Source organism: Bradyrhizobium sp. SRS-191, from assembly GCF_024586915.1.
GTDB lineage: Bacteria > Pseudomonadota > Alphaproteobacteria > Rhizobiales > Xanthobacteraceae > Bradyrhizobium.
On the sequence record NZ_JANBVS010000030.1, the window covers coordinates 1 to 52,471 of the forward strand.

Sequence of the window (52,471 nt, forward strand, 5' to 3'; positions counted from 1 at the left end):
GTCAAGCAGATTGGAGATGTCGGAAGCGCGGTTGTCGAGACCCTGGGCGGTGAAGAAGTTGGTCGGATTGTCGAGTGCCGAATTGACCTTCTTGCCCGTGGAGAGATTGTTCTGGGTGGTGGCGAGGAGCTGAGCCGTCGACTGGAGCGACAGCAAATTCTGGCGCACCGACGCCGAGAGGACGATACCTGACATTTTCATACCCTTCTGGTGTGAAACAAGAACCCGATCCCTTCGAGATCAGGCTGCTGCCCAGATCGACTTGGCGTCCTGGGCAACGGGCGTCACGGTGAATGGCAGTGGCTAACAAACGTTGAAGCGGTTGTGGCGCCGGCACGGTTCAATCCGTCCAGCGAGCGCGCACGCGGTTGTATCGTCGTTGCATGCGATCAGCGCACGCGTTGAAAACACACGCAGATTCATTCACGCGCGTGCGTCTTCACTCGGCGTCAACCAACTTCGGAAAGGTTGACGCCGTCCTCTCAGATGATCCCACGATGGGACGATCGACCTGAGGTGGTGGGGAGCGTTTACCATCAAGGCGCGAGCGGCGGCGCCTCCAATTCGATCAATGGCGAACCGCCGGCCGCACGCTGGCGGCCGAACATCAGGACTGCTGCAATCATCCGGTCGATGTCGTCCGCCTGCGTCCGATGGTTGACGATCGCGGCGCGGATCGCCACGCGGCCATCCAGCATCGTGGTCGACGGCGCGGCGATGCCGGATTCGTGGATGTCGGCGACCACAGCGCCATTGATCGCATCGGCATCTGCGCAGCGGTAGCGGAAACAGACGATGTTGAGATTGACGGGGGCCAGCAATTCCAGCTCCGGCTCGGCACGCACGCGGGCTTCGAGATGTCGCGCCAGCTCGCAGCTCCGCGCAATCATCCGTCCGAGCTGGTCGGCGCCGTAGGTCCGCAGCGTGAACCAGGTCTTGAGCGCGCGGAAGCCGCGCGACAGATCGGGACCGAGATCGCACGGCCATTCCGCGCCGGCTGCGAGGCCGCGCGTCTCGCGACGCAGATAGGCCGCGGGCGATGCGAAGGCGGCGCGATGCTGTGCGCCGTCGCGCACCAGCAGGAATCCCGCGTCGTAGGGCACCTGCCCCCATTTGTGGAAGTCGAGCGCGATCGAATCCGCCCGCTCGATTCCGGCAAGCTTCGGCGCGAGCTCCGGCGACAGCATCGCCAGCGCACCAAATGCGCCGTCGACATGGAACCACAGCCCCTCGCTGCGGCACAGTTCGGACAACTGCGTGAGATCATCGATCGCGCCGATGTCGACCGTGCCGGCGGAGGCGACGACGAGAAACGGATGCAGGCCCGCAGCGCGGTCCTGCCTGATCGCGGCACGGAGCGCGGAGACATCGATGCGGTGCGACCCATCGACCGCGATGCTGCGCAGCGCATCGCTGCCGAGGCCGCAGATGTCCATTGCCTTGGCGATGCAGCCATGGGCGGCTTTGGATGTGTAGGCGCGCAAGCGCAGGCCGACTTCGCCAAGGCCCTCGCTGCGCATGGAGGCGCCGAGGGCGGCACGGCGCGCCACCAGCACGGCCATGAGATTGGCCATCGAGGTGCCGGTGACGAAGATGCCGCTGGCACTTTCAGGGAAGCCGAACAGCTGCCGCGTCCAGCCGACCACTTCGCGCTCGATCTCGATCGGAGCATGGTCGCGGCCGCCGAGATTGGCATTCAGCCCGGCCGCCAGCATCTCCGCGAGCATGCCGACCACCGTTCCGCCGCCATGCACCCAGCCCATGAAGCCGGGATGCACGTTGCCGGTGGCATGGGGAACGACGAGCTCGCTGAAATCACGATAGACCTCTGCCAGATCGGTCGGCGCCTGCGGCAGGCCGCTACGAAAGCGCTGCCGCGTCGCCTGCGACATCGGCTGCCAGACCGGACGGTCGCGGATGCCGGCGATGTAGTCGATCATGTCATCGAGCATGCGATGACCTTGCGCGCGAACGTCGTTCCAGTCCCGCGGATCGAGTGTCTCCGCGGGCTGCAACGACGCTTCCACGCGCGCCGGCGCGCTCACGCCGCCTGCTCCGCCGCTGACAGCGCGCGCTTTGCGATCATGTCGGCAAAGGCTGCGAAGATCTTTCGCATCTGCGGCGGCTTGTAGGGAAACATGTCCGGCGAGTCCATGTTGTGGACCACGGCCGTATTGTCCGCCTCGAACACCAGGAGCGATCCGTCCTTGGTTTCCGCACAGTCGATGATGAAGTAGTCGAGGCCGATGCGCTCGGCGATCGCTGCGAGCACGCTGCGGTGACGCCGGCCGAAGCCGATGTCGAAGGTCTGCATGAAGGTCGCCTCTTCGAGGCGCTTGCTCTCGCTCGCCGCCATGCCGGCGTTGAGGTACCAGATGTCCCAGCGCTTCGCGATCGCCATGTGGCAGGCATAGGCCGTGCCGTCGACGAACACGACGCGGTACTTGCGGAACTGGCCGTCCTCGCTGGAATAGTCGACGAAGCGCGCTAAGAAGAACTCCTGCTCGTCACGCTCGTCGAGATACAGCGAGAGCTCGATCGGCTCCTCGACCTTCTCGAGACCGACACCGGCATGCGAGCCGCGCGGCCGGATGATGATGGGAAAGCCGAGCGCGCCGTCGACGTCCTCGATCAGCTCGCGCTCGTCCGCGACCTCGACCAGGCGCTCGCGATCGACCGGAACGGTCGCGGGGATCGACAAGCCCTCGATGCCGGCGAGCAGCGCGTGCAGCTTGTCCCGATCGAGATGCCAGATCCGCTCCGGCGGATTGAGCAGCGGACGCGGCCAGCGCGCGGCGACGGCATTGATCTCGTGCAGCGCGTGCTGGCAATCCTCGGAATCCGAGGCAATGACGATGGCGACATCATGCGCCGGCAGCGGCGAGGGAAGCTCCGCGCCGGGGACGACGTAGAGCATCAGCAGCTCGATATCGCCATCCTCGAGCAGGAACTCGATCGGCGTATTGCTGCCCATGTCGGTCGCCGCCGCCAGCGCGAGCACCCGCAGCCGCGGCGCCGGGCTGGTGCAGGTGACGCGATAGAGCTGCTGCGCCTGCAGCACGTCGTGCTGGATCGCCAGCCCCGACGACTTCTCGCCGATCAGTTGCGCGACCAGCGCCAGATCGAGCCCCTCGCCCGGCGTAGCGGAGCCGTCGAGCAGCTTGCCGAGGAGTGCGGCCCACATCGGTTTCAGGTCCTGGCCGTCGAAGGCCGCCTTGGCGATCTTGGCCATGCCGATCCGCTCGGCACAGTCTGCGCCGGCCGCTTCGGCGAGTGCGGGCAAATCAGTTGGCATGACAGATATCCCTGAGATCCTGGCTGCTCAGATCCGTGACGAGCAGCTCTGTTTTGGCGACCACGTCGGCGATGCGGTCGATGTCGGCTTCGAGATTGACGCGCGCGGTGGTGACATCGTCACACCACGCCTCCGTCACCTCGCGCGCGCCGATGCACAGCCGCAGCGCCGCAATCGGCGGCTCGCCGTCGCGATCGATGCGCACGGGCTGGCCGATCAGGCACTGGCGTCCGGCCACGGCGGCGTCACGGCCGCTGAAGCGGTCGCTGAGATCCTGCTGAAGCGCGCGATAGACAGCCTGGGTCTCGCCGAGATCGAGCAGGCGGCCGTCGCGCTGAAGCGCGAACGGAAAGATCGTGGCGAAGCCGAATTCGCTGCTCGCCTCGTCGGCGGCTGCCCCGGTTGCGAGCGGACGCAGCACGGGCGACAGCATCAGCAGGCTTTCGATCGCCTCGCCGAGCTGCCGGATGGCCATGCGGCGGAATACCTCGGGCACGGCTTGATAGGCCGCGATCTCCGCGAGCGCGGCCTCCCAGCGCAGCCATTGTCCGATGTTGGCGCGCGGCGCGGAGCATGCGCGCAGATTAGTCCAGGCCAGCGGCCAGTCGCTGCGATTGATGTAGCCGAACAGGCCGGGCGCGATCGCGGGACCACGGCGCATGGCCGCGGCGACATCGCGCGGCACCAGCAGCGCGCCGCTGAAGGCCGGTCCGCCGAAGAATTTCGAGCCCGAGATCAGAACCAGATGGCCGCGATCGAGATGCTCGCGCAGCCCGGTCGGATCGAGGCGCATCTGGCAGGCGTCGACGACGATCCGGACGCGGCCCGGCCAGCGCCGCGCCACCTCGTCAAGGCACGCCAGTCCCGGCCCGCGCCAGCCGAGCTTGGAGGCATCCATCGCCTGCAGCAGGACGTTGCGCCCACAGCGGATCAGCGCCTCGACGGTCTCGAACACCGCGCCGTCGATGTCGCCGCGCGGCTGCATCGATACAGCGTCGAACAGCGGCAGAAACACCGCATCGCCGGACAGGCCGTCGATCGGCGCGTCCCTGGTCACGGCGAGGCCGCTCGCCGTCCGCGCGTTGAAGTGGCGCCCACGTGCGCTGGCGGCCGTGCCGCTGCCGGTCTGGTCGCTGCCGACGATCACGCTCGTGATGGTCTCGCCGAGCTGCGCACGCACCAGCGCCAGCGCGTGCAGCTGCGCATCGGTGCCCGACGGCGAGAAGATGACGTCGACATCGTCCGCGAGCCGCAGATGACCACGCAACTCGCCGCGCATCTCCTCGGTGCGGCGGTCGAGCGCCTCATCGACGCCGAGCGAGATCGCCGCATGCATCAACTGCTCGCGGGCGAGCTCGACGCGGGCAAAGGCACGCTCGGAAATCGGCGAGGCCGTGCTCGACGAAAAGCACACGAGGTCGGGTGCCGGCGACGGCCCGCACCCATAGGCGTTGCGGCCCCACGGACGATCGAGCGAAAGACGCGTGTCGCCGCCGTCGATCAGGAGATCTCCGAGCAAGGCGAAGAGATCGCGGAGGCCCGTGGTTGCTGTGCCCTGCCCGCGCCGATCGGCGGCGGGCGCTGTCGAAAGCTCGGGCCGGATTGCAGGCGGTGTCATCGGATGATCGTCACGCTGCGTCGGCGGCGGCCGTGGGGACGTTCACGGCCGATGCGAATTGCGAGGCGACGTTGCCGTGGAACACCGAGGGACCGACATGGTCGAGCCGGCTGTCGAGGTCGGCCCAGATCTCGCCGCCCAGATCGGTCCAGCGCTTGCAGAAGGCGAAATCCTCGCTGAGATAGGTGCCGGTCTCCTGATCGATCATGCATTCGAACAGCGCAAAGCGGTTCGGGCTGCCGGCCAGCGCATCGTGCGAATGCTCGCGGAAGAACTGCAGCGGTGCGTAGGCCGGGTGCGCGATCATCGCCTCGATGACGCGGCGGCGGATCATCAGAAAGCCGGTGCCGGCATAGCGCACCCGGGTGAAGCCGTTGACGACGGCGACATGGTCGGGATCCTCGATCTCGAGCACGTAGTCGAGCGACGCTGCCGGCACGTCCATGCGGTTGGAATGGATGGCGCGGCGCGCCTTGCTCCAATTGACCTTCTTGACCGGATAGACGCCGGCGACCATGTCGCCGCCGGACTCGATCAGCCGGAACACCTGCTTCGGCGTGAAGCCGATATCGGCATCGACGAATAGGAGATGAGTGGCAGTGGGATCGTTGAGGAACAGCGTGACGAGATTCGCCCTCGCACGGGTGATCAGCGCGTCGCCGTCGCGCATGTGAACGGTCAGGCCGACATTGGACGTGGTGCGCAGCTCGCGCTGCAAGGCGAAGATCGAGCTCGCATAGATGCTCGACACCTGTCCGCCGAAGCACGGGGTTGCGATCACCAGATGGATCCGCTCGTCGGTCGCGCTACTCACGTCAGCCTCCAGAAAGAGAGGCTCTCGCCCCAGATCTGAACAAAAGCTAAAGAGACGTGGTTAACGAAAGCCTAACCGTCGCCTCCCCCGTTGTTTTACAGGTATTTGACCAGGGACAGCTGGGCGAGCATCGCGGTGGTCTGATAGGACGCCTGCAGATTGGTCTGCAGCTGCAAGAGCTGGCTCGCCACATCCTGCTGCGAAATGCCCTCGGTCTGGTCGACCAGGCTCTGCATCGCGGCCTTTGCCTGGGTCTGCCGGGCCGTCGCGTCCTTCATCGTCGTCTGGGCGTTGGCGAAGTCGGTCTGAATGTCCGAGATCGTCTGCTGACCGAGCTGCGGCGTCAGGTTGGCGGCGATGCGCTGGCTGAGCGCACCGATCTGCTGCCCCGCATTGGCACCCGCCGGCGGCGTGTTGACAGCGGCATAGACCGCGGTCTGCTGCACGAGGTTGCGGATCGCGAACTCGTTGCCCTGGGCGCCGAACTGGATGCTCTGCGCGGTGTCGATGCGGATGGTCGCGCTGGATCGCGCCGAGCCGGGGCCGCTGTTGCCGGTGTACCAGTTGACCGTGTTGGCCGAGCCGTTGACCAGGCTTGTCGCCGACGCCAGCGGCGAGCCGGACACCCGCAATGGCGGCGTCGGAGCCGTCACGGTCCCCGAGAAGCCGAGCGCCGCGAACGCGCCGGCGTTCGAGCTCGACACCGAGAAGCTGGCCGCATTATCCGTCCGCAGGGTGATCACGCCGCCGCTGACCGTGGAGGCCTTCGACGTGCCGCTCAGCGTATCGATCTTGCTGAGCAGCGTCTGCACGCTGTCGCCGACATTGATCTGATTGTTGCCGATGGCGCCGGAAGCGACGAAGGTCAGCGTCTGCCCATTCACCGTCAGGGTGTCGCCGGCGGTGAAGTTGGTCGAGAGCGAGTCGGAGTTGGTCCCGCCCGACAGCAGCGTCGCGCCGGTGATCGGTGCCGGCGTCGCAGCCTTGTTGTTGACGGCGGTGCCCGACACCGCGCTTGCGGTGTTGAAGAAGTTGTCGCCGGCTGTCACGGCGGAGGCTGCGACCAGCGAGGTGTTGGCGAGCGTCGTGAGCGCCGTATTCAGCGCCGCATTGAGATTGGCCGAGGTCGCCGCCGGCGTCGCGCCGATCGCAAACGTGTTGGCGGGCGCCGGCGTCGTGGTCGACGCCGTCAGCTGGATCGCCTCCGAGGTACCGTCGGGCAGCTTGAAGGTGAAGCTGATCTGGTCGCCGGCGTTGGGATTGCCGGCGGTGAGATCGACCGAGATGCCGGCCGGAGAGCCCGAGGGCCCGGTCACGGTGGCGTTGGTCAGCGACGAGTTGACCGTGCTGAGCTTGAACCCGAACGGCGAGCCGGCGACATCCTCCGCAAGCGTAATCGGCATGGTTGCCGACGCCGACAGATTGAGGCGGCCGAGGCCGTTGAGGCCGAGATCGGCCTGCTGCCGCTCGGCGATGACCTGCTTCAGGCCGGCCTGGGTGGCGGTCCCGTTGAGAATGTCGTCGGCCGAGGCGATCGCCGGACGGTCGGTGGCGGTGCCCGAGAAGATGAAGCGGTCGCCGACCTGGGTGTTGAGGATGCCGGTGATCGCCGACAAATTGGACAGCGCCGTGAGCTGCCCGGTGGTCTGGCCGGTGCTGGTCAGGTTCTGCGGCGTCGCCGAGGCGCCGCTCTGGACCTGCCCGTTGATCTTCGACAGCGACTGCAGCGAGGTGTTGACCGCGCCGATCACCGTGTTGACGTGAGTCATCGTCAAGGTGAACGAGGAGATGTTCGCCAGCTGCGCCCGTGCCGCGATCGCAAAGCCTTCATCCGGGCCCATACCGGCATAGTGGTTCGACTTGACGCCGCTCGACAGCTGCGTCGAGAGGTCGGCGAGCTGGTTGGAGATGTTCCGCACGGACAGACCGAGCAGAGACGTTCCGTAGTTGACACTGGTGATCGTCATCTTACACGCGCCTCACTAAAACGCCTGGATCAGGCTCTGCATCATGCTTTGGACGACCGACATGATATGGGCGTTGGCCGCGTAGGTGTTCTGGACCTGGATCAGGTTGGACATCTCGCTGTCCATGTTGACCCCGGCCGTGGCGTTGAACTTTTCCTTCAGCGTGCTGACGACGACGCTCTGGCCCTGGCTGAGCTGTGTCGCGAGATTGGCGGCGCTGCCCTGCTGACTGACGAACTGCTGCAGATAGCCGTTCACCGTGCCCTGGAACGGCTGCGCAGCCGAGCCGAGGCCGGTCGTCGGCGAATAGCTGAAGGTCGCCGAGGTCAACTGCGCGAACATGAAGTCCGATCGCGTCGAGTCGCCGGCCGGCGTCTGCGGCGAGGTCGAATAGGTCGACAGCTTGGTCGCGTCGTTGAGCAGCGCCGGATTGACGTTGAGCCGCCCGGCGAGCCCGGTCATCTGCGAGCCGGTCGAGGTGATCGCGCCGGTGTAGAGCGCGCCGCCGTCGGTGAACACCGGCAGCTGGGCATTGCCGCTCGCCAGCGTCTGCACCGTGACCGTCGACGAGGCCGACTTCACCGTCGCCTGGCTGGTGCCGTCATCGGTGATGCGCAGCGTCGTGCCTGAGGGATTGGCGAACTGCAGATGGGCGGAGCCCAGCGCGGTGTTGAGCTGCGACACCACCGAGGCCATGCCGAGCGAGAAGTCGACGCCGACATAGGACGGGTTCGCGCCGGTCGCGTTCTGCAACGGCAGCGCGGCGGGATCGTTGACGTTGACGATCTTGACCTGACGCTGGACGTTGCTGGAATCCGTATAGGTCAGGTTGATCGTGTTGCCGGCGAGCAGGCCCGTGGTCGATACGTCGAAGCCGGCCGGCGGGCCGGTCACGACCGAGCCGGCCGTCGTCTTGTCCGATAGCGCCGAGGACATCGTCGCGGCGAGCTGGTCGACCTGGGTCTGCGCCTGCACCAGGGTCTGGTCGCGCAGCTTGAGGTCGGCCGCGATCTGGCCGGAGTTGAGCAGATTGTTGGCGACGACGTCGAGCGACACGCCGTTGGACAGCTTGATGTTGAGCTGCCCGACGCCGCTCTTGGTCGGATCGGAGTTGTAGAGCGAGGTGGCGTCGAGCGTGCCGGGCGAGGAGAAGGTGAACTCCGAGGTCAGTCCTGCGCCGACCAGCTGGATGCCCGAATTGGTGAATACGCTGACGCCGTTGGTCGCATCGGAGACGACGCGGATGTCGACATATTTGGACAGCGTGTCGATCGCGTTGTCGCGCTGGTCCTGCAAGGTCGCCGCCAGCGGATCCGACTGGCTGAGGCCCTGCAGCTGCAGGTTCAGTGTGCCGATCTGCTTGATCGCAGCATTCGCCTGCGTCGCCGAATTGCCGATGTCCTGCTCGACATTGGAGCGCAGGGTCTGGATGCCTTTGGTGGTGGCGTTGAGCTGCTGCGCCAGCCCTTGCGCCGCCGACAACGCGACCGATTGCGCGGACTGGTTGCTCGGATTGTTCGACAGCGATTGCAGCGCCGTGGTGAAGTTGTTGAGCGCCGTCTCCATCGTGCCGCTGCCGCCTGGCGTGCCGTAGACGCTCTGCAGCTGGGTCAGGATGTTGGCCATCTGATTGGCATAAGCTCCGCCCGAGGTCTCGGTGCGGAGCTGGTTCTGCACGAACAAGTCGAGCTGGCGGTTGACGCCAGTCGTCATCACCGTCGAGCCGAAGCCGCCAGAGGCGATCTCGATCTGGTTCGGGTTCTGCGCGACGTAGCCGGGCGTGTTGGCGTTGGCGACGTTCGACGAGATGATCGAGAGCGCCGCCTGCGTCGAGCGCAGGCCGGACATCGCGGTGGCGAGGGCTGAACTCAAACCCATGTTCGTTTGCCTTATGTCAATTCAACTGCCACGTGGCCCGCGCGTCAGCGCAGCACGTTCAGAAGATCCTGCACCATCGAATTGGCCGTCGTGATCACCTTGGTGTTGGCCGAATAGGCCTGCTGGGTCACGATCAGCTTGGTGAACTCGTCGGCGATGTCGGTGTTCGAGCCCTCCAGCGAGCCGCCCGAGATCTTGCCGGTCGCGCCGATGATGGCCTGGCCGGACTGGTCGGTCGCCTCGTAGGCGCCGCCGTCGAGCGCCTTCAGGTAGTTGGTGCCGTTGAAGTGCGACAGCGTGACCTGCGCCAGGTTGATGGTCTGGCCATTGGAGAAGGTGCCGGTCACGATGCCGCTGTTGTTGACGGCGACCGACTGCAGCTGACCGGCGGCGAAGCCGTTCTGCGAGATCTGGTTGATCGTCGCCGAGCCGATCGTGCTGGCATATTGCGTCAAGGCGCCCGAGGAGATGTTGAGGCTGACCGTGCCGAGCGTCGTGCCGTCGACCACGACGTTGGGAATGGAGATATTGGAGGTGGTCGGCGAGACCAGCGAGCCGTCGGAAGCGAACTGGAAATTGGTGCCGACGTTCTGCCAGGCCACCGTCGAGCCGGTGGCGCTGGAGTTGGTCTGATAGAACAGGTTCCAGGTATCCTTGTGGCCGGTGCCGAGCGTCGCGCTGTCGGTCTTGCCCCAGCGCAACTGGACGTTCACCGGCGTGCCCGACGAGTTGTAGGTCGTCACGGCGCCGCCCGAGATCGTCTCGTTGTTGAAGTTGGTGAGGTCGTTGCCGATCACGATCCCCGTGCCCGCGGCGGAGTTGCGTGGCAGCGCGACCGGTGTTGTCAAGCCGAGCGCGGTGAATCCCGCGGACGCACTGCTGAGGGTCCAGTCCTCGCCGCTGCCGGAATGCAGTGTGATCTGGCCGGACGTGATGGTCGGCTGCACGCCGGTCACGGCGCCGATTTTGGCGAGCAGCGTGCCGACGGAGTCGCCGACGTTGATCTGGGTGCCCGATGCACCGGAGGCAACGAAGGTGAAGGTGACGACGTCGCCGGCGCTGCCGGTCAGCGTGATGGTGTCGCCGGCGGTGAAATTGCTAGAGATCGAGTCGCCGCTCGCTCCGCTCAACAATGTCGAGGTCGTGATCTGCGCCGGGACCTTGTTCTGAGCCGTGGCGCCGGTCACGGTCTTGTCGGAGTAGAAATTGGTGCCGACCGGCAGCGGCACGTTGGAAAGGTCGGCCGAGTTGAGGCCGCCCGCAGCAACCAGCGTGCCGGTCGCCGCATTGCCGCTCGCGGCTGTCTTCGGCTGCGTCGGCAGGTTGGCGGCGTACTGGATCGCGGTGGTCGCCTGCGCCGGCACGAAGTTGTTGGCGAACTGCAGCACCGTCGGCACGTTGCCGGTGGCGTTGCCGGTCTTGGCATCGACCGCGACGCCCATCAGGTAGTAACCGGCGCCGTTGATCAGGTTGCCGTTGGCGTTGAGCTGGAAGTCGCCGCGACGCGTGTAGTTGGTGACGCCGGTGAAGACCGGCACGTTGTCGACCACCGACGAGGCCTTCTGCACGTTGAAGAAGCCGTCGCCGTTGATCGCCATGTTGGTGGCGACCGAAGAGGTCGAGACCGTGCCCTGGGTGGTGATGGTCGCCTTGGCGAAGGCGGTGACGCCGCCGGCGTTCTGCCGGGTCGGGTTGGTGGCGTTCGGGATCAGGTCTTCGAAGCTGGTGCCGATGCCCTTGTAGCCGGTGGTCGAGGCGTTCGCGATGTTGCCGGAAATGTTCTGCAGCGCGAATGATTGAGCGGACAGGCCGCTCACCGAGGTGTTCATCGCGTCGAAGATACCCATACCATTCTCTCCACATTGACCCGGCGGCCGGTTCGCCCCGGGCCGCGTTTTCGTGGAGAGCTGTCGCAATCACCGTGCCAGATGACATTTCGCTGTGGAATCAGCGACTTGAAAAATAACGACGTCAAAAAAGCGGTAGCAAAACTGGTGAACAATTGCCGAGCCGGCAGTTCTTGCCGGGCCGGAACGCGCCAAATCACGCTCCGGCTCAGCTGCTCGCGACAGGTGCCGGCGCGTCGTGAAGACCCGCTTTTCAAGGTCTTCAACGGACGCGCGCGGCGATCCAGGCGCAGAATTTTCGTCAGGTCGAGGACGGGCTCGCCGGGTGGAACACCAGCGACAGGCCGTCCATGCAGTAGCGCAGGCCGGTCGGCTTCGGGCCGTCGTCGAAGACGTGGCCGAGATGACCGCCGCAGCGGCGGCAGTGCACCTCAGTGCGGACCATGCCGTAGGTCTTGTCCTGGCGGGTGCCGACCGCATTGTCGAGCGGCTTGAAGAAGCTCGGCCAGCCGGTGCCGCTGTCGAACTTGGTGTCCGAGGAGAACAGCGGCAGGTCGCAGCCGGCGCAGGCGAAGGTGCCCTTGCGATGCTCCTTCAGAAGCGGGCTGGTCCAGGGCCGCTCGGTGCCTTCCTTGCGCAGGATGTCGAACTGCTCCGGCGTCAGCTGGGCGCGCCACTCCGCCTCGGTCTTCTCGATCTCGAACTTCTCGGCGGCGCGGGCCGGTGCGGAGCCGCCGAGCCAGCGCAGGGCGGCGAAGCCGAGCAGTCCGGCTGTGGTCGTGAACATCATGCGTCGGTCGATCATGGTTGTCTCCGTACGGCGGTGGGTTACCGGATTTACGGATGAGAGTCCGCGAAGTTACGTCGGCCGCGCGGCCTCCGGCTCACTTTCTTGCGAGCTAGCCGCCCTCCCCGGCATCGGGACGACGGGTGAGATCGGACGGCTGCGGCCGCAGCGGCAGCCGCGAGCCTGGCCGCTGCGCCGCCCTTTGCCGCGCTTCGGCCGCCCTGATCTCGCGGATACGCTCCTGCGCCCTCGCCCGCTCGCGATGCCGCGCCAGGGTACCGGCCGCGGCGGCGCGGCCGCGGACCCAGAGATTGACGACCTGGCCGGCCACCCGGCCGCTGACGCCGCCGGCCCACACCAGCTCGAACGGCGAGAACAGTTTCCAGCGGTCGTCGCCGGCGAACATGCCTTGCGCGATCAGCTGTCCGGCCATCGCCGAGGTGTTCATGCCCTGGCGGCCGAAGCCGCTCGCCACCCACAGGCCTTTGCGGAGCTGGCCGATCTGCGGCATGCCATGCACGGTCTGCCCGGTGACGCCGCCGAAGGTCTCGGTGATCTCGACCCGGCCGAGCTGCGGGAACACGGTGCGGATGCGGCGCTGCAAGGCGGAGGCAAACCCGCTCGGCCGCGCGTCCCAGGTCGTCTCCGGGCTCGCCCACATCAGGCGATCGCCGTCGACGATGCGGAAATGATCGATGCCGTCGGTATCGCTGACCGAGCCCTTGAAGGCGATCGCCTCGGCGAGTTGCTCGCCGAGCGGCGCGGTCACGCCGCCATAGCGCCACACCGGCAGCAGCGTGTCCGACAGCTTCTGCAAGGGCGCGCCGAGATGAATGTTCCCCGCCAGCACGATGTGCGAGGCGCGCATCCGCGCCGACGGCGTCACGATGCGCTTGCGCACCCCCGAGGCGTCGATGCTGACCACCGGCGTGTCCTCGAAGATCCGCGCCCCCGCCTTGTGCGCCAGCCGCGCCAGCGCATGGACATACTTCCGGCCGTCGAGCTGGAACGCCCGCGGATAATACACGCCGTGGAAATAGCGGCTGGTCTTGAGCTCGCTGCGGACGCGCTCGACCTGCCAGCCCTCGACCTCGGTATCGAAATCCTCATGCAGCATCTGAAGCCGGCGGATCAGCGCATCGCCGGCGTCCACATTGGACACCTCGAGCGCGCCCTCGCTCAAGCCGATGCCCGGCATCGACGCGGCCTGGGTGCGGATGAACTCGGCCCCGTCCCACGACAGCGCCCACAGCGCGCGCGCCCGCTCCAGCCCGACGCGTTCGATCAGGTCCGGCAGCGCCAGGTCGAACCCGGGCATGATCGTGCCGACCATGGCGCCGGAGGCGTTCCAGCCGACCTGCCGGCCCTCCAGCACCGCGACGCTGGCGCCCTGACGCGCCGCGCACAGCGCCGTCGTCAGCCCGGCCAGCCCCGCCCCGACCACGCAGACATCGACGTCGAGGTCGAAATTCAGCCTGGTGCGGGCAATCGCACCTGCGGCATCCGCGTCATCGTTCACGCTTGTGAAAGTCTCGCTCATGGCGTTTTCTTAGCGAACCCTGTGCCGGACGTCATGACGCTTTTAATGGCGATAAAGAGACGTGGTACAGCCTGACCCAGCCTGACCGATTCGAGACCGGATTCCATGCGCCGATTGATGCTGCTGCGCCACGCCAAGACCGAGACTGACGCGCCGTCGGGCCGTGACCAGGACCGCCGTCTCGACGAGCGCGGGCACCAGGATGCCGCCATGACCGGCGACTTCCTCGCCAGCCATCCGCCGGTGCCGGACCTCGTGCTGGTCTCGACCGCGGTGCGGGCGCAGCAGACCTGGGAGCTCGCGCTGGCGGCGATGCAGGACCGCGTCGCCGCGCCGCAGGTCGAATCCGTGCCGGAGCTCTATGCCGCCGAGCCGATGCAGATCCTGCATCAGATCCGCCTCGCCGCGGCGTTCGATCCCAAACGGCTGCTGGTCGTCGGCCACAATCCCGGGCTGCACGAGTTGTCGCTGGCGCTGATCGGCCAGGGCGATGCCGAGGCTCGCCAGGAGCTGATGCGCAACATGCCGACATCAGGCCTCGCCATATTCGACTTCGACACTGAGGATTGGGGCGATGTCAGCTTCGCGCGCGGCCACCTGCTGGCCTTCGTCACGCCGAAGCTGCTCAAGCAGGGCTCGGTCGATTGACAGGCTGAGGCCGCCGACGCGTAATGCGGCGGACTGAAGAGGAGGCCTCGCGATGTTCAAATCGATCCTGGTTCCCATCGATCTGGCCGATACCGACCTCGCCAAGCCCGCGATCGCGACCGCCGCCACCCTGGCGGAGACATGGCAGGGCACGGTGCATCTGCTCAACGTCATGCCGATGACCCCGGTGATGCTCGCCGAATACGTCCCCGCCGATTTCGACGCCCAGCAGCGCGAGACTGCCGAGGAGGCCCTGTCGATCGTCGCCCGCGAATCCGGCATCCCCACCGAGCGCATCAGCTACACCGTGCGCCAGGGCGGCATCTACCACGAGATCCTGGAGGAGGCCGCCAAGGTCCAGGCCGACCTGATCGTCATGACCTCGCACCGCCCGGCCATGCGCACCTATTTCCTCGGCAGCAATGCGGGGCACGTCGTGCGCTACGCGAAGTGCTCGGTGCTGGTGGTGAGACCGTAGCAACGATCGCATCGCAGTGCTTCGACGTGGCACAATGAGCCGGTGCCAGTGACTGCGCCCTCTCCCCTTGCGGGAGAGGGCATGTAGGAACGTTCGGCCAGCTCGGTTGGGTGAGGGGTATCTCTCAACGATTGCAACTCGCGGAGACATACCCCTCACCCAACCGCGTGAATGGATAGGCCGTACATGCCCTCTCCCGCAAGGGGAGAGGGCGCTGTATCTGACGGCGGCTCGGACTCTGCTGATTTGTAGGAAGCAAAAGGATTTCTTCGACACCCGATCCGAGCTTGTTAGAATTGATTTCGATCAGCAGTAGCGCGCGTGATAGCTATGTTCAATCTGAATGGGGTCGGTCCGACGTGAAACGAGCTTTTCGCATCTCAGGTTGGGTCTATCTAACTGGCGTTGTCCTCATGGCAGCCGTTCTTCTGGCATTTCGCTACCGGTCCGGGATGCCCAGCTCGCTCCTTGTAGGCATCGCAGCTCACGACCTCATCCTCGCGATCTTCTGGCCCATTCTTGTTATGGCCATCGCATTGGCCATGCTCGGGTACGTCAACATCGAATAGCCTCGTAGGGTGGACAAAGGCGAGCCCGGATAAAATTATTAGTCCCGCCTGCCTGAGCGCGCCGTGCCCACCGTCTTTTTCGGAGAGATTATCGATGGGCACGCCATCGCGCGGCTTGCGCCGCACGATGTCTTTGCCCACCCCACGGATTATCAACTACGCTTCTCACATCACGGCCACTCCGCAATGAACCCCTTCGCTGTGTAGCTCTCGATCTTGTCCCACTCGCTCAGCACGCGACGACGAAACTCCGGATGTGTGTGCCACAAATGCCGCGGGACGCCGAAGCCATCGACGGTCAGCAGCATCTTCTCGACCTCGGGCCAGTGCCGCTGCACGGTCATTGCGTAGCGCCGCGCCGTCCAGCTGTTGCCGAGGCAGATCATGCTACGGACATTGCCGATCCCGAGCGCGCCGTCGATCACCGGCAGCGAGAACAGCACGTTCTCGCCCGTGTTCATCGCGCGATCCTCTTCGAGGATATGATCCGCAGGAACGCCGCATTGCACCATGGCGGCCTTGATCAGCGTGCACTCCGACAGATCGCCGCCCGGCGTGATCCCGCCGCTGACGATCGCGTGACGGAAATAACCCTGTTGCCAAAGCCTGGCCGCCGTCTCGGCGCGCAGCGCCTCATCGATCCGCGTGCCGAACACGAACAGCAGATCCGCCGGCCGCAGCGGCGTGTCGGCAAAATGCCGCGCATTGATGGCGGCAATCTCACTGGCATCGGGCAAGCGCAGTGCGCGATCCTGCAACGTGCTTCTTCTCCGGGAGCGGCCACGCATCGTCGCATGACCAGCCAGCGACGCGCGGTCACATTCGGTCACCGACAATGACGTCGCGTGATCAAGGCAGCAGCGCGCGCGGGATCTCTGCGAAGGTGTAGGTCTGCGGCTTGTTGCGGATGACGAAGCCGCCGACCTGCCAGGCGAACAGCGCCGCGAAGCCGATGAGGAACAGCGCCCCCGACCACTCCGTGATGACGAGCGCGCGGACCAGAAGCACGGCCATGGCTGCGGCCAACACCGCCATCACGGTCACCGCTGCGGCATAGACCATGCGACCGAGGCCGCCAGTCAGCCGCGCCGTGCTGCCTGCGGCGGCGAGCCGGGCATGCAAGGCCGTGATGAAGGTCCGATAGATTTCGCTCTGCGGCACCATCAGCGTCGCGGTCTGCCAGGTGGTCGAGATGACGTTCAGCCGCCGGCCATCCCGATGGGTGATCTCGGCGCGGAAGCGCTTGGCCTGCATCGACACCGGCCGGTAGGACAGCCGGATGGCGGCGATGTCGGCATAGGGCCACAGCCCGGCTTGCCCGGCGAAGCGCCAGGACAGGCCCTGCTCGGTCAGCTCGAATTCTTGCGCGGAGCCGATCAGCGACGCCTTGTAGGCGTAGCAGATCGGCGCATCGGGGATTGGCGTGGAAATGGCTCGGTCCTGTTGCGAAGGTCACGCGCGTTATCCTACAAACGGAGCATGAGCGAAACGATCCATTTTCCGCGTCACCTCATCCTCGCCGGCGCGATGGCCGCGGGCGTCCTGCTGGCGCTGGCCGTGCACATGCTCGGCGCCCGCTACGGGCTCGATCTCGGCGGGCTGTGGCAGAGCCAAGGGCAAGCCGAAGGCGGCGCGTTCATGCCGGCGGGCTCGGCGATCGCCTGGTGGCTGATCGCGACCGTCGGCTTCTACAGCGGCTATTTCATCGCCAACATCATGCACAGCGCGGTGTCGGGCGAGATCCCGCAGCGCGCGCGCAACTTTCTCGTCGTGGTCGGCGTGCTCATGCTGGCCGGCATCGGCCAGGCGATCTCCGGACCGAGCCCGGTGCCGTCGGCCTCAGGCGTGCTGGCCGGCCTCGCCGCGCTCTGCCTCGGCGCCCTGATGGCATTCTGCGGCGCCAACTTTGCGCTCCGCAAGAGCTGAGCGCCTCACCGCGCGGCTTCACCCGGCACGCCCCAGCGGATCACGCCCGCCGCCGCCAGCATCAGGGCCGCGGAGATCACGATCGACAGCCGCAAGCCGTGGATGAAGGCGCCGGCCGGCCCGATCAGCGCACCAAACAACGCCACGCCCAGCACGCTGCCGCTCTGCCGGGTCGCATTCAGCACGCCGGCCGCGACGCCCGAGCGCGACCGGTCGACGCTGCCGAGCAAGGTCGAGGTCAGCGGCGGGACGATCAGCCCGAGGCCGCAGCTCAGGCCGATCAATTGCAGCGCCATCGCGACGTAGGGCGTGCCCGGCGCGATCGGCAGCAGCGCCAGGCAGGCTACAGCCGACAGGACTGCGCCGAGCGCGATGGTCGCGCGTGGCCCGAGCCGCTCGGCGATGCGCGGCGCCAGCAGATTGACCGGAAAGACGACGCCGAACATCGGCAGGAACGCCAATCCGGTCGCGAACGGCGACAGGGCGTTGACGTCCTGGAAGTACAGGCTGAACACGAAGATCAGGCCGTAGATGGCGATATTGGCGAGCAGCCCGACCAGCGCGCAGCGCGCGAACAGGGGATGGCGGAACAGGACCAAAGGCAGCATCGGCTGGGCGACGCGCGCCTCCTGCCAGACGAACGCCACGGCGGCGATCAGCGCGACGATCACGCCGAGCATCACGAAGCCGTCGGTCCAGCCGCGAACGCCGGCCTCGATCACAGCAGCAGCGAGCGCCCCGAGTGCGACCACAGCGGCGGCCTGGCCCGGCAGGTCGACGGCGCGGCCGGGATGAACCGGCGTCTCCCGGGCGTAGGCCTTGGCGAGCCAGAGCCCGATCAGCCCGATCGGCAGGTTGACGAAGAAGATGGCGCGCCAGCCGGTGAGTGCGATCAGGATGCCGCCGACGAACGGACCCGCGGTCAGGGCCAGGCTGGCGCCGGCGGCCCAGATGCCCACGGCGCGGCCGCGCGCCTTGGGATCAGGATAAGCGTGGTTCAGCAGCGCCAGCGAATTCGGCACCAGCAGCGCCGCCGCGAGGCCCTGCAGGCCGCGGAGCGCGATCAGGCTTCGCGCATCGGGCGCCAGCGCGCAGCCGACGGACGCGGCCGTGAACAGCGCAAAGCCCGCCATGAAGATGCGCCGGGCGCCGAAGCGGTCGCCGAGCGCGCCCGCCGTCAGGATGAAGGCGGCAAAAGCGATGGTGTAGGCGTTCACCACCCATTGCAGCGCGGCAACATCGCCGCCGAGCCCGCGACGGATGCTCTCCAGCGCCGTGTTGACGATGGTGATGTCGAGCTGGACGACGCCGAAACCGAGACTCATCGCGGCCAGCGTCAGCGCTCCCGCTAGGCGGGGCGCTGGCGACGGCGTGTCTGGCGCGTGCAGGGCCGCCGTTGATGATGGCCTCATGCCGGACCTCCTTGGACTGGGGAGACGGCGGTCACTCTATCCTGTCGTCGACATCAATGCTTCGATACCGATCGAAGGATGCCTTCACCGGCTGCGCTGGAGCCCCTCGCCACGCCAAAACGCCGCGCGGGTGGCGCGGCGTTTTGTCTCAGCAGCGGTGAAGGGATCAGCTGGCCGCGCGCAGATTGACGCTGGTCTCGGCAAGCTTGGTCAGCTTCATGTCGGTCGCCTTCTCCTCGTCGAGCGTCTTCTGCAGCACGGCGGCGCAGTCGCTGCGGCCGAGCTGCTTGGCCCAGGCGATCAGGCTGCCATAGCGGGTGATCTCGTAATGCTCGGCGGCCTGGCCGGCATTGATCAGTGCGGCGTCGAGCACGGTCTTGTCGGCCACCTCGCCGGCGACCTCCTCGGCTTCCTCGATGATGCCGTCGATCGCCGGGCAGTCGACCGCCTTGGCCGCGATGCCCTGCATCTCGAACACCTGCTCGAGCCGCTTCACATGCGTCCGCGTCTCTTCCAGATGCGTCAGAAAGCCCTGCTTGAGCTGCTGATCGGTCGCCTTGTCGGCCATCTTCGGCAGCGCCTTGAGGAGCTGGTTCTCGGCGTAATAGATGTCCTGCAGCTGATGAACGAACAGATCGTTCATCGTCTTGATGTCCTTGGTGAAGAGTCCCATTTGCCACCTGTTCTCATGGTTTGGAACATGGCGGGTCCCTCCCCGACCTGACATGGCCATGCTCGCGTTGTCTGCGGCTAACCGGCTGCGGAAGGGGTTGTTCCGGGGCGCGGGAGCGATGCGGCTCGGAACTCCCGATGCCGGCGATACGTTTCGGTCAGCGCCATTGCGCGCGCCCGTGCGGGTAACCAATTGGACCGAACTGAGGCGGCCGCCCTCTCAGCTATGTGACCGGAGTGTGACAGACCCGCAAAGCGAACTCGGAGCTGCGCTGTGTCAAGGACTGCACAAGGCGCGCGTTTTAGCTTAAGGAACAGGCTGTCACGGATTGCCCGCCCTCATCGACCAATGGTTTCCTTCCTTTTCCAAACCCGACTGTTCCCGTCCCAAGTGTTCCAGACCCAAGTGTTCCAGAGCCAAGTGCCGCCCCGCCGGGAGGATGAATGCAGCGCCTGCTGACCACGCTGTCGCGTGGCTTCAAGAAATGGATCGGCTGGAAGCGGCTGGGGATTGCAGCGAGCCTTGCGATCATCGCCTTCGCGATCACCACGCTCGTGCGCACGCTGAAGGGCGTGGATGGCGGCGTCATCCTGACGGCGCTCACGGAGATCCCGCCCGGTCACATTGCGCTCGCGGCCTTGTGTGTGGTCGGCGCGTTCTGCACGCTGACCTTCTATGACTATTTTGCGCTGCGAACGATTGGCAAGAAACACGTCCCTTATCGCATCGCGGCGATGAGCGCCTTCACCAGCTATTCGATCGGCCACAACATCGGCGCCACCGTGTTCACGGGCGGCGCCATCCGTTTCCGGATCTATTCGGACTACGGCCTGTCCGCGATCGACGTCGCCAAGATCTGCTTCCTGTCCGGACTGACCTTCTGGCTCGGCAATCTGTTCGTGCTGGGCATCGGCATGACCTTGCATCCGGCCGCAGCGACCGCGATGGACCAGCTGCCGCCGGCCGTGAATCAGCTGATCGCGATCGGCATCCTCGGCGCGATCTTCGCCTATCTGGGCTGGCTGTATGCCGGCAAGAACCGTCGCCAGCTCGGTCAGAACGGCTGGAAGGTCGTGCTGCCCTCCGCCCCCTTGACCGTCGTGCAGATCCTGATCGGCGTCGTCGATCTCGGCTTCTGCGCGCTGGCGATGTACCTGCTGGTGCCCGCGAACCCGCCGATCGACTTCCTGTCGCTGTCGGTGGTGTTCATCCTGGCCACGCTGCTCGGCTTCGCCAGCCACGCGCCCGGCAGCCTCGGCGTGTTCGACGCCGCGATGCTGGTGGCGCTGCCGCAGTTCGGCCGCGAGCAGCTGCTCGCCACCCTGCTCGTGTTCCGCGTGCTCTATTTCGTGATCCCCTTCGCCACCGCGATCTCGATCATGGGCGTTCGGGAACTCTGGCTGAACGTCGTCAAGCCGTGGCAGGAGCGGCGCCGGTTGCAGGGGGCCATCTCGGACGAGATCGCCGCCAAGCGCGCGACGGCGACCGCGCCGGCGGCCGTCCCGCACCGGATCAAGCGCCACTCCCAAGGCTAATCTTGGGGCCGATGCCGGGGCTGATCCCGGGCTGAGCCGACGATCTTTCGCCTGATGGCGCGCGTGCGACCTTCGACCCGGTTGAAGTCGCGCGGCGTCCTCTTATTTCCGCCCCATCGCTGACGTGAATCCTTGCGTATGACCCCGATGTCCCTTCGTCCGCTGCTTGCCGCCTGCGCGCTGGCCGGCCTGCTCGCCCCTCTTGCCGCCAGCCCGGCGGCCGCCCAGTTCGGCACGGCGCCGCAGCTGCAGATCAGCTGGGAGGTGCGCAACCGCTTCCGCCTGTTCCGCGAGGAGCGCGACTTCCTGCTGCACCTCGAGAGCACGCGCGACCGCTCGATCCTGTCAGCCGAGCAGGCCCTGGGCGTGCAGAGCGACGGCCGCGGCTGGGCGCGCAACGTCGTCAACCGGCTGTGCATCGACCTCGCCGGCCGCGTCAACGAGCCGTGCACGCGCGACAACGTCAAGGAAAGCTACCTCACGCCGATCGATCATCCGGTCACCGTGCGCCTCACCGGCCCGGTGCCGGTCGGGGCCACCTGCGGCTGGTCGTTCGATGACGGCGACGGGCCGCAGACCTCCACCTTCGACTGCGCCGAGCCGGTCAATCTGCGCGTCCGCTACGGCCGCCAGACGGTCGCCCGCGTCGACGTCACAAGCCCGGAAGGCACGCGGCAGGTCTCCACCGGGATCGAGGTCCGCGACGTCCTGATCGCCGGGCTCGGCGACAGCATCGCCTCCGGCGAGGGCAATCCGGACCGGCCGATCGCGCTCGCCGACGAAGGCTTCTGCTTCCGCTCCTATCTCGGCGGCCCGTCCGCGCAATATTATCGGCCGAGCCGCGCCGGCTTCAAAGGCGGCCGCGCCTGCGAGGCGCCGGACACGCTGCAGAACTGGCAGAAGCACAGTGCGGTGTGGCTCAATGCCGCCTGCCACCGCTCGCTCTACAGCTACCAGACCCGCACGGCGCTGGCGCTCGCGGTGCGCTATCCGCATGTCGCGGTGACTTATCTGCCGCTCGCCTGCACCGGCGCGACCATCGCCGACGGCCTGTTCGGCAGCCAGCGCGCGCGTGAGTGCCTGCCGGGCCGCTCCCAGACCACCTGCGCCGGCGGCGTCAACGGCCAGCTCGGCGAACTGCGCGAAGCGCTGACCGCCGCCCAGCGCCGCCAGCCGGATCGCCGCCTCGACCTGGTGCTGCTGTCGATCGGCGCCAACGACATCAACTTCTCCGGCCTCGTCGCCGACGTCATCGTCGACACCGCGACCGAGCGGACGCTGTTCAAGCGCTCCGGCGTGATCGGCTCGGTCGACGAGTCCCGCGGCGAGCTCGCGCGCGACCTGCCGCGCGGCTTCGCCAAGCTGCGCGACGCGCTCAAGCCGCTGGTCGGCGACCTCTCGCACGTCATCTACACCTCCTATGGCAACCCGGCGCTGAGCGGCCCGGGCACGCCCTGCCCCGGCGGTCCGGCCGGCTTCGAGGTGCATCCCTCCTTCAATGCCAATCCGCAGCGGCTCGCCAATGTCGCGGGCTTCGTCGAGAACGAGTTCCTGCCCGCGCTGCGCGGTCTCGCGCAGTGCACGGCCGGCGTGCTGTGCCGCGATCCGCGCAGCGATCGCATGACCTTCGTCGATGCGCATCAGCCGGCTTTCGCCCAGCATGGCTTCTGCGCGCGCTCGCCGCAGGATCCGCCGTTCGACCGCGAATGCTTCGCCGCCAATGGCGAGAGCTTCGATGCCAACATCGTCTCCGCCGCCAACGAGCCGCTGCTATGCGGCCGCGGCGCCAGCGAATATCGCCCCTATCTGCCGCGCGCGCGCTGGATCCGCGACGCCAATGACAGCTACTTCTCGGCGATGACCTATCCGCAGGGCCTGCCGGCGGCGATGCAGCCCGCCGACATCCATGATGCGAGCTGGGGCGTGCTGTCGGCCGTCTATGGCGGCGCCGTGCATCCGACCGCCGAAGGCCACGCCGCGATGGCCGATGCCGCCTTCCCGGCCGCGGCCGAAGTGCTCAACCTCGATGCGGCCGAGCCGAGCATTTCCAGCCAGCCGCTGCCGCCGGCCGGTGGCGTGCAGCAGTAGCTGCGATCGCCGCCGCGGGCCCGTCGGCACACGACGCTCTCGCATTTGACGATAGAAGCTTCACGTCTGCGACTGTCCCCGTCGTCATGGCCGGGCTTGTCCCGGCCATCCACGTCGTTCAGCATCCACAAAAGGACGTGGATGCCCGGGACAAGCCCGGGCATGACGGAGTTACTAACGGGGGGATCGTTCGTAGCGACCGCTTAGTTCAGGTCAAAGCTCGGACGCCATGCGTCGCGAGATCGCGTCCATCAGGAAGGGCGCGTCGCCTCGCCCGATGAGCAACTACTTCACCGCCGGCGGCTTCTTCATCATCGGCGGCGCCTGCTTCGTCGCAGGAGCGGTGGCCGTGGTCGCCTGCGCCGGCAGGTATTTGGCGAGGATCGCAGGATCGATCTGGGCCATGTTGGTATCCGGCAGACGCGTCCAGGTCTCGTCCTTGCCGAACAGCGAGATGCCGAGATAGCCGTGCAGGATCAGCGACTGCCCATCCGGAGTGACCCGCATGTTGGCCTTCCAGATGTTACCGTCGCGCGGATTGAGCACGTTGCCGCCTTCGTATTTCAGGCCCTCGCGCTTCATGTCGCGCACGAAGGAGATGCCGAGCACCGGCGCATTCTTGCGGTCGTCGGTGCATTTCGAGCAGACCTCGTTCGGGTTGTCGCCGGGACGCGGAAACGTCTTGGCGATCACGCCTTCGAACACGCCGTCATGATCGATGAAGAGAAACCAGCCGACGGGACGGCCATCCTCGACCTTCTGCCACAGCCCGGCCGCGGTCGGCTCTGCTGCCAGCGCCGGCCGCGTCAGCAGCGCACCGCCGACAACGAGCGCGCCGAGCGCGAGCGTCGTCACAGCAGGCACCAGCCGAAGTCGGGGAAACGCATTGCGCATCATCATCTCACCTTGACCAAGTCACAAAATGAATGGCCGCACAGTACGGCCGTTTCGTGCATCGTTCCAGCCCATAACAGGTCTGGCGCGCCGGTGAAACCGGCACGCGCAGGAAACATTTCTTCACATTTGAGTTGGTCCGGCGGCGTTTGGTTCCACACCGCCGACAAATTAGTTGACGCCGAGCTTCTTCTGCAGGCTCGACGACGACGTCGTGTACTGGAACACCAGCCGCTTCTCCGGATAGACGTAGCGATGCGCCTTCTGCGCCATCAGCGCGCCCTCGTGGAAGCCGCACAGGATCAGCTTGATCTTGCCGGGATAGGTGTTGATGTCGCCGATCGCGAAGATGCCGGGCACGCTGGTCTCGAACGCCGACGTCTCGACCGGAATGAGATTGTGCTCGAGCGCGAGGCCCCATTCGGCAACGGGACCGAGCTTCATCGTCAGTCCGAAGAACGGCAGCATCATCTCGCAGGGGATGGTCTCCACGGCGTTGTCGTTGCCCTTGATAGTGGCTGCGGAGAGTTGGCCATTGGCGCCTTCGAGCGCCGTCACCTGGCCGATGCGCAGGTCCATCTTGCCGCCTGCGACAAGCGCGCGCATCTGCTCGACGCTATGCGGCGCGGCGCGGAAATCGTCGCGGCGATGGATGAGCGTGATGCGCTTCGCAAGGGGATGCAGGTTGAGCGTCCAATCGAGCGCAGAGTCACCGCCGCCGACGATGACGACGTGCTTGTCGCGGAACTGCTCCATCTTGCGCACGGCATAAAACACCGAGGTGCCTTCATAGGCCTCGATGCCCGGCACCGGCGGACGCTTCGGCTGAAACGAGCCGCCGCCTGCGGCGATCACCACGACCTTGCACTCGAACACCTTGCCGGCATCGGTGGTGACGCGGAACCCGGGGTCGCCGATCTTCTCCACGCTCGAGACCATCTCGCCGAGATGGAAGGTCGGGCTGAACGGCTTGATCTGCTCCATCAGCTGATCGGTGAGGCCCTGCCCCGTCACCATCGGCACGCCGGGAATGTCGTAGATCGGCTTCTCCGGATACAGCTCGGCGCATTGCCCGCCGACCTTGTCGAGGATGTCGATCAGATGCGCCTTGATGTCGAGCAGCCCCAGTTCAAACACGGCAAACAGTCCGCAGGGGCCCGCGCCAATGATCAGCACATCGGTCTTGATCGCTTCACTCATGTCGCTCTTCTCGTTGGAGGCGCCGCTCGGAAGATGGCGGCAGATGGCGGTTCCGAATTTGTAGCCAACAGGGCCGTCGCAGGGAAGGCACAAAAGCCGGCCCGCTCCGCGCCGCAGGCGGCTTGCAGCGGCTGGTGTAGCGAGGTTTGAAGAGGAGACGGAATGATGGAGATCAATCGGTGACAGAGACGGCCCGCCACCAGACGCCTGTGCTTGAGGACTTCCCCTACCGCCTGACGGACAATGTGCGGTTCGGCGACCTCGATCCCAACCAGCACGTCAACAACGCGGTCTATGCGACCTATTTCGAGACCGGACGGGTGACGCTGATGAAGGACCCGCGGCACGGGCTGATCCAGGACGGGCTGGCCTGGATCATGGTGCGCCTCGACATGCATTTCCGCGCCGAGCTGCGCTGGCCGGGCGGAATCGAGCTGGGACTGGGCGTGGTGAAGCTGGGGCGGACGTCGGTGACCTGTGAGCAGGTCGTGTTCTCGGACGGGCGCTGCGTGGCCTCGGCCACCGCCGTTATGGTGCTGATCGACGAGGTGACGCGCAAGCCGGCGCCACTGACGCCGTATCTTATCAGCCAGCTGCAGCCATGGGCTCGCCGGGGCGTCTCGCTCTCGCCCCCGGCCTAAGGCCGGGCGGCGACTGTTGGGAGGTGCCGTGAAACGAGATCCCGAACGCGGGAAATCAGGCCTGACGCTCGGGCGTCGAGACGACGAGGCCGTCGAGCTCGTCGGAGACCTTGATCTGGCAGGAGAGACGGGAATTCGGCCGGACGTCGTAGCCGAAGTCGAGCATGTCCTCTTCCATCGGGGTCGGCGGACCGACCTTCTCACGCCAGGCTTCGTCGACATAGACATGGCAGGTCGCGCAGGCGCAGGCGCCGCCACATTCGGCCTCGATGCCCGGAATGGCGTTGCGGATCGCCGCTTCCATCACGGTCGCGCCGTTCTCGATGTCAACGGTTCGGGATTCGCCGGTGTGGTCGACAAAGGTGATCTTGGCCATGTGTGCTCGTGCTGCGCAGGGAATGAGGTCGGGCTGTCCTATAACGGACCGCCCTGCTCCGCGCTAGTGCCGCGGACGGCCCCTTTAGGCCGCGCCGAGCATGTCCGAAATGGCCGCGCGCGCCTGCGCCACGGCGGTGGCGAGCCAGGCCAGCGCGTCGGCCGGATCGCCGGCCTGCAACGCGGTCTCCAGGCTCTCGGCGGCGTCGGCGACGTCGAGCGCGCCGATCGCACGGGCGGAGCCCTTGAGCGTGTGGGCGACGGTCGCCGCATCCTCAGGCATCACCTGCAACCGCTCCAGCAGGCGGACAGCCTGGGTCGAGAACATTTCGAGCACTTCGCGCTCGAGCGCGCTGTCGCCGAGGGTCATCCGCCGCAGCAGGTCGAGGCTGATCGGCCCGTCATCGGGCACCAGCGGTGGCGAGGGCATCCATTCGATCCGTGACAGGTCGGGAATCATGGCGGCTATCCGGTCCGATGGGCACGCGCCGCGCGCCCCTGTGGTAACCCAAGCACGACAATGGTTAATGTATCGTTACCAGCCGATTGCCGCGGGTTTGCCGCGATTTGGGCCCGGCTCCGCCCTAATCACGGCAGAAACGGGAATTCGCAGAACTTCTAAATGGTTAACGGCGGGTGCTGTTAACGATGATTAAGAATCTCTTAACCACGGCCATTTCTTTCAACAGGCACAGCCAATAGGATGATCCCCGGATGGAGTGGGTCACCTGGCGGAATTTGCCACCCCTGGTGCCTGCGAGGGATGACGTCCGGTTCGAGCGCGGCGAGAGGGTACTCGTACGCGGCTTGCCGGAACGAAATTAAGACGAGGGCTCGGACTCAACATGGCGAACACCCCCAAAAAGGTCAAAGACCCGACTGAAGTTGCGCTGTCCGCCATTCAGGAGGCTTTGAACATCAGCGACACGTCCGCGCCCTCGGAGACCCAGGGTCCGGTCCGCGCTGACGGGGCTCCGCCGGTGATGCCATCAGGCGGATCCTCGTTCGATTCGTTCGACTCCCGTCCGGGAGTCGACAACCGCAGCCTGGACGAGATCGAGCCGCCGCCGCTGGCCAAGCGACGTCCGGCCAATGACGACCGCGAGACCATCGGCCAGTTGTTGCAGGCGATCCAGAAGGGCCGCCCGTCGCGTGGCGTGTACACGCTGGCAACCGCGTTTGCAGGCATCTGGATCGTCGGCTGCGTGCTGCTCACGATCGGCTTTTTGCCGTCGCTGCAGGCGCTGATCGGCCAGAGCGGCGGCGCGCTGGTGCTTGCCGGCCTCGCCGCGGTGTTCTTTGCGCCCGTGCTGCTGTTCTATTTCCTGGCGAGCCTCGCCTGGCGCGGCCAGGAGCTGCGCATGATCGCGCAGTCGATGGCGCAGGTCGCCATCCGTTTCTCGGAGCCCGAGGGCGCCGTCAGCGATTCCATCGTCACCGTCGGTCAGGCCATCCGCCGCGAAGTTGCCGCGATGGGCGACGGCGTCGAGCGCGCGATCGCGCGCGCCGGCGAACTGGAGATGCTGGTCGCCAACGAGGTTGCAGCGCTGGAGCGCGCCTATAGCGACAACGAGGTCCGCATCCGCGCTTTGCTCCAGGACATCGCGCATCAGCGCGACAACCTGGTCGGTCAGGCCGAGCAGGTCCGCAGCGCCATTTCCGGCGTGCAGATCGACCTGCGCCACGACATCGCGCTGATCTCGGACGCGATCGCCTCGCGCGTCGACGAGGTCGCCAAGAGCATCACCGGCGCGCTGGAAGAGCGCGGCGCCCATATCACGGCAGCGCTGAGCAACGCCGGCGACAACATGATCCTCGCGCTCGGTGAGCGCGGCGGCGACCTGCTCGACCGTCTCGAGGAAGCCAGCGCCGAGACCACCCGCGCCGTGCTCGACGCCTCGGAGCGCCTGACGACCAGCCTCAACTTCAAGACCGGCCACGTCCACGACGAGTTCGCCGATCTGTCCGACCGCGTCCACGAAATGCTCAACGAGCGTATCGACCGCATCACCAACGAGTTCGAGCAGCGCACGGCCGCGATCGTCGACGGCATCTCGGTTCGCACCGAGCAGGTCCACGATTCCCTCAAGGCCTCCGGTGAGTCGCTGCTGCTCGAGCTCGAGCTGCGCAGCGGCGATCTCGTCACCAAGATCGACGAGGCGAGCCAGCGCCTGTCCGGCCACATCGTCACGTCGGGCGAAAAGGCGAGCGAGTCGCTCGATGCGACCGTCAACTCGCTGGTCGCCAAGGTCGTCAGCCAGACCGAGAGCACGCACGACACGCTGTCGATCCAGATCAGCGCCTTCGATGAGCTGGTGAAGAACCAGGGCACCGAGCTCGCCGAGCGCTTCGCGCGCGACAGCTCGACCTTGGGCGCGCTGATCACCCGGCACATCACCGAGTTCGACCGCACCGTGAAGACCTATGGCGGCGAGATCGTCGAGCGCATGGGGCAGCGGACCCAGGAGATCTCGGACAATCTCAAGAGCTATGTCGACACCTTCGACACCCGGCTGTCGTCCAACAGCGGCGAGATCACGGCGACGCTGGACCAGCGGCTCGGCCAGTTCGAAACCAACCTGCAGGCCAGCATCACCACGTTCGATTCCTCGCTGGATTCCAAGATCAAGTCCTTCGACGACACCGTCGGCGGCCGCCTGAAGACCCTGGAAGAAAGCTTCGACAGCCGCACCACCTCGGTCACCTCGACCATCGAGGGCCGGCTCGGCACGCTGTCGAACTCGCTGACCGACGGCGCAGCGCAGGTCCTGCACGCGATCGACTCGCGGCTGACCGTGCTGACCTCGTCGCTGACCGAGGGCTCGGCGCAGGCGATCCAGTCGATCGATTCCCGCCTCAACATCCTGACGTCCTCGCTGACCGACGGCACCGACAAGGCGCTGGAGGCCATCGATGCGCGCATCGTCAGCCTGTCGAACATCATCGACGGCCGCAGCTTCGAGCTGACCGAAGCCGTCACCGCCCGCTTCCAGGACATTCACCAGGGCATCGAAACGCGCGTCGGTTCGATCGCCACCGAAATCGATCATCGCGTGTCGCAGTTCGAGGACCTGCTCGGCTCGCGCGTCGAGGCCGTCGCCGGCCGCATCGAGAGCAGCGGCCGCCAGGCCAGCGACGAGCTGATGACCCGCGCCGAGCTGCTGTCGGCCAGCATCAAGTCGCATGTCGAGGACGCCGAGCGCTCGCTGACCAACCTCGTGGTCAACACCAGCGAGACCATCCAGACCGGCGCGCGTTCGGCGCAGGAGGCGCTGCTCAGCGTGTCGACCGATGTCGGCTCGCAGCTGAAGACCACCTCGGCCGAGGTCGAGCGCGCCCTCACCGATGCCGGCAGCACGGCGGCCAACGCCATCCTCTCCAGCGCTCGCGAGGCCCAGACCACGCTGGTGACCGCCTCCGGCGACACCGCCGAGCAGATCAAGTCGCTGTCGGCGGACGTCGAGCGCACGCTCACGGCGGCCGGCTCGACCACCGCGGCCACCATCCTCGCCGGCGCCCGCGAGGTCCAGAACACCCTGGTGTCCGCCTCGTCCGACGCCGCCACGCATGTCAAGTCGCTCGCCACCGATGTCGAGCAGGCGCTGACGGCGGCCGGCTCCGCCACCGCAGCCTCGATCCTCGCCGGCGCCCGCGAGGTCCAGAACACTTTGGTCTCGGCCTCATCCAACGCGGCCGACCACGTGAAGTCGCTCGCGGCCGACGTGCAGCGCTCGCTCACCAGTGCCGGCACCGAGACCGCCGAGACCATCACGGCCGGCGCCCGCGAAGCCCAGAGCGCCATGCTCGCGGCCTCGCAGGAGGCGGCCGAGCAGGTGAAGGCGCTCACCGTCGACGTGCAGCGCTCGCTGTCGATCGCGGGAACGACGACCGCGGAAGCCATCACGGGCGGTGCCCGCGAGGCGCAGACCACCCTCATCAGCGCGTCGTCGGAAGCGGCCAATCACGTCAAGTCGCTTGCCGCCGATGTGGAGCGCACGCTCGCAGCCGTCGGCACCAGCACGGCGGCGACGATCGTCGACAGCGCGCGCGACGTGCAGTCGAAGCTCGTCAGCGCCTCGACCGAAGCCGCCGACCATGTGAAGTCGCTGGCGATCGACGTCGAGCGGACGCTGGCCGCGGTCGGCACCACCACCGCCACCGTGATCATCGACAGCGCCCGCGAAGTGCAGTCCAAGCTCATCACGAGCTCGACCGAGGCGGCCGAGCACGTCAAGTCGCTCGCGGTCGACGTCGAGCGGACGCTGTCGTCGGTCGGCGCCGACACCGCCACCTCGATCCTCAACAGCGCCCGCCAGGCGCAGATGTCGCTGACCGCGACGTCGGCTGACACGGCGGCGACGCTGGTCGGCAGCGCGCGCGAAGCCCAGACGCTGCTGACGACGACCACGACCGAGTCGGTCGCGGTGATCGTCGGCGGCGCGCGCGAGGCCCAGAGCGTGCTGACGGCGACCTCCACCGACACCGCCGGCCAGCTCAAGGCGATCTCCTCGGAGATCGAGCGCTCCATCAACACCGTCGCGGCCAATACGACGGATGCCATCCAGAGCAGCGCGCTGAACGCGCAGAGCGCGCTGGTCGCCGCCTCCAACGAGGTCTCCACCCGCGTCAAGTCGACCTCGACCGAGATCGAACGCTCCGTGCTCGCCGCCGGCAATTCGTTCGGCTCGGCGATGACCGGCAAGACCGACGAGATCGTCACCTACGTGCAGCAGCAAACCGAGCGGCTGTCGCAGTTCCTCGACGGCAAGCGCGGCACGCTGGTCGAGACGCTCAACTCCAAGACCAACCAGCTCACGATCGAGATCGATCGCGTCACCACCGAGGCGCTGAAGCAGATCGAGGTGCGCGGCCAGACCTTCGCCCACACCGTCAACGGCAACGGCTCCGAGGTCGCGCGCACGATTACTTCGGCCGGCGAGATGGCGACGACGGCGATCACCAAGTCGCTGAAGGATCTCGAGCAGGCCTCGCGCGCGGCGATCGAGCAGTCGCGCCAGGTCTCGGTGGCGGCCGTCACCGAGATGCAGGAGACCAGCAAGATCCTGCGCACGGACACCGTCGCCTTGTTCGAGCGTCTGCGCGAAGGCAACATCCTGCTGCAGGAGGTGCTGACCGGTGCGCACGACAACCTCAACTCGCTCGAGCGTGCGCTGGTCGCCCGCGTGGCCGATTTCGTCACCGCGATGAACGACGTCACCTCGCGCAACGGCACGGCGACGCAGACCCTCGAGGACCAGCTCAACGTCTTCAATTCCAAGACGTCGCGCGCCCTGGAGGATCTCAACTCGCTGTCGAGCCAGTTCGACGCCCACGGCAAGGCCCTGATCGAGGCCGCGGCCGTCGTCGAGCAGAGCAACCGCGACGCGACCGTCTCGATCTCCGATCGCAAGACGACGCTGGAATCGCTGGTCACCACCATCGACCTGCGCACCGCGGATCTCGACCAGCGCCTGACGCGCTTCACCACCCTGCTCGACGAGTCGCTCGCGGCCGCCGAGGAGCGGGCGCGCGACATCGCCCGTGTGGTGGCGGAGACCGCGGGTGCCGGCTCCACCGCGCTCAGCCGCCAATTCGAAGCCATCCGCTCCAATGCCGAGGAAGAGCGTCGTCTCACCACCTCGCAGATGCAGGAGATCTACCAGCAGAGCACGCAGGAAGCAGATGCGATGTTCAAGCAGTCGGCGGAGAAGTTCGCCACGCTGGTGTCGAGCATGAAGCAGATGACCGCGGAGATGCATCGCGAGCTCGAAGCGACGCGCAACGAGCTGCGCCGCGGCGTGCTGGAGATGCCGCAGGAGGCGGCCGAGAGCACCGCGCAGATGCGCAAGGTCATCGTCGACCAGATCGAAGCGCTCGCCGAGCTCAACCGCATCGTCGCACATCACGGTCGAGGCCTCGACGTGGTCAGCGCGTCGCGCCCCGTCGCCGCGCCGGCCGCCGTCATCCGTCAGGAAGAGCCGGTGGTGGCAGCCGCAGCCGTGGGCGGTCGCCCGGACATGCGGCTGCGCGAGCCGGCGGCAACCAGCGTCACCAACCTGCCGCCGCCGGATCTCGGCATGCAGCCCCCCGCCCCGCCGCCGCCTCAGCCGCGCCGGGTCGAGGCGCCGCCGATGGGCCCGGTCGCCGACCAGCGCAGCGACAACTGGCTGTCGGACCTGCTCAACCGCGCCGACAGCAGCGCCGCCGGTCAGCCGCAGGCTCCGGCTCCGCGTGGCCGCGGACCGGCGCCGGCGCAGCAGCCGGGCAATCCGCTGGAATCGCTGTCGCTCGATATCGCCCGGCTGATGGACCGCACGCTCGCGGCGGAGATGTGGGACCGCTATCAGCGCGGCGAGACCAAGGCGTTTTCCAAGCGCCTCTACACGCCCGCCGGCCAGAAGGCGTTCGACGAGGTCGCCCGCAAGTACCGCGCCGACCGCACCTTCAAGCAGACGGTCGACCGCTACATCACCGAGTTCGAGCGGCTGCTCGACGAGGTCGCCCGCGACGACCGCAACCCGCAGGCGCTGCGCGCGCAGCTCACCTCGGAGACGGGCCTGGTCTACACCCTCCTCGCCCACGCCGCCGGCCGGCTGGCGTGATGGGAGGCGGCGAATAGCGAGCGGCGGATGGGCAAGTAGCCGACCAGCAATCGACATACAAACGGAGGCCGCGAGGCCTCCGTTTTGCTTTCGGGGATGCAGTCGATAAGACTTGCTCGACTTCGGCCGAGCCGGCCCGGCGCGCCCCGCGCAAATGCACGATGCTACGCCGTGGCAAGGCATCAAGCTTCATCTGATGATTGCGATGAGGCTGTGCAGCTGCTCTGCGTAACCGCGGCCAAGGTCCCGATGATAACGACCGCAGGCGCGACGATCTCAGTCTCCCCCTCCCTTGGAGGGCAACGCCGTCGCAATTGAAGATCGCAGTTGTGCGCTGGTCTGTCTCTGCGTCGTCATGCCCGGGCTTGTCCCAGCCATCTACGTCGTCCGGCACTCTGAGAACGACGTGGGTGCCCGGGACAAGCCCGGGCATGACGGAGTAACAAATGAGCAGGATCGTACGCGCAGACAGCTCCGCATCACCCGATGCGATTCCCCTGCCCTGGAATGGGAAGATAACAATCCCGCGCTGACTGGCCGCGCACAACTCCGATGCTGGGAGACGTCAGAGCGGGACGAACCATCACAGTCAAAATCACCAGCGTGCAGCAGCAGGGCTCCGTCCCCTGCTCGCTCCTCCCTATTCGCGAATGCCTCACCGCCGTCCGCTGGTGGACGGCGCGGGCGCGGGCTGCGAGGCCTGGGCGTTGCTCGGGCTCGGGTTGCTGGCGCCGAACAGGACGCGGGTCGGGTTGCGGTCGAAATTGTTCACCGCGCGGCTGATGTCGGACAAGGTCCGCCGCCCGTCGGCCATCAGCGCGCCGGAGCGCTTGTCCAGGTCCTCGGCGAGCTCGCGGATCGACTTCACGGTCAGGAACAGCTCGCCGCCATCCTTGCCGCCGGCCAGCGTGTTGAGGCCGAGCATCAAGGTGTCCGCCTTGCCCATGATGCCGTCGACCCGGCTCATGACGCCATCGATGCGCTCGGAGTTGCGCGCCAGCGATTGGGTGAAGACCTCGAGATTCTTGATCGAGCTCTTCACGGCATCCTGGTTGTCGGCGACCACCTTGTTGATGTTCTGCAAGGTGGCGCGGATCGCCTCGGTGACGTCCTGCAGCCGGGTCGGATCGGCGCGCAGCACCGGGACGCCGTCCTCGTCGAGCGGCGTCGGCGGCGCGGCCTCCTCGCCGCCCTTGAGCGAGATCGCGGCGACGCCGGTGAGGCCCTGGAACTCGAGGCCCACGAGCGTGTCCTTGCGGATCGGCGCGTTGTTCTCGACCATCGCCAGCGCCACGACGCGGCGCGGATTGTCGAGCTTGACCGAGATGACTTCGCCGACGCGGATACCGTTGAAATTGACACTGCCGCCGTTGCGCAGACCGGCCGCCGGCCCCTCGAACACCACGCGCAACGGGCTGCGCTGCTTGGTGGTGTGCAGGCTCTGGAACCACAGCACAAACCCGACCGCCGCGGCGAGCACCGCCAGCGTGAACGATCCGATCAGGACGTAATTCGCCCGCGTTTCCATTACCAACTCCGGTACCTGCACGTCGCGGCAGAGATCCCAGCCGCCGCTTCCGCGCGCTCTCGGTTGGCGCCGGACTGCGGCACCCACCCCATCACCTTAGTCGCGGAAGTCCCCACTCCCGCTCACAAAAAATCGTCGCTGGGGCGCTTGATGCTACCCCATCACGGCGCGTGCACGCTTGCCGTGGAAATACTGCCGCAGCCACGGATGCTCCGAGGCCTGCATGTCGGCCATCGACCCCGCGGCAGTGATCTTGCCGTTGCCGAGCACGGCGATGCGGTCGCAGGCCGTGTACAGGCTGTCGAGATCATGGGTTACCATGAAAACCGTCAGCCCCAAAGTCCGCTGCAAGGTGCGCACCAACTCGTCGAAATCTCCGGCGCCGATCGGGTCGAGCCCCGAGGTCGGCTCATCGAGAAAGACCAGCTCCGGATCGAGCGCCAGCGCCCGCGCCAAGGCGACGCGCTTGATCATGCCGCCGGACAATTCGCTCGGGAAACGGTCAGCAACATCGGGCCGCAATCCGACCATCACGAGCTTTGCGACCATGATCTCGTCGAGCAGCCGCTGCGAGACCTTGAGATACTCGCGCACCGGGAACTGGATGTTCTGCCGGACCGTCAGCGAGGAGAACAACGCGCCCTGCTGGAACAGCACGCCCCAGCGCCGTTCGACGGCACGCCGGCCGGCGCGATCGGCGGCATCGAGATCGACCCCGAACACCTCGATGTTTCCCGACAGCTTCGGCACGAGGCCGATGATGGTGCGCGTCAGCACCGACTTGCCGGCGCCGGACGGACCGACGAAGCCGAGGATCTCGCCGCGCTTGACGTCGAGATCGAGGCCGTCGAGCACGCGCGTCTTGCCGAACTGCACGGTGACGTCGCGCACGCGGATGATCGGATCGGACACCTCCTGCGCCATGTCAGCTCACATCCCGACCGCGGCGAAGAAGATCGCGAATACGCCGTCCATGACGATCACGAAGAAGATGCCCTTCACGACCGACGAGGTGGTGTGGCGGCCGAGCGACTCGGCGCTACCCTGCACCGCCAGGCCCTCGACGCAGGCGACGATGCCGATCACGGCAGCCATCACAGGCGCCTTCAAGAGACCAACTGTGAAGTGGTCGATCGAGATCGCATCGCGCAGCCGCAGAAGGAACGCCTCGGGATCGACGCCGCCGTAGAACCAGGCCACCAGTCCGCCGCCGTAAAGCGCTGCGATGTCGCCGAGGAAGGCCAGGATCGGCAGCGCAATCACCAGCGCGAGCATGCGCGGCAGGATCAGCACCTCGATCGGATCGAAGCCCATGGTGCGCAGTGCGTCGATCTCCTCGCGCATCTTCATCGAGCCGAGCTCGGCCGTGTAGGCGCTGCCCGAGCGGCCGGCGATCATGATCGCGACCAGGAGCACGCCGATCTCACGCAGCACCAGCACGCCAAGCATGTCGACGACGAAGATGTCGGCGCCGAACCTGCGGAAATGGAAGATGCCCTGCTGGGCGATGATGCAGCCGATCAGGAAGGTGATGAGGACGACGATCGGCACCGCGCGCCAGCACACCTGCTCGAGGTGGTGGATGGTCGAGGTCAGGCGGAAGCTGCGCGGATGAATGAAGACGCGGCCGCTGGCGACGATGACGGCGCCGAGCATGTCGACCAGCGCGGCGACCGTACCGACGATGCCGGCGACGCTGCGGCCGATCTGCCCGAGCATGCCGGTGATGGTCACATTGGCGGCATCGTCACCGGGCGCGAGGCTGACACGTCGGACTTCATCGACCAGGCTCGCGTAGTTGGCCGACAGGCCGTCGATCCGGGCCTCCACGGTTCCCGTAGTGAAGCTGCGGCGCAGCCGCTCGATCAGCCAGGCCCCGAACGTATCGAGCTTGGAGACCTGCGACACATCGATCGAGACATCGATCTTCTTGCCAGCGAGCTTCTCGGCCTCGGCGACCAGCCGCTCGAGCGCCGGCGCAAACGGCGCCGTCCAGGCGCCTGTCGCGCGCAGCGACAACGCATTGCCTTCACTGCTGCGTTGCAGATCGGGGCCGCCCTTCACGACGACCATCCTCGGAACGGACGATGTCCGCTCCTTGACGAGAAAAATCCCACCGCGTCGCCACCACCTTGCCGGAGACCCCCATCAACAGCCATAGTCGCTCCCATCGCGCAAGTCCCCAGCGTCTCATTCCAGCTCACAAATCGCCAGACTTTCAAATGACTTCTACCGGTTTTCCAATACTGGACGCCCAGATCGGCCACTGGCCGATCTCAGGCAGCTTCACGATCAGCCGCGGCGCCAAGACCGAAGCGGTGACGGTGATCGCGGAGCTGCGACATGGTGATATCGTTGGTCGCGGCGAATGCGTGCCCTATCCACGCTATGGCGAAACGCCCGAGGGGGCGCTGAGCGCCCTGCTCGCGATGCGCGATGCCATCGCCTCCGGCCTCGATCGCGACGCGCTGCAGACGGCGATGCCGCCGGGCGCCGCGCGCAATGCGCTGGATTGCGCGCTGCTCGACCTCGAGGCCAAGCGCAGCGGCCGGCGCATCTGGGACCTGCTCGGACGGCGCGCGCCGGCGCCCTGCGTGACCGCCTACACGATCTCGCTCGCCGCGCCCGAGATCATGGCCAAGGCCGCCGCCAAGGCGGCGCACCGGCCGCTGCTCAAGGTCAAGCTCGGCGGGGACGGCGATCCGGCGCGCATCGCGGCCGTGCGCGCGGCCGCGCCGCAGTCGCAACTGATCGTCGACGCCAACGAGTCCTGGAGCGAGGCCAATCTCGCAGCGAATCTCGCCGCCTGCGACGAGGCTGGCGTCACGCTGGTCGAGCAGCCGCTTCCCGCCGGAAAGGACGAGGCGCTTGGCAACATGGCGCGTCCGTTGGCCGTGTGCGCCGATGAAAGCGTGCATGACCGCAACTCGCTCGATGCGCTGCGCGGTCGTTATGACGCCGTCAACATCAAGCTCGACAAGACCGGCGGCCTGACCGAGGCCCTGGCTATGGCCGATGCCGCCCGCGCGCTCGGCTTCGACATCATGGTCGGCTGCATGGTCGGGACGTCGCTGTCGATGGCGCCCGCCATGCTGCTCACGCCGCTCGCCCGCTATGTCGACCTCGACGGCCCGCTGCTGCTGGCGGAGGACTGCGCGCACGGACTGTACTACGAGGACAGCCTGGTCTATCCGCCCGATCAGGCGTTGTGGGGCTGAGCCGACAGGCGCGCGCGGCCGAGCCACATCAGCGCGCCGCCTAGCCCGGCCATGATCGCCATGATGTAGTAGACGCCCGGTCCATAGGCCGCATAGAGCGGCCCCGACAGGATCGACGCGGCCGAGCCGACCACGCCGCTGGCGGCGGAATAATAGCCCTGCCCGCGCGCCGTCAGATGCGCCGGCACCTCGCGGACCAGCAGCCCCATGGTGCCGACGAGCGTCAGCCCGAAGGTGAAGCCATGGCTGATCTGGACGGCCGCAAGACCCATCGCATGCGGCTCCTGCGCCGTCAGCGTCCAGCGCAGCACCGCCGCGATGGCGCCGATCACGACCAGGATGGCCGGCGAGAGCGTGAACCGCGGCGACAGCGCGAAGATGATGATCTCCGCGAGCACGCCCATGGTCCAGAGCCAGGCAATCGTGAGGCCGCTGAGACCCTGCGCTTTCCACTCAATGGCCGAGAACGTGTAGTAGGCGGCATGACTGCCCTGGATCAGCGCCGAGGCAGCGATGATGCACAGGAAGCGTGGACTGCCCAGCAGGCTGCGGCCATCCCGAGCCGGGCCCGTGCTGCGCGGCAAAGGCGGCAGCGGCTGCAGCAGCAGGCCGCTCGCCGCCCCGCATAGCGCCAGCACGACGATGATCCAGATCAGGTCGGACGACGGCACAATGTCGGCCAAGCCGCCGCACAGCAGCGTGCCGACGATGAAAGCCGCCGATCCCCACAGCCTCAGCCGGCCGTAGTTCAGGCCATGGCTCATGACGCCACGCAGCGCGTAGGCATCGGTCAGCGGCACGACCGGCGTCCACAGACTGCAAAGCCCGACATACACCAGAAAGACGAGCCAGGGCTGATGTTGAAGGGCGAGAACGGCGAAGCCGGACGCGGTTGCGAGCGTCGTCAGACGCAACGCGCCCCGCAACGCCTGCCGGCGCTCGGCGAGCGCGGTGATGATCGGCAGGATCGTGAAGCGGGTGATCGCAGGAACCGCGATGATGATGCCGATCCAGGCAGCATCCAGTCCGATCGCCCGTAGCCACACGGGGAAAAACGGCAGATGCGTCCCGGACAACGCGAACACCGCGCCATAGAACAGCCCCAACCGCCCCGCGAATCGGCGCGCTAATACCGGCGATGTGGTGGAGATTTGTCGGGACAGTGGCATCAATTCAATTGCGATTCGATCAATATCATGGTGATCGTTATGCCAACGCGCAGCAATTTGCGCGATGGGTTTGCCATGGTCGATGAAGTCTTCGCCCTCTCGCCGATATCCGCCCGCGCGGCTCAGCCGAACGAGGCCGATTACGAGGCGATCCGCGACGCCTTCATGGAGACGTCGCGTGGCCGCTGGTTCCTTGGCGAATACGCCAAGCGCAACCGCAACGCCGACACCAGCATGGTGCTGGACGCAGTGGCGCGCATCGAGCATGCGCTGGCCTCTCAGCGGCAGCAGCAGCAGGAACTGGAGCAGGCCGACAGTCAGGCGCTGCCCGAAGCGCTGGCGACGATCCGCGCCGCGGTCGAGGTTGCCGCACTCGCCGCAGCCTCTGCGGTCGACAATATGGCGCTCGAGCAGAACCTCGCGCCGGTGCGCAAGGGCACCCGGATCATCAAGGAGATCTCCTGGCGCTGGCGCGAGATCGGGGCCGACTCCCGGATTTGCGACCTGATCGATTCCCAGGTGACCTCGATCGAGGCCGCCTGCGAGCAACTCGCCAGCGCTGATCCGAAGATCGCGCTGCTCGCGGCGTTCGACATCATCAAGACGCGGCTCAAGGAGCTCGAGGAGCGGCAGGCCGCCGCCGCCGATGCGGTCGCGCCCGTCACGGAAGCGGCCGCACCGGCCCGGACGGTTGAAACGCCACCGGCTGCGGAGCCGCCCGTGGCGACAGAACAAGAGACGGCCCGGGCGCCGGAACCCGAGCTGGCCCAGACGAATCAAGCCGCCCCAGCAATGACCATCCCGCTCGTCGCGGCGGTGGCCGCCATCGAAGCGATCGAGGCATCGTCGGCTGAAGCCGCAGTGCTCGTGGCAAGCGTGACTGTCGAAACCTCCGCGGAAGATCCGAGCGTAGTGGCGGCGGCTGCTGTGGCGGCCGTCTCCGTTGCGCCGCCCTCGTTGATCGCCGAGCCTGCGATCGCTGAGCCTTCGATCGCGGAGGCGCTCGTCGAGATCGAGCAGCAGGCCGCCGCCGAGCTGGACGATGCGGCAGCGGCGGAGGCCCAGGACGAAGCCATCCTGGAGCTCGTTGCGGCCGAAATGGGCGCGCCCGATCCGATCGAGGACGAGGAGTTCAGCCGGGCCCGGACGCTCGGTTTCGACATCGAGGAGCCCACTTCGGTCGATGACGACATCGTCGCCAGCTTCCGCGAGCCGGCGCCGACCGAACCTGAGTCTGCCGAGCCTGAACCTGCCGAGCTTGAGCCTACTGAGCTTGAGCTTGCTGAGCCTGAGCTCGCGCTGACGACGGCCCAGGCACCGGCGCCAGAGCCGATCGCAGCTCCGCTCGCTCCGCCCGTGCAAGCGCCCCCGATGGCGCCGGCTTCGATGCCCAGTGCGTCTCCGCCTGCCGCACCGCTTTCGGAGGCGATCACGGTCGAAACTCTGGCGGCGATCGCGGCCGCTGTGGCTGCCCCGCCCCCCGCGCCGCCTGTACGGGTCGAAGCAACACCCACTCAGCAGCTTCATGCGGCGGCCGCTTCGACTCCACCGGCAACGGCTTCTGCGATGCCTAAGCCGACCTACGAGCCGTCACTGGGGTCGACCTTGCTCTCGAACGGCCTCCTGCAGCGCCCGCAGGCGCCAGCCAACGATCCGCTGTCGCCGATCCGGCGGATGACACAGCCCGAGAAGATTGCGTTCTTCTCCTGACGGCCGCTTTGCCCGACCCGCGAGTCTTCTGTTCGTAACGACCGCTAAAGGCTCGTTGCTCAGCGGGCCTGCTGCCAAGGTGACACGCATCACGTACACCGGGAGATGATCCGCCTAAGCGTGATCCTCAAGCCATTCGCTTTGCGCATGCTCGAGGAGAACGCCCGTGTCCGTTCCGCTATTCCGCGCTGACAGATCCACCTGGAAGGCCCTGCTCGCCTCGGCGATGCTGGCCCTGATGACTGCGGTCGGCACCAGCCCCGGCGGGGCCGCCGGCAGCGACATCGATAATCTGCAGACACCATCGCGCGCGCTGGCTGCGCAGGTGCCTTCGAACAGAGACAACGCGCCCGCCGCAACGCTCGAGGGCGCAGAACCGCGCGTCGCGCTCGTGATCGGAAATTCGAGCTACCAGAATGCGCCAGTGCTGGAGAACCCGGACAACGACGCCCATGCCGTGGCGAAATTGCTGAACTCCGCCGGCTTCGAGGTGATCACGGCCACCGACCTGACGCAGAACGAGATGCTCAAGGTCGTACAGGATTTTTCGAGCCGCGTCGCAGCGCATGGACCGAACGCCGTCGCCATGGTGTACTACGCGGGCCACGGCGTTCAGCTCGCGGGCGAGAACTACCTCATCCCGATCGATGCGCGTATCTCTGCTCCCTCCGATCTCATGAGCAGCACGATCCGCCTGGTGGACCTGATGGCCACGCTCGACGCCATTCCGAGCCGGATGCGGATCGTCGTGCTCGATGCCTGTCGCAACAATCCGTTTCCCGCCATCAACGATGCCGGCCGCGGACTGGCCATCGTCGATGCTCCGAACGGATCCATCGTCGGCTATTCGACGTCGCCCGGCGAAGAGGCGCTCGACGGACGCGGCGAGCACAGCCCCTACGCGCAGGCGTTCCTCAATCTGGCTCGGCAGCCGAACATGCCGATCGAACAGCTGTTCAAGCGCATTCGCCTGCAGGTCAACCAATCGACCGACGGACGGCAGACGCCGTGGGAGAGCTCATCGCTCACCAGCGACTTCACCTTCTTCGGCGATTCCCTGGTTGCGGCCGCACGCCTGCCGGAGAAGGCACCGGTGGTCCAGATGGCCGCCGACCTGCCCAGCCGCTCCGTGCGGCAGGCCTATGATTACGTGCTGTCGGAGAACCGTCCGCAATATTATCGCGAGTTCGTCGAGATGTACCCGCGCGATCCGCTGGCGGACCGCATCCGCGCGCTGCTCGCCGGCCTGGTGCAGGCCGCAGCCTGGCATCAGACCGTTCTGGCGAACTCGCCGGCGGCCTATCAGAGCTTCCGCGATTCCTATGCCGACAGCCCCTATGCGCCGGTCGCGCTGCGGCTGCAGGCTCAGCCGCGGCCGATCCCGGTGCTGCAGCCGAGCCGGCTGATGATGCCGCCGCAGATAGCCCCAGTGGCACGTCCGTTGAATCCCGGCGCTCAGATCCAGGGCCAGCCCGGCCCGCTGCCGAAGCTGCCGGCCAACAACCTGCCGCCGCGTCAGCCGCCGCCGCCGACCGTCCTCACCAAAAACACCGGCATCAACGGTGGGCCGAACAAGATCGTGGACCCCAGCCCGATCGCTCAGAACAAGATGCGCGACAAGATCGTGCCGCCGGTGACCCCTCCTCCGGCTGCTAAGATCCAGCGCGATCCGCTGAAACGCAATCCGGGCCGCCCGTTCGAGACCCGCGAGGCCCGGCGCCCGTTCCCGGGCAATTCCGGGCCGTTCAAGCCGAACTTCAATGGGCCGCATCCGTCGATGGCGCGCGGGCCGGTGACGATCCAGGGCCGGCCGATGCCGCGCCCCGGTCCGCCGCAGGTCGCGCAGTCCGGGCCGCGGATGGGCGGCGGCGGATTTGCAAAGAGCGGCCTCGGATTTCGCTGAGGCCTGATGTCAGGCGATCAGCTTGGCGAAGAGATCGGCATCGACATTGCCGCCGGAGAGCACGATCACGATGGTCTTGCCCGCGACGTCCAGCCGCCCGGCCAGCAGCGCCGCGAGTCCGACCGAGCCGCCGGGCTCGACGACGAGCTTCAGCTCTCGGAAGGCAAAACCGACGGCGCGGCCGACCTCCTCATCCGAGGCCTCGACCGCCGCCGACAGCAGCCGGCTGTTGATGGCGAAGGTGATCTCGCCGGGAATCGCAGCCATCAGCGCATCGCAGATGGTGCGCCCCTTGGCCTCGTGCGCCTCGCGGTGGCCGGCGCGCAGCGAGCGCGCGTGGTCGTCGAAGCCCCTGGGCTCCGCCACCACCATCTGCGTACTCGGAAAACGCGCCTTCACCGCTGTCGACACGCCCGCGAGCAGGCCACCGCCGGAAGCCGGCACGATCACGGTATCGGGCGAGAGGCCAAGCGCTGACAGGTCCTCAGCGATCTCACGACCGACGGTGCCCTGCCCGGCGATGACGTAGGGATCATCATAAGGCGGCACCACGGTCGAGCCGCGCTTGCCGGCGATGTCCCGGGCTATCGCCTCGCGGTCCTCGCGGTCACGATCGTACAGCACGACGTCGGCCCCGAAGGCCTTGGTGCGCTCGCGCTTGGCGACGGGCGCATCCAACGGCATCACGATGGTTGCGTGCATGCCGAACAGCGTCGCGGCATGGGCGACGCCCTGCGCGTGATTGCCCGAAGAGAAGGCGACGACGCCCTTTGCGCGATCCGCTTCCGGGATCGACGCCAGCTTGTTGTAGGCGCCGCGGAACTTGAAGGAGCCGGTTCGCTGCAGCACTTCCGGCTTCACGAACACGTTCGCCTTGAACTGGTCGCTGAGCACGGGAGCCGGCAGCAGCGGGGTTCGCACCGCCACGGGCGCGAGCACGCGCGCCGCCGCATCGATGTCGGCGGCGGTCACGGGCAGGATCGGAGCATGAGCTGTCATGCCCTTATTTTACCGCGCCCCCTCGCCGCGGCGCAAGGGAGCCTGCCTTTGAACGACGACCTCAGGCCGCGCGGGCCGCCAGTTGTGGAACCGGGGCCGGCTGCAGCTGCGGATCGGTCCAGGTCAGGATCTCGAACCGGCCGTCCTCATGCTCGACCAGCGCCGTGCAGCTCTCGACCCAGTCGCCGCAATTCATGTAGCGGATGCCGTCCTGGTCGCGGATGACGGCGCAATGGATATGACCGCAGATCACCCCTTCGGCGCCATGCCGCCGCGCCTCGGCGGCGAGCGCGGTCTCGAACGCACCGATGTAGTTCACCGCGTTCTTGACCTTCTGCTTGGCCCATTGCGACAGCGACCAATAGGGCACGCCGAACATGCGGCGGAAGAAGTTGACCAGGCGATTCATCTGGATCGCGAAGTCATAGGCCTTGTCGCCGAGATGGGCGAGCCAGCGGGCGTTCTGGACGACGAGATCGAAGATGTCGCCGTGGATGATGAGATAGCGCTTCCCGTCCGTGCCGGTGTGGACGATGTTCTCGACAACGTCGATGCCGCCGAAATGCGTGCCGTAATAACCGCGCAGGAACTCGTCGTGATTACCCGGCACGTAGACGATCTTGGCGCCCTTGCGCGCCTTGCGCAGCATCTTCTGCACGAGATCGTTGTGCGATTGCGGCCAGTGCCAGCTCGATTTCAGCGCCCAGCCGTCGATGATGTCGCCGACCAGATAGATCGTATCGGCATCATGGTGGCGCAGGAAATCGACCAGCAGATTGGCCTGCGAGCCGCGGGCTCCGAGATGAACGTCGGAGATGAACAACGTCCGAAAGCGCTTCGTCGGGCTTTCTTCACCAGCAGTCTCGAGTCCCATGCGCGCCCACCTAGCAGTCCCTGATGACAAGGCGATGACCAGCGCCGCACCGGCAGAACCCATCCTGCCGGATCGCGACCGACATCGTTCGCATGACGACTCACGATGTCTTCATCACTGCCCCGCGATACCAGCGGGGTGCGACAATCAGGCGACAAGCGGACGGCGCGCACAGGGTATTCGGCTGCCTCCTATCTGGGCACGGTGACGACGCGCAGATTGTTGGTGGTGCCGGCCTGCGCGAACGGGATGCCGGCGACGACGACGAGCAGATCCCCCTTGTCGGCGAACTCCTCCTGGGCGGCGAAGAACGTCGCGCGCTCGACCATCTCCTCGTAGCTCTGCACGTCCTGCGACAGCACGCTGTGCGCGCCCCACAACAGGCACATCCGCCGCGAGGTGTCTTCGTTCGGCGTGATCGCGAGGATCGGCAGGCTCGGCCGCTTGCGGGCAACACGCGAGGCCGAGGTGCCGCTCGACGTGTAGGCCACGATCGCCTTGGCGTGAATCGCGGAGGCGAGATCGGCCGCCGCGGTCGCCACCGCATGCGGCGGAGTCTGCTCCTCGTCGGGCTGCGTCGCCTGGATGATCGAGCCGTACATCTTGTGCTTCTCGGTCGCCTTGATGATGCTGTCCATCATCGCCACCGCCTCGCGCGGATATTGCCCGCTGGCCGATTCCGCCGACAGCATCACCGCATCGGCGCCGTCATAGATCGCGGTCGCGACGTCGGAGACCTCGGCGCGCGTCGGCGTCGGCGTCGCCACCATCGAGTCCAGCATCTGCGTCGCCACGATCACCGGCTTCACCGCGAGCCGGCAGGCGCGCACCAGCTCCTTCTGCTTGCCCGGCACATCCTCATTCGGAATTTCCACACCGAGATCGCCGCGCGCCACCATGATCGCATCCGACAGCTGGATGATGTCGTCGATGCGATCGAGCGCGGCCGGCTTCTCGATCTTCGACATGATGCCGGCGCGGCCGTTGATCAGGCCCCTCGCCTCCAGCACGTCGGACGGCTTCTGCACGAACGACAGCGCAACCCAGTCGACGCCGAGATCGAGACCGAAGGCGAGATCGGAGCGATCTTTCGCGGTCAGCGGGGACAGCTCCAGAATCGTGCCCGGCAGATTGACGCCCTTGTGATTGGAGATCGCGCCGCTGACGATCACCTTGGCCTCGATCCAGTCATCGCCAAGACCGGTGACGCGCACGCGCACGCGGCCGTCGTCGATCAGAAGATCGTGACCGGGCGAGACCGCCGCAAAGATCTCCGGATGCGGCAACGGAATCGACGTCTTGTCGCCTTCGGTCCCATTCAACACAAATCGGATCGTTTCGCCGGCGTCGACCTGGATCTTCTTGTCGCGGAGGGTGCCGACGCGGATCTTCGGCCCCTGCAGGTCCATCAGAATGCCGATCGGCCGCTGCACCTCTTTCTCCAGCGCGCGGATCGCGGCGTGGACTTTTGCGTGATCGGCCTGTGTGCCGTGGCTGAAATTGAGACGGAACGTATCGACACCGGCGAGGAACAACGCCTTCAGCATGTCAGGTGAATTGCTGGCGGGGCCGACGGTCGCGACGATCTTGGCTCGACGGTGACGACGCATGATGTGTCCTTTCTCCCCAACCCTCTTATCGCATCTCTATGACGCGCATGCCCTGGAACATGCGTGGACGCAGCGGAAGCGGCTGATATACCGCTCACGGCGTCCATTGCAAGCGCAACCCCGAACACGCCGAGATTGTACGGGAGAAAGGCACGCGTCAGACATTCGAGCCGTGGATCGCGTCGATGACGGCGTCGGTCACCTCCTTGGTGGTCGCCTTGCCGCCCACATCCGGCGTGAGAATGCCGGCCGCACACACCTTCTCCACCGCGGACATCAGCCTGATGGCAGCCTCGGTCTCGCCGAGATGGTCGAGCATCTGCGCAGCCGTCCAGAACGTCGCGACGGGATTGGCGATGCCCTTGCCGGTGATGTCGAAGGCCGAACCGTGGATCGGCTCGAACATCGACGGGAAGCGCCGCTCCGGATCGATGTTGCCGGTCGGCGCGACGCCGAGGCTGCCGGCAAGCGCGCCCGCCAGATCGGACAGGATGTCCGCGTGCAGATTGGTCGCGACGATCGTGTCGAGGCTCTTCGGCTGCAGCGTCATGCGCACGGTCATCGCATCGACCAGCATCTTGTCCCAGGTCACATCAGGGAATTCACGCGCGACTTCCGCCGCGATCTCGTCCCACATCACCATGCCGTGGCGCTGCGCGTTGGACTTGGTGACCACGGTCAAGAATTTGCGCGGCCGCGACTGCGCCAGCTTGAACGCGTAGCGCATGATGCGCGTGACGCCGACACGGGTGAAGACCGCGACTTCGGTGCCGACCTCCTCGGGCAGGCCGCGATGGGCGCGGCCGCCCATCCCGGCATATTCGCCTTCGGAGTTCTCGCGCACGATCACCCAGTCGAGATCGCCGACGCCGACATTGCGCAGCGGCGAGGCCACGCCGGGGAGGATCTTGGTCGGGCGCACATTGGCGTATTGATCGAAGCCCTGGCAGATCGGCAGTCGCAGGCCCCACAGCGTGATGTGGTCGGGAACATCGGGCGCGCCGACCGCGCCGAAATAGATCGCGTCGAACGTCTTCAACTCGGCGAGGCCGTCGGCCGGCATCATCACGCCGTGCCTCTTGTAGTAGTCCGAGCCCCAGTCGAAGGTCTTGACGTTGAAGCTGATGTCGCCCGCTCGCTTGGCGAGCGCTTCGAGCACGCGGACGCCGGCGGAGATGACCTCCGGGCCGATGCCGTCGGCGGGGATGGCGGCGATGGAATGGGTGCGCATGTGAAGAGCTCCGTGTGAGGGGTCAGGACTGCGTGGCCGCTTCGGCCTTCGCATGTTGTGATCGCGCGAGCAACAATGTCAGCACCGCCGAGACCACCAGCAGGCCGGCGACGAAATAGAGCCCGCCGTCGAAGCTGCCGGTCTGGTCCTTGATCCAGCCGATCATGGCCGGCCCGACGAAGCCGCCGAGATTGCCGATCGAGTTGATGGTGGCAATCCCCGCCGCCGCGGCCGAGCCGGACAGGAACATCGTCGGCATGCTCCACAGCGGCGGCTTCGACGAGGAAATGCCGACATTGACGAGGGTAAGCGCGGCAAGGACGGCGGCGACGCTGGTGGACAATCCTGCCAGCCAAAGGCCGACGGCCGCGACCAGACAGGCGAGCACGACGTGCCAGGTGCGCTCGGCCGTACGGTCGGAATGCCGCGCCCACAGGATCATGACGACCACCGCGACCGTCGGCGGCACGGCGTTCAAGCAGCCGACCGCGAACGACGACAGGCCGAACTGCTTGATGATCTGCGGCGCCCAGACGCCGAGCGTGTAGAGGCCGGCAGAGGTGCCGAAATAGACGAGCGCGAGCGCCAGCACGCGGATGTCGGCAAGACCGCGCCAGATGCTGTGACTGGCCGTGGCGGCCTTGCTGGCCAATTCGGCCGTCATGGTGCGCACCAGCCAGTCGCGCTCGTCGTCGGCGAGCCAGCGCGCCTGCTCGGGACGGTCGGTCATGTAGCCGAGCACGACGAAGCCGAGCAGCACCGCCGGCAGCGCCTCGATCAGGAACAGCCACTGCCAGCCCTTGAAGCCGAGAATGCCGTCCATCTCCAGCAGCGCGCCGGACACCGGCGATCCCAGCACGGTCGACAGCGGCGCCGCCGCCATGAACAGCGCCGTCACGGCGGCGCGCTGCCGCGCGGGAAACCAGTACGAGAGATAGAGGATGATGCCCGGGAAGAAGCCGGCCTCGGCGGCGCCGAGCAGGAAACGGAGCACATAGAAGCTCATCGGGCCCTGGACGAAGGCCATCGCGCCGGACACGAGACCCCAGGTGATCATCACCCGCGCGATCCAGATCCTTGCGCCGAACTTGTCGAGGGCGAGGTTGGAGGGAACCTCGAACAGGAAATAGCCCCAGAAGAAGATCCCGGCGCCGAAGCCGTAGGCCGAGGCTGACAGGCCGATGTCCTTGTTCATGGTCAGCGCCGCGAAGCCGACATTCACGCGATCGATGAAGGCCACGAAGTAGAGCACCATGATGAAGGGAACGATGCGGATCGTGATCTTGCGCAGCACGCGCGCTTCCAGCTCTCCCGACATCGTCACTTCCCTGATCCGTCTTGCTTTGATCGGAGAACGGTAGAGGAGCGCATGGGATGGCTTCAATGCTCGCATCATTATACAAAAAAATGATATAATCCCGGATGCCGCACAGGACCCGCGCTCATGGAATTGTACCAGCTCCGCTGTTTCGTCGCCGCCGCCGAGGAGCTGCATTTCGGCAAGGCGGCGCAGCGGCTGCAGATGCTGCCCTCGGCGCTGGGTCGGCAGATCAAGCTATTGGAGGACGACCTCGCGACCCGGCTGTTCACCCGCACCACACGCGCGGTGGCGCTGACCGAGCATGGCAGCGCCCTGCTGCGCGACGCGCGCGGCATCCTGGCGAAAGTCGAGGCGGTGGAGACGGCGTTTCGCCGCCGGGCGCGCGGCGGCAGGACGCAGAAATTGCGCGTCGGGGCCATCGATAGTGCGGCTGCGGGCCTGCTGCCGCAATTGCTGCATGATTTCAGGGACGCGCATCCCGAGATCGCGGTGCAGATCGCGGAGGAGAAGACCATCCGGCTGCTGCCGAAGGTTCTGTCGGGCGCGCTCGACCTTGCTTTCGTCAGGCCGCCGGAGCGCAGCGACAGCAGGCTCGAATTCCGGGCGCTGCTCAGCGAGAGCGCCGTGGTGGCGCTGCCGCAGCGGCACCGGCTGGCCGGGCGTGCATCGGTGTCGCTGACGGACATCGCCGACCAGCCGCTGATCGTGCCGGACCGGCGGTCGCGGCCGCACAGCCACGATCTCACGATGAAGCTGTTCGCGCAGGCCGGGCTGACGCCCGAGGTGGCGCAGGTCGCCGACGAGAAGCAGACCATCGTGCATCTCGTCGCCGCCCGGCTCGGCATCGCGATCGTGCCACGCTGGACGTCGCGGCTCGCGGTGTCCGGGGTGCGCTTCGTGCCGTTGCGCGTGAGGCGCGGCAGCGGCGCGGGACGGCTGCCACTGGCCGCGGCGTGGTTGCGCGGCTCGCGCGACCCGGCGCGGGAGGCGATGCTGGGGGTGCTGGACGCGCGGCTGGCGAAGTACGCCCGGGGGGCGTGAGGCTTCGCTGTCAGCCGGGAGCGGATGATGCCGCGGCAGATCGGCCTCATAGTTCGAGACGCGCGCCAAGGGGCGCGCTCCTCACCATGAGGGTACATAGTGTTGCCACGCCCACGAACCTCGTCCTGAGGAGCGCGCCATGTGGCGCGCGTCACGAAGGACCGTCGCAGGCTCCACTGCCCCAACGCACAACTCAACCCGATCCCCTAAACACCCTACCCCAGCGGCGTCTCCGCGATGTCCAGCAGCGCGCCGAGGCCGTGGCGGAGGCCGCGCATCGGCTGCTGCTCCGAGGACAGGCCGAGCGCAACCATCGATCGGCCGGTGACCTCGTAGACATGGCCGAACGGCAGCGACTGCACCTGCGCATCGGGCTGGTTGGTGTCGATCAGCGCCAGCCAGTTGTGTCCCTCGGGCACGGACGGCAAGGTGAAGTTCACCACGTCGAAATGCGCATTGTAGATCAAGAGAAGCGTCGCATCCGAACCGCGCCGCTTGACGCCGGTTTCCTGGGCGCGGCCGTCGAGCAGCATGCCGAAGCAGCGCGCGTGACCGTCGGTCCATTGCTCCGTCGCCATCTCCTCGCCGGACGGATCGAGCCAGGTGACGTCCTTGACGTCGAGCTCCTCGTTGAGCGAGCCGACCAGGAAGCGCGAGCGATACAGGATCGGAAACGCCTTGCGCACCGCGATCAGCTTGCGCGTGAACTCGCGCAGCTGCCGCCCCGGCGAGGTGATGCCCATCCAGTCGAGCCAGCTGATCTCGTTGTCCTGCGCATAGGCGTTGTTGTTACCGTGCTGGGTGTGCCCGAACTCATCGCCGGCGAGCAGCATCGGCGTGCCGTGCGACAGCAGCATCGTCGCCAGCATGTTGCGCTTCTGGCGTTCGCGCAACGCCGTGATCTCGGCATCGTCAGTCGGCCCCTCGACGCCGCAATTCCAGGAATGGTTGTTGCTGTGGCCGTCGCGATTGTCCTCGCCGTTCGCCTCATTGTGCTTGTCGTTGTAGGAGACGAGGTCGTTGAGATTGAAGCCGTCATGCGCGGTGATGAAATTGACGCTCGCCCACGGACGGCGGCCGCGCTTGTTGAACAGATCGCCCGAGCCGGAGATGCGCTTGGCGAAGTCTGCGATCGTGCCGCCATCGCCCTTCCAGAACGCGCGCGTGGTGTCGCGGAACTTGTCGTTCCACTCGGCCCAGCCCGGAGGAAACTGGCCGACCTGATAGCCGCCCGGGCCGATGTCCCAGGGCTCGGCGATCAGCTTCACGCCCGACAGCACCGGGTCCTGACGGCAGGCATCGAGAAAACCGCCGCCCTCGTCGAAGCCATAGGGCTCGCGCGCGAGGATCGTCGCAAGGTCGAAGCGGAAGCCGTCGACGCGCATCTCCGTCGCCCAATAGCGCAGCGAGTCGGCGACGAGCTGGAGGACGCGCTGGTGCGACAGGTTCACGGTGTTCCCGGTCCCGGTGTCGTTGATGTAGTAGCGCTTCTGGTCCGGCAGCAGCCGGTAGTAGCTGGCGTTGTCGATGCCCTTGAAGGACAGGGTTGGGCCGAGCTCGTTGCCTTCGGCGGTGTGGTTGTAGACCACGTCGAGGATGACCTCGATGCCGTTGGCGTGAAACTGGTTGACCATGGTCTTGAATTCGGTCGCGAACGGCGTCTTCAAATAGCGCGGCTCGGGCGCGAAGAAGGCGATCGAGTTATAGCCCCAGTAGTTGCGCAAGCCCTTGTCGACCAGATAGCTGTCGTCGATGAAGGCGTGGATCGGCAGCAGCTCGGCCGAGGTGATGCCGAGCGAACGCAGGTACGCGGGAATGTCGTGATGCGCGAGACCGGCGAAGGTGCCGCGGTCGGCCTCCGGCACCAGCGGATGCAGCTTGGTGAACCCCTTGACATGCATCTCGTAGAAGATGGTCCGCTCCCACGGGATTTCCGGCTTGCGCGCGGTGCCCCAGGTGAAGGCGGGATCGATGACGCGGCACTTCAACATCAGCGGCGCGCTGTCGCGATCGTCGAAGGAGAGATCCTTGTCGGCGTGGTCGAGCTGATAACCGAACAGCTCCGGGCCCCAACGCAGTTGCCCGACGAGCTGCTTGGCATAGGGGTCGATCACGAGCTTATTAGGATTGAAGCGGTGACCCGCGTCGGGCTCATACGGTCCGTGCACCCGATAGCCATAGACGGTGCCGGGACGCGCGGTCGGCAGATAACCGTGCCAGACCTCGTCGGTATACTCCGGCAGTTCGATGCGCTCGAGCTCGGTCTCCCCCCGCTCGTCGAACAGGCACAGCTCCACCTTGGTGGCGTGCGCGGAAAAGATCGCAAAGTTCACACCGAGGCCATCCCAGGTCGCGCCCAGCGGAAACGGCCGCCCTTCGCTGATCTTGGCCTTGCGCAAACTGAAAGCGGCCTGCGTCAGGGCGTCCGCCCTGTCAGTGAGTTGATCCATGGCTGCCCCCTGCCCGGTTGCGTGGTCTAGTGCGTTTCGGATGTTGCAATGGTCTCGGCGGCAACGGTCTCCGTTGCGGCCACGGACGCGATGACCTCGGCGGACGGCACATCGGCCGGCACCGACCCCTTGGTCCGCTGGAGATGGACCTCCTTCGAAATGGAGGCGATGGAGTTGCCGATGCGGCCGACGATCTCGGCCAGTTCGGCCTGGGTGACGCGCAGCCGGCGCGTGACGATGCGGACCTGGACCTTGTCGGTGAGATCGAGCTTGTTACGGATGGGCTGGATTTTGGGACGGCGCATGTGGCTCCTCCTGCATGAGTTCAACCGCGGCTCAGGAATTTGGTTCCCGCGCGAAGCCGCACTGCGACAATGCCGGCGGCCCGCTTCAGAGACATGTCGACCTCATGAGGGCATGCGACGTCGATCTCGCGGCGTCATTCGCCCGAGTGATGTCGGCAAGGTCGCCCTCGGCTCGAGCAGAGGGCGCAGGGAATGCCGGGCGCTGGCCTCGCCCATGGCCCGCCTGCAGAAAAAAAGCAGGCGGCAGTCACCACAGGTTCAGCCGAGGCATCCGGCGGATTCAATCGGTCGCCGCAACACTCGATGAGGAGGTTGCGATGGGTAT

39 protein-coding genes and 1 pseudogene are annotated in these 52,471 nt (G+C 66.6%); 11 read left to right on the top strand and 29 right to left on the bottom strand.

Annotation, left to right across the window (positions count from 1 at the left end):
• The 10 genes and pseudogenes from NLR35_RS32350 to NLR35_RS32395 all read right to left on the bottom strand — a co-directional run.
• Nucleotides 1-195 (bottom strand): annotated as a pseudogene (locus tag NLR35_RS32350) (flagellar protein); the annotation flags it as partial.
• Between the two features lie 341 nt (nt 196-536).
• Nucleotides 537-2,045 (bottom strand): aspartate aminotransferase family protein, encoded by a 1,509-nt coding sequence (locus NLR35_RS32355; protein ID WP_257170603.1) that lies wholly within the window; start codon nt 2,043-2,045, stop codon nt 537-539.
• A complete protein-coding gene (locus tag NLR35_RS32360) occupies nt 2,042-3,232 on the bottom strand; it encodes a RimK family alpha-L-glutamate ligase (RefSeq protein WP_257170639.1) in 1,191 nt (396 codons plus the stop codon). Before NLR35_RS32360 ends, NLR35_RS32355 begins: the two co-directional genes overlap by 4 nt.
• A 52-nt stretch (nt 3,233-3,284) precedes the next feature.
• Nucleotides 3,285-4,913 carry a hypothetical protein gene (locus tag NLR35_RS32365; protein WP_257170604.1) on the bottom strand — a complete coding sequence of 543 codons (1,629 nt, stop codon included), beginning with the start codon at nt 4,911-4,913 and terminating at the stop codon, nt 3,285-3,287.
• Nucleotides 4,914-4,923: 10 nt separating this feature from the next.
• The gene (locus NLR35_RS32370; protein WP_257170605.1) at nt 4,924-5,727 is read right to left on the bottom strand and encodes a hypothetical protein; all 804 of its coding nucleotides are present in this window, start codon (nt 5,725-5,727) and stop codon (nt 4,924-4,926) included.
• Between the two features lie 95 nt (nt 5,728-5,822).
• The gene (locus tag NLR35_RS32375; RefSeq protein WP_257170606.1) at nt 5,823-7,694 is read right to left on the bottom strand and encodes a flagellar protein; all 1,872 of its coding nucleotides are present in this window, start codon (nt 7,692-7,694) and stop codon (nt 5,823-5,825) included.
• A gap of 15 nt (nt 7,695-7,709) precedes the next feature.
• Entirely contained in the window at nt 7,710-9,572 is a 1,863-nt protein-coding gene (flgK, locus tag NLR35_RS32380) for a flagellar hook-associated protein FlgK (protein WP_257170607.1), read from the bottom strand.
• Nucleotides 9,573-9,616: 44 nt separating this feature from the next.
• Nucleotides 9,617-11,419 carry a flagellar hook-basal body complex protein gene (locus NLR35_RS32385; RefSeq protein WP_257170608.1) on the bottom strand — a complete coding sequence of 601 codons (1,803 nt, stop codon included), beginning with the start codon at nt 11,417-11,419 and terminating at the stop codon, nt 9,617-9,619.
• A 301-nt stretch (nt 11,420-11,720) separates the two neighbouring features.
• The gene (gene msrB / locus NLR35_RS32390; protein ID WP_257170609.1) at nt 11,721-12,224 is read right to left on the bottom strand and encodes a peptide-methionine (R)-S-oxide reductase MsrB; all 504 of its coding nucleotides are present in this window, start codon (nt 12,222-12,224) and stop codon (nt 11,721-11,723) included.
• Nucleotides 12,225-12,318: 94 nt separating this feature from the next.
• Nucleotides 12,319-13,746, bottom strand: coding sequence for an FAD-binding oxidoreductase (locus NLR35_RS32395; protein WP_257170610.1), 1,428 nt, complete (start codon nt 13,744-13,746; stop codon nt 12,319-12,321).
• Nucleotides 13,747-13,851: 105 nt separating this feature from the next.
• Between NLR35_RS32395 and NLR35_RS32400 the strand changes: the two genes are divergently transcribed.
• A complete protein-coding gene (locus NLR35_RS32400; protein ID WP_257170611.1) occupies nt 13,852-14,394 on the top strand; it encodes a histidine phosphatase family protein in 543 nt (180 codons plus the stop codon).
• Between the two features lie 52 nt (nt 14,395-14,446).
• Nucleotides 14,447-14,872, top strand: a complete 426-nt coding sequence (locus tag NLR35_RS32405; protein ID WP_012028705.1) for a universal stress protein — start codon at nt 14,447-14,449, stop codon at nt 14,870-14,872.
• 739 nt (nt 14,873-15,611) lie between these two features.
• Here NLR35_RS32405 and NLR35_RS32410 read toward each other — a convergent pair.
• Together NLR35_RS32410 and NLR35_RS32415 are read right to left on the bottom strand one after the other, a co-directional pair.
• Nucleotides 15,612-16,199 (bottom strand): YdcF family protein, encoded by a 588-nt coding sequence (locus NLR35_RS32410; RefSeq protein ID WP_257170612.1) that lies wholly within the window; start codon nt 16,197-16,199, stop codon nt 15,612-15,614.
• 91 nt (nt 16,200-16,290) lie between these two features.
• Entirely contained in the window at nt 16,291-16,872 is a 582-nt protein-coding gene (locus NLR35_RS32415) for a hypothetical protein (protein WP_257170640.1), read from the bottom strand.
• A 48-nt stretch (nt 16,873-16,920) separates the two neighbouring features.
• Here NLR35_RS32415 and NLR35_RS32420 point away from each other — a divergent pair, with 48 nt between their 5' ends.
• Nucleotides 16,921-17,367, top strand: coding sequence for a hypothetical protein (locus tag NLR35_RS32420; protein WP_257170613.1), 447 nt, complete (start codon nt 16,921-16,923; stop codon nt 17,365-17,367).
• Between the two features lie 5 nt (nt 17,368-17,372).
• Here NLR35_RS32420 and NLR35_RS32425 read toward each other — a convergent pair whose 3' ends face one another.
• Complete coding sequence (locus tag NLR35_RS32425; RefSeq protein WP_257170614.1) at nt 17,373-18,779, bottom strand: MFS transporter; 1,407 nt, start codon at nt 18,777-18,779, stop codon at nt 17,373-17,375.
• 166 nt (nt 18,780-18,945) lie between these two features.
• Nucleotides 18,946-19,452: a ferritin-like domain-containing protein gene (locus NLR35_RS32430; protein ID WP_257170615.1), complete on the bottom strand. Its 507-nt coding sequence runs from the start codon at nt 19,450-19,452 to the stop codon at nt 18,946-18,948.
• 443 nt (nt 19,453-19,895) lie between these two features.
• On the opposite strand from NLR35_RS32430, the gene NLR35_RS32435 reads away from it, so the two are divergent.
• Together NLR35_RS32435 and NLR35_RS32440 are read left to right on the top strand one after the other, a co-directional pair.
• On the top strand, nt 19,896-20,987 hold the full coding sequence (locus NLR35_RS32435; protein WP_257170616.1) for a YbhN family protein: 1,092 nt from the start codon (nt 19,896-19,898) through the stop codon (nt 20,985-20,987).
• Between the two features lie 138 nt (nt 20,988-21,125).
• Nucleotides 21,126-23,075: a hypothetical protein gene (locus tag NLR35_RS32440; protein WP_257170617.1), complete on the top strand. Its 1,950-nt coding sequence runs from the start codon at nt 21,126-21,128 to the stop codon at nt 23,073-23,075.
• A 285-nt stretch (nt 23,076-23,360) separates the two neighbouring features.
• Here the strand turns inward: NLR35_RS32440 and NLR35_RS32445 are convergent, their stop codons facing one another.
• On the bottom strand, nt 23,361-23,969 hold the full coding sequence (locus tag NLR35_RS32445) for a DUF2147 domain-containing protein (protein WP_257170618.1): 609 nt from the start codon (nt 23,967-23,969) through the stop codon (nt 23,361-23,363).
• A 171-nt stretch (nt 23,970-24,140) separates the two neighbouring features.
• Complete coding sequence (locus NLR35_RS32450) at nt 24,141-25,169, bottom strand: NAD(P)/FAD-dependent oxidoreductase (RefSeq protein WP_257170619.1); 1,029 nt, start codon at nt 25,167-25,169, stop codon at nt 24,141-24,143.
• Nucleotides 25,170-25,348: 179 nt separating this feature from the next.
• On the opposite strand from NLR35_RS32450, the gene NLR35_RS32455 reads away from it, so the two are divergent.
• On the top strand, nt 25,349-25,810 hold the full coding sequence (locus NLR35_RS32455; protein WP_257170620.1) for a thioesterase family protein: 462 nt from the start codon (nt 25,349-25,351) through the stop codon (nt 25,808-25,810).
• A gap of 55 nt (nt 25,811-25,865) precedes the next feature.
• On the opposite strand, the gene NLR35_RS32460 is transcribed toward NLR35_RS32455, so the two are convergent.
• The gene (locus tag NLR35_RS32460) at nt 25,866-26,186 is read right to left on the bottom strand and encodes a 2Fe-2S iron-sulfur cluster-binding protein (protein WP_006609837.1); all 321 of its coding nucleotides are present in this window, start codon (nt 26,184-26,186) and stop codon (nt 25,866-25,868) included.
• An 84-nt stretch (nt 26,187-26,270) separates the two neighbouring features.
• A complete protein-coding gene (locus NLR35_RS32465) occupies nt 26,271-26,645 on the bottom strand; it encodes an Hpt domain-containing protein (protein ID WP_257170621.1) in 375 nt (124 codons plus the stop codon).
• Nucleotides 26,646-27,030: 385 nt separating this feature from the next.
• Between NLR35_RS32465 and NLR35_RS32470 the strand changes: the two genes are divergently transcribed.
• Nucleotides 27,031-32,787, top strand: a complete 5,757-nt coding sequence (locus NLR35_RS32470; RefSeq protein WP_257170622.1) for a methyl-accepting chemotaxis protein — start codon at nt 27,031-27,033, stop codon at nt 32,785-32,787.
• Between the two features lie 655 nt (nt 32,788-33,442).
• On the opposite strand, the gene NLR35_RS32475 is transcribed toward NLR35_RS32470, so the two are convergent.
• The 3 genes from NLR35_RS32475 to NLR35_RS32485 all read right to left on the bottom strand — a co-directional run bounded on the left by NLR35_RS32475 (nt 33,443) and on the right by NLR35_RS32485 (nt 36,379).
• On the bottom strand, nt 33,443-34,315 hold the full coding sequence (locus NLR35_RS32475; protein ID WP_257170623.1) for an MlaD family protein: 873 nt from the start codon (nt 34,313-34,315) through the stop codon (nt 33,443-33,445).
• 153 nt (nt 34,316-34,468) lie between these two features.
• A complete protein-coding gene (locus tag NLR35_RS32480) occupies nt 34,469-35,239 on the bottom strand; it encodes an ABC transporter ATP-binding protein (protein WP_257170624.1) in 771 nt (256 codons plus the stop codon).
• A 6-nt stretch (nt 35,240-35,245) separates the two neighbouring features.
• Nucleotides 35,246-36,379 (bottom strand): ABC transporter permease, encoded by a 1,134-nt coding sequence (locus NLR35_RS32485; protein WP_257170625.1) that lies wholly within the window; start codon nt 36,377-36,379, stop codon nt 35,246-35,248.
• Nucleotides 36,380-36,537: 158 nt separating this feature from the next.
• Between NLR35_RS32485 and dgcA the strand changes: the two genes are divergently transcribed.
• Nucleotides 36,538-37,533 (top strand): N-acetyl-D-Glu racemase DgcA, encoded by a 996-nt coding sequence (gene dgcA / locus NLR35_RS32490; RefSeq protein WP_257170626.1) that lies wholly within the window; start codon nt 36,538-36,540, stop codon nt 37,531-37,533.
• On the opposite strand, the gene NLR35_RS32495 is transcribed toward dgcA, so the two are convergent.
• Nucleotides 37,515-38,702 carry an MFS transporter gene (locus NLR35_RS32495; protein ID WP_257170627.1) on the bottom strand — a complete coding sequence of 396 codons (1,188 nt, stop codon included), beginning with the start codon at nt 38,700-38,702 and terminating at the stop codon, nt 37,515-37,517. The genes dgcA and NLR35_RS32495 overlap by 19 nt on opposite strands.
• Before the next feature lie 39 nt (nt 38,703-38,741).
• Between NLR35_RS32495 and NLR35_RS32500 the strand changes: the two genes are divergently transcribed.
• Together NLR35_RS32500 and NLR35_RS32505 are read left to right on the top strand one after the other, a co-directional pair.
• Nucleotides 38,742-40,412, top strand: coding sequence for a hypothetical protein (locus tag NLR35_RS32500; RefSeq protein ID WP_374940877.1), 1,671 nt, complete (start codon nt 38,742-38,744; stop codon nt 40,410-40,412).
• 166 nt (nt 40,413-40,578) lie between these two features.
• A complete protein-coding gene (locus NLR35_RS32505; protein WP_257170628.1) occupies nt 40,579-42,315 on the top strand; it encodes a caspase family protein in 1,737 nt (578 codons plus the stop codon).
• A gap of 9 nt (nt 42,316-42,324) precedes the next feature.
• Here NLR35_RS32505 and NLR35_RS32510 read toward each other — a convergent pair whose 3' ends face one another.
• The 5 genes from NLR35_RS32510 to NLR35_RS32530 form a co-directional block, all read right to left on the bottom strand.
• The gene (locus NLR35_RS32510; RefSeq protein WP_257170630.1) at nt 42,325-43,314 is read right to left on the bottom strand and encodes a threonine/serine dehydratase; all 990 of its coding nucleotides are present in this window, start codon (nt 43,312-43,314) and stop codon (nt 42,325-42,327) included.
• A 61-nt stretch (nt 43,315-43,375) separates the two neighbouring features.
• A complete protein-coding gene (locus NLR35_RS32515; protein WP_257170631.1) occupies nt 43,376-44,188 on the bottom strand; it encodes a UDP-2,3-diacylglucosamine diphosphatase in 813 nt (270 codons plus the stop codon).
• 191 nt (nt 44,189-44,379) lie between these two features.
• The gene (gene pyk, locus NLR35_RS32520; RefSeq protein ID WP_257170632.1) at nt 44,380-45,798 is read right to left on the bottom strand and encodes a pyruvate kinase; all 1,419 of its coding nucleotides are present in this window, start codon (nt 45,796-45,798) and stop codon (nt 44,380-44,382) included.
• A gap of 157 nt (nt 45,799-45,955) precedes the next feature.
• A complete protein-coding gene (locus NLR35_RS32525) occupies nt 45,956-47,029 on the bottom strand; it encodes a tartrate dehydrogenase (protein ID WP_257170633.1) in 1,074 nt (357 codons plus the stop codon).
• 22 nt (nt 47,030-47,051) lie between these two features.
• Nucleotides 47,052-48,347: an MFS transporter gene (locus tag NLR35_RS32530; RefSeq protein WP_257170634.1), complete on the bottom strand. Its 1,296-nt coding sequence runs from the start codon at nt 48,345-48,347 to the stop codon at nt 47,052-47,054.
• 126 nt (nt 48,348-48,473) lie between these two features.
• Here NLR35_RS32530 and NLR35_RS32535 point away from each other — a divergent pair, with 126 nt between their 5' ends.
• Complete coding sequence (locus tag NLR35_RS32535) at nt 48,474-49,391, top strand: LysR family transcriptional regulator (protein ID WP_257170635.1); 918 nt, start codon at nt 48,474-48,476, stop codon at nt 49,389-49,391.
• 215 nt (nt 49,392-49,606) lie between these two features.
• Here NLR35_RS32535 and glgX read toward each other — a convergent pair whose 3' ends face one another.
• Together glgX and NLR35_RS32545 are read right to left on the bottom strand one after the other, a co-directional pair.
• Nucleotides 49,607-51,841, bottom strand: coding sequence for a glycogen debranching protein GlgX (glgX, locus tag NLR35_RS32540; RefSeq protein WP_257170637.1), 2,235 nt, complete (start codon nt 51,839-51,841; stop codon nt 49,607-49,609).
• 26 nt (nt 51,842-51,867) lie between these two features.
• Nucleotides 51,868-52,146: a DUF3606 domain-containing protein gene (locus tag NLR35_RS32545; protein WP_257170638.1), complete on the bottom strand. Its 279-nt coding sequence runs from the start codon at nt 52,144-52,146 to the stop codon at nt 51,868-51,870.
• Between the last annotated feature and the right edge of the window lie 325 nt (nt 52,147-52,471).

Coding starts and splice junctions, on each gene's coding strand:
- NLR35_RS32360 (WP_257170639.1), bottom strand. CDS start 3,232: ATGGCCAAGATCGCCAAGGCGGCCTTCGACGGCCAGGACCTGAAACCG.
- NLR35_RS32365 (WP_257170604.1), bottom strand. CDS start 4,913: ATGACACCGCCTGCAATCCGGCCCGAGCTTTCGACAGCGCCCGCCGCC.
- NLR35_RS32375 (WP_257170606.1), bottom strand. CDS start 7,694: ATGACGATCACCAGTGTCAACTACGGAACGTCTCTGCTCGGTCTGTCC.
- flgK (WP_257170607.1), bottom strand. CDS start 9,572: ATGGGTTTGAGTTCAGCCCTCGCCACCGCGATGTCCGGCCTGCGCTCG.
- NLR35_RS32385 (WP_257170608.1), bottom strand. CDS start 11,419: ATGGGTATCTTCGACGCGATGAACACCTCGGTGAGCGGCCTGTCCGCT.
- msrB (WP_257170609.1), bottom strand. CDS start 12,224: ATGATCGACCGACGCATGATGTTCACGACCACAGCCGGACTGCTCGGC.
- NLR35_RS32395 (WP_257170610.1), bottom strand. CDS start 13,746: ATGAGCGAGACTTTCACAAGCGTGAACGATGACGCGGATGCCGCAGGT.
- NLR35_RS32400 (WP_257170611.1), top strand. CDS start 13,852: ATGCGCCGATTGATGCTGCTGCGCCACGCCAAGACCGAGACTGACGCG.
- NLR35_RS32405 (WP_012028705.1), top strand. CDS start 14,447: ATGTTCAAATCGATCCTGGTTCCCATCGATCTGGCCGATACCGACCTC.
- NLR35_RS32420 (WP_257170613.1), top strand. CDS start 16,921: ATGAGCGAAACGATCCATTTTCCGCGTCACCTCATCCTCGCCGGCGCG.
- NLR35_RS32425 (WP_257170614.1), bottom strand. CDS start 18,779: ATGAGGCCATCATCAACGGCGGCCCTGCACGCGCCAGACACGCCGTCG.
- NLR35_RS32430 (WP_257170615.1), bottom strand. CDS start 19,452: ATGGGACTCTTCACCAAGGACATCAAGACGATGAACGATCTGTTCGTT.
- NLR35_RS32435 (WP_257170616.1), top strand. CDS start 19,896: ATGCAGCGCCTGCTGACCACGCTGTCGCGTGGCTTCAAGAAATGGATC.
- NLR35_RS32440 (WP_257170617.1), top strand. CDS start 21,126: ATGACCCCGATGTCCCTTCGTCCGCTGCTTGCCGCCTGCGCGCTGGCC.
- NLR35_RS32445 (WP_257170618.1), bottom strand. CDS start 23,969: ATGCGCAATGCGTTTCCCCGACTTCGGCTGGTGCCTGCTGTGACGACG.
- NLR35_RS32450 (WP_257170619.1), bottom strand. CDS start 25,169: ATGAGTGAAGCGATCAAGACCGATGTGCTGATCATTGGCGCGGGCCCC.
- NLR35_RS32460 (WP_006609837.1), bottom strand. CDS start 26,186: ATGGCCAAGATCACCTTTGTCGACCACACCGGCGAATCCCGAACCGTT.
- NLR35_RS32465 (WP_257170621.1), bottom strand. CDS start 26,645: ATGATTCCCGACCTGTCACGGATCGAATGGATGCCCTCGCCACCGCTG.
- NLR35_RS32470 (WP_257170622.1), top strand. CDS start 27,031: ATGGCGAACACCCCCAAAAAGGTCAAAGACCCGACTGAAGTTGCGCTG.
- NLR35_RS32475 (WP_257170623.1), bottom strand. CDS start 34,315: ATGGAAACGCGGGCGAATTACGTCCTGATCGGATCGTTCACGCTGGCG.
- NLR35_RS32480 (WP_257170624.1), bottom strand. CDS start 35,239: ATGGCGCAGGAGGTGTCCGATCCGATCATCCGCGTGCGCGACGTCACC.
- dgcA (WP_257170626.1), top strand. CDS start 36,538: ATGACTTCTACCGGTTTTCCAATACTGGACGCCCAGATCGGCCACTGG.
- NLR35_RS32495 (WP_257170627.1), bottom strand. CDS start 38,702: ATGCCACTGTCCCGACAAATCTCCACCACATCGCCGGTATTAGCGCGC.
- NLR35_RS32500 (WP_374940877.1), top strand. CDS start 38,742: ATGCCAACGCGCAGCAATTTGCGCGATGGGTTTGCCATGGTCGATGAA.
- NLR35_RS32510 (WP_257170630.1), bottom strand. CDS start 43,314: ATGACAGCTCATGCTCCGATCCTGCCCGTGACCGCCGCCGACATCGAT.
- NLR35_RS32515 (WP_257170631.1), bottom strand. CDS start 44,188: ATGGGACTCGAGACTGCTGGTGAAGAAAGCCCGACGAAGCGCTTTCGG.
- pyk (WP_257170632.1), bottom strand. CDS start 45,798: ATGCGTCGTCACCGTCGAGCCAAGATCGTCGCGACCGTCGGCCCCGCC.
- NLR35_RS32525 (WP_257170633.1), bottom strand. CDS start 47,029: ATGCGCACCCATTCCATCGCCGCCATCCCCGCCGACGGCATCGGCCCG.
- NLR35_RS32530 (WP_257170634.1), bottom strand. CDS start 48,347: ATGTCGGGAGAGCTGGAAGCGCGCGTGCTGCGCAAGATCACGATCCGC.
- NLR35_RS32535 (WP_257170635.1), top strand. CDS start 48,474: ATGGAATTGTACCAGCTCCGCTGTTTCGTCGCCGCCGCCGAGGAGCTG.
- glgX (WP_257170637.1), bottom strand. CDS start 51,841: ATGGATCAACTCACTGACAGGGCGGACGCCCTGACGCAGGCCGCTTTC.
- NLR35_RS32545 (WP_257170638.1), bottom strand. CDS start 52,146: ATGCGCCGTCCCAAAATCCAGCCCATCCGTAACAAGCTCGATCTCACC.